Below are 53659 nucleotides of genomic sequence, written 5' to 3'. Positions count from 1 at the left end.
CACCAAGTTAAGATTTGTTGGTACAGGTAAATTACGAGCAAAGTCGTGATAAGGGTGGATTTTAACACCACCAACAGTAATATCAGGGCTCCGGCGGAGCATGTTAAACAGCCCCATACGGAATTGACGCGCAAAGCGTTCGTTAATGATTTCTAACGACTGTAAACGTTCTCGAACCACACGGCGTTGCGTGTTGGGGTCATAAGGCTGAATATCCGGTTCATTCGGATCCTTCGCTATCGCAGGTTCCCTGTTCGCGCTTTTTTTGGCGTCGTCACCTGATGTGTCATCATTCAACAGAGCATCAATCTCTGCCTGTGAAAGGATATTATCGCTCATAATGATTATCGCAGAATAAACGTGGTAAACAGTACATCGGAGAGGATCTGTTCAGATTCTCCCGGTACGAGAGTCGGTCTCAGCGTTTCTTTTACATCCGTCATTAGCTGGAGTTTTCCATTGTCTGTCGCAAGCTTATTAGCCTGTTGACGAGAAAGCAGTAATAACAAGCGACTACGAACTTCAGGTAAATAATCATGTAGACGCTTACGAGTGTCTTCATTATGTAATCTTAATGTGATCCCTATGTAGAGCACTCTGTCTAAGTGTTCTTCGTCATCAATTAGATTTACCGTAAAGGGTTCTAATGACATAAAAACGGGTGCTGGTATAACTTTTTGCTGACTAGTGCCCGCTGAACCTGATTTAGCATGCTTCAATGCCCACCAACTATATCCACCGAATGCCGCTGCAATAATGGCGATCACCAGTAATACGATGATCAGAATTAAGCTATAGCTTTTACGTTCATTGCTGTAATTAGACATGGACAGTTAAATTCCTGTTTTGTAGTGGATACGTGTTCACTGTTGTGGACTTCCATATCCATCTAAATCAACCTTAATTATCCCGCTATTTCTGTTTTTTAATGGCAGAAACAGATAGGGAAAAAACCATTAACTCTTACGTTTATTGACATAGTGTGTCTTCCCAATACATTTGTATTAGGCAAAAATATCAACACCACCACGAGCAGATGCTAATTCTTGAGGCGTAAGAGTTATCTTTTGTAGTGCCGGTTCAGAGGTTAATTGCATTGAATTACCCTCGCTTCCTTGATGATTATCGGCACCATCTCCACTAAATTGAGAGGAATCTGACATATTTTGTTGTTGCCAACTGTCATTAGTGTCGCTAGACACCTGACTTTGCGTGAGCTGGATCCCGTTTTCAGAGAGTGCTTGACGCAATTGGTGCATGGCATTTTCTAATACAGAACGAACTTGACCGCTTTGTGACGCAAGGTGTAACTGAGCCTGTCCATCTTCTATTTTCATGCGAATATGCAATGAACCTAGCTCTTCAGGATGTAAACGTAACTCCGCTTTCTGTAAGCCATTACGGCTAAACATCACAATTTGCTGATTAAGCTGTTGTTGCCACTCAGGTGTGCCCACTTGTGCATTTAATACTTGTGTTGCCATTGGTGAAAATTGCATTTGTGGTTGTGTTGATGAGTGAGCATGACCTGTAACGCCTTGTGAAGCAAAAGAAGATGAGGTAGGCAGTGTGTTGTGAAGTTCGCTTTCTGCAACACGGTTACCGGTCACCATTTGTTGAGCAACATTGTCCGTTAATTTTGCAGTGGCAACTTGCTTATCCCCATTTAGCAATGCATTCACTTTTTCTGCAGTTGGCGTTAAAAGGGTTGCGATGCTATCAACTTTTTTGGCAGAAGGTTTTTCTGTTTGATTAGCACCAGCAAGTGTACTTTCTGTTGCTAATGTCGCTGTCTCTGGACGTAGCTGGGTTAACAAGGACTTTTCATCTGATTTTGATAGATTAAGCTTGTCGGTAAGGTTGAAGTCCGACAACTCGGTATCTTTTGAAAGTGCGTGTGTTAACGAAGCTAAATCTTCATTGGTTTTAACCGCGTGTGGCTGCTGCAAGGCTTGATTCAACGTGTCAGAAGGTAAGGCGAGACGTTTTAATCCTGGTAGCCCTGCTAATTGAACGGGAAGCTCAGCAGCAAGCTCTTCTGCTGACATTAATGAAGAGGGCATTCTATTTTCAACAATCGCTACAAATTGTTCATTATCTGGCAATGTGAGCGTGAGTTGAGATTTATCTAGAGAAGGCTCGTCTGTCACTTTCTGCTCAGCGGAAACAGACACAAGATGATTATTGTCTTCTTTTGTTTTGTCTTCGTCAGAGTGTGTTTTATTCTCTTTGGTTGAATGGTTTGCGATATTGGCTGTCTTTTTATCACTCTGCGCTTGTTGGGGCTTAGAACCCAAAAGTTGAGCGAAAGTCGGGGCATTATCACCGGGCTGACTTTGTGTGGCAGATGTCGTTCCCGGGGAGGTTGCAGCGACATCCATGGTCAGAAGCGTTATCTCCATCAAGTTGTTCTCCGTAAAGTACTACGCTGTGCGTACTCGTCCATTTGTTTCTGTTCAATACGATCGAGATGTCGCTTACGGCTATCTTCCGCACGTTGCTCCAAAGTCTCAAATGCATTGAGTCGTTGCTGTTTTTCTCGCCATTGTTCAGTTGCAATGTCAAGTTGCGCCTGCCAATGTTGAAGTTGTTGTTTATGTTGTTCGATAGTCAATTCGAGCGTTTTGAGAAATTGTTGGTAGTTTTGCCATGATGCTGACGACATCCCCCCTAAATTCAACGTTTCGTTTAGACGTACACGGTATTCATCCTGATACCCAATCAACATATTGAGTTGCTGTTCCATTTGTTGATGACTCTGCCGGACCTGAGCCAGTTGAATGGCGGCTTGTTCAGCCGCTGTCTGTGCCAGTTCTCTCAGTGTCACTAAAGGTGACTGCTCCCGCATTGGAACCCTCTTTACTTTCTCTGATTATGTTCAGAATGAGTTTAGTGTGATCAGTTGATTAAGTTGCTCACATGCACTTTGATAACTGCATTGCTCTTGGATATCTTGTTGTAAGAACTTCGCGAGAGATGGATAAAGTGCAATGGCTTTGTCAAGCATTGGATCACTACCCGCGGCGTAAGCGCCTACATTAATTAAATCTCGGTTACGTTGATAACTTGATAAAAGCTGTTTAAACACTTGCACACGACGGTAATGCGTTTTATCAATTAGCGACGTCATTGCTCGGCTAATAGACGCCTCAATATCAATAGCGGGGTAGTGCCCTGATTCGGCTAGTGAGCGAGAAAGCACAATATGTCCATCAAGGATCGCGCGCGCAGAGTCTGCAATCGGATCTTGCTGATCATCACCTTCCGTTAAAACGGTATAGAAAGCTGTGATAGAACCACCACCATCAACACCATTACCTGCACGTTCGACCAGTGCAGGCAATTTCGCAAAGACAGAAGGTGGGTAACCTTTGGTTGCTGGCGGTTCACCGACTGCAAGCGCAATTTCACGCTGTGCCATACTGTAACGGGTGAGTGAATCCATAATTAACAGGACATGTTTACCTCTATCGCGAAAATCTTCTGCAATACGTGTAGCATAAGAAGCTCCTTGCATACGAAGCAGTGGTGATACGTCAGCTGGAGCCGCGACAACAACAGAGCGAGCCAGACCTTCAGTACCAAGGATATTCTCGATAAAGTCTTTCACTTCACGACCACGTTCACCGATTAAGCCAACAACAATGACATCCGCTTGAGTAAAACGAGCCATCATGCCTAATAGCACACTTTTACCCACACCCGAGCCTGCAAAAAGACCCATGCGCTGACCGCGACCAACTGTTAATAATGCGTTAATTGCACGGACACCCACATCAAGAACATCTGTAATCGGTGTTCGTTGTAATGGGTTGATCGGGGGCGTAATAAGAGGGGCTCGATAACCCGTATCTGGTGGCGGTAAACCATCTAAAGGGTAACCCGAGCCATCTAAAACACGTCCTAATAACGCATCGCCTAGTGGTAATTGCCGACCTTCATTTTCACCACCGGGGGTAGCCTGTGCATAAACACGAGCACCAGGTGTTAATCCTTCGACTTCTTGTAAAGGCATTAACAACATTTGGCTACCATTAAAGCCAACCACTTCGCTTTCGACTTCTTCGACGGTTTTGCCAATGGTGCGTTCTATTAAACACGTAGAGCCAAGAGGCATAACTAGCCCCTTAGCTTCCATGACTAAACCTGTTGCTCTGGTTAAACGGCCATATTGACGCACACGTGGAATTTTATTTAAACGTGCTTCTGCTTCACTGAGTTTTTCTAACCAACGCCCCAATCTTGCTGTCATTACAACGCCTCCGGTGCGGCAAGACGGCAAAGTTCATGCCAACGTGTTGCAATCGTGGCATCAAGATCGCCATCATTTGTTACAACACGGCATCCACCAACATGAATACTGTTATCGGCAACAACTTTCCAACCATGAGCAGACAGGGAATCACCCAGCTCTTTTTCAATTTGTGGAATATGTTTTGGATTCACTCTTAATTGTGGATTGCTTGAGAACATTTGCTCTTGCTGTAACATTAAGGTTATTTGTGCAAGCAGTGCAGAGCCATCACAGACAGCAGGTTGGCCTAATACTTCTTTTGCTGCTGTGAGGGCTATTTGCATTAAGCGTGATGCAATCACACTGTCTAGCCCATTCAGCGAATGTCTAAATTCAGCTAATAACCCTTGCCACTCATTAATTAATGGTGATTGTTGAGCGATACCTTGGCGAATACCTTCTTCAATACCTGATTGTAATCCCGCCTGATAGCCTTCCTGATAACCCTGGTTTTTCCCTGCCTCAAAGCCTTCAGCGTGGCCCAATTTTTGGGCCTTATCTTTCATGTCATCAAGCATATTAATTTGCTCAAGGACTTTCTGTTGCTGAACGACTTCTTTTTCCTGTTTTTCGACTTCCTTTTCGTCTTCTGTCGTTTCCTCGACAGTTAATGCCCAATCAGTGAGCTCTTTGGGAACCCAAGGCTTCCAGTTAGTATCAGTATGTTTATCAGACATAGGTATCGTCTCCTCCATGAAGAACAACCTCTCCAGTCTCTGCTAATTTGCGTACCACAAGCAGAATTGCTTTCTGCTCTGCTTCCACTTGAGACATACGAACAGGGCCACGAGAATTCAAATCATCACGCATGATTTCAGCAGCACGTTGCGACATATTGTTGAGGAAGTGATCGCGTAGCTCTTGATCGCATCCTTTCAATGCCACAACCAAGGAGTCGGATTCCACTTCCTGTAGAATGCGCTGGATAGAACGGTTGTCGATATCGATAAGGTTTTCGAACAGGAACATTTCGTCGATAATTTTTTGTGCCAATTCGCCGTCGTAATCGCGTACTGCAGTAATGACATTCTCTTCCTGCTGGCTTTTCATCAGGTTGATAATCTCAGCAGCAGTACGAACACCACCCATTTTGCTACGTTTGAGGTTTTGGCCATCAAGCAGGTTATTTAGTACTTCTGTTAACTCGGCTAATGCTGACGGTTGAACACCACCAAATGTTGCGATACGCAACATCACGTCATTACGTAATTTTTCATCAAACAGGGCGAGAATATCTGCTGCTTGACCCCGTTTGAGGTGAACCAAGATAGTGGCGATAATCTGCGGATGTTCGTCGCGGATAATATCGGCAGCCATTTGAGGTTCCATAAAGTTAAGCGTCTCGATACCCGTTGTTGTTTCACGAGTTTCAGAGATCTCATCTAACAGATTATTTGCGCGTTCTTCACCTAGTGCTTTGACCAGAACAGAGCGCAAGTAATCGTTCGCATTTACATTCAATGCCGCATATTGAACTGCATCTTCTTCAAAGCTTGCCATAACATCAATCAGTTGCTGATTTGAGATATGGCGCATTGATGACATTGCAATACTCAGCTGTTGAACTTCGCGTGTACTTAGATGCTTAAATACTTCCGCCGCTCGGTCTTCACCGAGTGTTAGTAACATAACGGCGCTTTTTTCGGTTCCAGTTAAGTTATTACTCATTGCTCTTTACTCATCCATTGACGAATTACCATTGCGACGACACGAGGATCTTTCTCTGCCATTTCACGGATACGTTGGCTCTGCAATTCGGCACTGACGCGTTTACGTGCTTGTTTACGTCTTGCTTCGTCATCTAATTCTGCTTCATCAACATCATCTTTAACTTGTAGCTTCGTTTTCAGCACAGCTTTCTGTGCGGCAATTTCAGCTTCACGGCGTTTATCAAGCTGTGGTTTCACCAGTTTGCGCCATAAGATCCATGCGATGATGACAAGTAATAACCAGCGTCCTAAATCTAATGCTTTCGCAAGAATTTCTGGGTTTTCCCATACCGGTATAGTGATCACTTTCTCTTCAGTATCGTTAAACTGCGAGTTCACGACACTTAATGAGTCACCACGTTCTTGGGAATAGCCCATCGCTTCACGAACAAGGCCTTCAATTTGCTGAATTTGTTCATCAGTGAGCGGAATTTGTTTAGTCTCAACAACAGGCTCTTCGCCTTCAGCCGCTTCTTTCGTGTCTTCAATCGTTTTGTAGTTAACAATGACGGCAACAGAAAGGCGTTCGACATTGCCCACTGGACGTTTTATATGGCGAATACGGCGATCAACTTCATAGTTGGTTGTTTCATCTAAACGGCTATTGCTGTTTGGATTACGCGTTAATGTACGATTAGTGCCCGTTGTATTGGCTTCATCTGTTTTCTCACCTTCTTGCGCTTTTGGAGTTTCAATTGGCGCTTGAGGTGGGGCTACGGGTTGATTAGATAATGCACCTGGTACACCGCCAGCTAACATGCCACCATTTTGCTCACTTTGGCTCAATTGTTTGGAACGCACCGCGGCTTGATTAGGAGGCTGATTCGGCTTGTACTCTTCAGCTGTTTCTTCAGTATGAGAGAAGTCAACTTGAGCAGTCACCTGAGCATGAACATTTCCACGACCCACAATTGGACCAAGTAACGTTTCAATACGTTGCTGGTAACGACTTTCTAGCTCTTGAACATATTTCAGCTGAATAGAGTTAAGGTCACGACCTAACGCATCAGGTTGTGTCAATAATTTTCCACTTTGGTCAACAATGGTCACACTGCTGTCAGGCATGCCTGCAACACTGCTTGCAACGATATGCACAATGGCATTAATTTGACCTTCATCCAGTGCTCTACCCTGTAAAAGACCCACCGTAACGGATGCAGAAGGGGATTTCTGTTCACGAACAAAAAGGGATGGTTTTGGTAGTGCTAAATGAACACGAGCATTTTGTACAGGACCTAATGTCTCGATAGTGCGAGCAAGCTCACCTTCAAGTGCACGTTGATAGTTAATCTGTTCACTAAATTGGCTGATCCCGAACTTTTCTTTATCTAACAGTTCAAAACCGGCAGCGCCGCCTTTAGGAAGTCCCGCTTGCGCGAGTTTCAGGCGTAATTCATGAACCTGATTGTCAGGCACCATGATCGCTGCGCCATTTTGTGACAAGCGATAAGGTACGTTCATTTGTGTTAACTGTGTGACAATTTCGCCACCGTCTTTATCGCTAAGATTACTATAAAGCACCTTGTAATCAGGGCTTTGTAACCATAAAAATGCAGCAACAAAAATGGCAATTGCCGCCGAACCCGCAATAATGAGCGGAATTTTCGGATCGGCTTTAATCCGGTTAATAATGGCGTTAAAACCCTTTTTCTGGTTCACAACGTCGGTTTTTTCGGCATTCATAGACAATCCTTGCCTTGTAGTTCGGGATGAATACTAAAAGCGTGGCGTAACAAAACAGACTCCCCTTACGCAAATAAATAAACCTACTCTCAGGTGTCTCATTATTGGCCTTTTGCGTTTCATTTAATGGCGTAATTAGCCCTTAACTTTTGCGTCAATTACTCGCTTTGGAATGAAGCCCCTGTGTTAGGGTATAACTCGGTAAGCGTGTTGGTTCACTTCCTTACTATGACATTGATTCAGTAATTGAATTAGATGATTAACGCAGAGGTTTATATGTCAATTCCAGCTATTGAAAGTGTTCTGGATAAAATGCAAATCCAGACTTTGCAAGCATCCAATATTGCAAAACCCCAGCCAGTACAAGCAGGGTTTGCTACTCAGCTTGTTCAAGCTGTGGGTAAAATTAATGAAACCCGAGTAAATGCAACCAACAAAGTGCAAGCGTTTACCTTAGGTACACCAGGTGTCGAATTAAACGATGTGATGGTGGATATGCAAAAATCTAGTATCTCATTACAAATGGGCGTACAAGTGCGTAATAAGCTGGTCGCCGCTTATCAAGAAATCATGAGTATGCAGGTGTAGTGCCTTATCATTTGATAAAGGTGACTTTTCTTTTATATAGCTAATGTATAGCTGTATAAGAAATACCTAATCAAAACAGAATGGGGCATCTTGCTCAATGTCATTGCATAGATGATATAAACTTTCGAATGTAATTAACCATTTGAATACTTATACTTTTATGATAATGAGTGCCCCGATTTGTGCATAAAGTATAAACACATCATTTTGTTGATGTGTGCTTTTGCACATCTATATCAAAGCAACTCACTCTTTTATCTCTTCTTAATATTAAAAACGGATAAAAAGCGATTATTAAATAAGTGACTTAACCCATTATTCTATGGAACAGTAAGGTTATAAATAATATAAGAGAACATTATTATGGTTGAGGTTATTTTTTCTGTCTATCCAGAATCAGGTGCGCCTAGAAATGTCACTGGCCAAATATTAACTAAAGAATATGGTTCACTTTCAGATTTTGAATTGGCAAAAATAGATGAAATGATCTGTCTTCAACATGGTGAGAACGAAGAAGAGATTTCATTATGGAAAGTAAAAAATGTAAAACGCATTATACGAAAAAATAAAGATGTCTATATTGTTTCTTGCTTTTTTCATTTTGAGTTTAAATAAATATTAGCTAGAACTCACATACAAATGTGAATAGGTATGATAGTACTAAGTTTTTTATAACTTGATGAAAAAATAATGGGATTGCTGGCTAAAGCACTGATAGGTGCATTTGTAGTGGTATTAATTGCTGTTTTATCGAAATCTCGTCATTACTATATTGCGGGATTAGTGCCACTATTTCCGACTTTTGCGCTAATAGCCCACTATATTGTAGGTGCTGAACGTTCTATTGAAGCGTTACGAACCACCATTATTTTTAGTTTATGGGCAGTTATTCCTTATATGGTTTATCTAATTTCACTCTATGTCATGATAAACTATGTGAAATTATTTACAGCACTGGCTACGGCGGTTATCTGCTGGATCATCTCGGCTTGGTTACTGATTCAACTATGGAACAAATTTCATGGATAGAGCATTTGTTCTTTCCTATTTATTCCCATGCCGAAAAATAAAAATAGAGAGAATATGAGAAAATCACTACAACAAAAAATAATTCAAATATGTAATGACAAGATTTCAGCCAAAGGAGAGGGCGTGGGATTATCCTTTTATGCTTTTTTTGCAAATAAAAATGACAATCCTGAATTATTAATGGAAGCTGCAACATGGTGGATAATGACGCATAAATTGGATCACTTTGAAAAAGCAATAAAAATAAAAAAATTAGTGCAATCAGAAATGGAATATCACGCCTGATGTTTCTACAATGCGGTTCATTTTTTTATAAAACAATTTTATTAAACTAAAAATTATTGATTATTATCACATTAAAGCGAGTCATAAAACGCTATGGTAATTACATGATTAATAACGTAAACGGTGATGATATGGAATATTGGTTTATTGCGTATAAAGTGCGTTCCAGAAATGGTGATACCTACGCCGGACATAAAATTGTAGAAACAGAAAGTGGGATCACACCCCATATTGCGTTAGATAAAGCATGTCAGGAAGTTGCTGAAGGGGCACAAGCTGATATTCCTGCTGTGAGAGTAGTCGCTTTTAATCGTTTATAAGAAATTCCATCTACTTAATAGAAATCCTACATTTAATTATGTGGGATTTTTTTATATAAATACCACTCTAGTAATGACTATTCAGCGCATTACTTTATGTCTTTATTCCAAATTAAAAATAATTAAAAACTAGAATATTTACTTATATTATTTAATTGTCTTGATCTAACAACGTTTTTTTATTTTTTTATTTAAATAAAATTCAATTATGTGATCTCAACTCTGCTAATTCATTTTTTATAATTGAATAAAAAAAGGCTTATGGGTAATGTGCTGGTGGGCTAAGGAATAGCTCAATACAAGGAAATAAAAATCATTATTTTGATTTTTTAGTCATTAATAAAAGGAAATTTGATTATGACAGTATTAACCGTTTATTTATGTGGTACCGGCTCTAACTCATTTGATAATATTAATCCTACCTTTTGGCAAGGGGAATTAGTTGCCACTTTAGCGCAAAACAACCAAGGACGAGAGTTCGCACAGTGGTTTATTGTTGATGGCCCTGGTAGTGGTAATCTACAAGAAGATGATTTATGGGTTGAAAGTCCTAATTACTCTGATATCAAAGGTTCACTTTTTGGTAGCGGGTGGGAAGAAAACGTCAACCATGCGCTTTGCTTAATGAAAGGTAACTTTGATTGGCAACGTGAAAAACTGACGGAAGAGCAGTATAACCAACTGAAAAAAGCCGGCATTCCTATTGAAGATGTTAAGGTAACAGGCTCTTTTTTATGGCGTAAATATGACTATGGCGATCGTCATGTCACTCAACAGCAGCTCCAGCAACAAATTATTCGTATTTTTCGCAAAGATGGCATTATTCCAACACAAGTTAACTTAGTGGGTTGGAGCCGTGGTGGTATTACTTGCCATATGCTAGCAAATGCGATGTTGGCAGATCCTCAATTAAAAGATATTCCTGTGAATATTTTTGCGATTGACCCCGTTCCAGGCCCTCTGAATTTTCAACCTGAAAAAGTCACACTTGGTAAAAACGTCAAAGAATATGTTGGATTTTATGCAAAAGATGAACGTTCAAAAGGATTTACTTGCGTGATCCCAATGGTTACATCTGACACTAAAATGCATATCTTTCCTATTTCAGGTCGTCATGCCACATTAGTGGGTAATGCCTCTATTGATGGTAGTGAAGGTGAAAATGCGTTATATGCACCAAGTTTAATAGTACGCCATTTTGCCGAAGTGTGTTTAACGCGCTGGGGCTGTGATTTAGCAAATAAATTAGCTTTAACGGATACACAAATTACGAGCTACCATACTGATATTGTGAATGATGCAGATAAATACATTGCAATGCGTCGAAAAACTTATTCTATCCATGAAAGTACGGGCAACGATGAACGTAAGGTTTCATTAGGTAAAGAAGGTAAGGCATTCTCTGATATCCAAGGTGAACAATATAAGCCTACGACAGGGTTAATATCGGATTACCTTTCTAATCAGCAACTTTATGATGTAATTAAATAAATTATTACTTATCAGATAATTATGAACTAATATGTCGCCTACGATCTAGTGGGCGACTTTCATTTTTCTATTTTCGTTAAATAATAAAAAATCATATCTGTGATATAACATATTGCTTTAATATTATTTTAAACCACGGAATAAAGCACATGAATTGGATGTTAAAATCATTCTCACAACTTACGACGGATGAGCTTTACGCTGTTTTAGCCTTAAGAAATCAAGTTTTTATTTGTGAACAACAATGTGCTTATCAAGATTTGGATGGGGTAGATCAAGACACATTACATCTGTTTGCAAAAGGAGACGATAATCAGCAAATTATTGCTTATGCTCGTTTATTACCTCAAGGTATTGCCTTTAAAGAAGCATCAATAGGGCGAGTGATTGTCGCTCAAAATCGGCGGGGAAGTGGCATTGCTCATCAATTAATAAAAGAGGCGATTGCAACGACATGTCGTCAATTTAATACCAATAAGATAAAAATAATGGCACAGGCTTATTTAGTATCATTTTATCAATCACATGGTTTTGTTATCGATTCAGAAATTTATCTTGAAGATAACATTCCACATATTGATATGGTTTTAGAGCAAACAGCTTAATAAGAAGATAAAAATATAAAGTCATAAGTGCTATTTTTACGTTACCGATAACAAATTAAGCTGAACATAAGACATTGTATTGCTAAGTAAAGACGCCATTAGCTAATAAAACCGCTTTTGGCGCAGAGGAGAGTTATTTAAGGTTGAGATCAGGATAATAACTATGTTCTGTAAACTGACCATAGCTATTTTGTACCCTCTGCTCTTGTTCAGTCTGTCTAATTAACACGCCGAGCTCATCTAGACGAGCCCGTAATAAATTTCGCGTCTCATTTTCGTTTTCTAAGATTTTCTTTAGCATATCTGTGAGGCGTTGTTGTAGTCTCAGCTCACTATCTGCAGGTTTTATCATCTTAGTGATATTTTCTACGCTTTTTAAATAATCCATTTCCATTTCTATCAGCTTATCCCATTGCTGATCTTTGGCAAGCGTTAACATTTGCTCACTTGATTTTAAAACCTGCTCGTAAGCCACCATAATATCCATATTGTTGTCCACTCTCGTTTAATAAGAATTAATCTGTGTGCCGATTTGTTGCCAAGCATCAGAAATTTCAGTTAAGAGCTTGATGACTTCATGAATTTTTTCTGGGTTATTGTTTAAATTGGCATCGAGTAGCTGATTAACCATATAGTCATAAAGGAGCTCCAGATTCTCTGCAAGCTCGCCCCCTTTTTCTTTATCCAGACCTTGTTTTAATCCGTTGCCAATAATATTAATGGCTTTAGAAATATTTTCGCCTTTACCAGCGATATTCCCTTGTTCCATTAATATTAAGGCACGGCGAAGGGCGCTAAGCGCCCCATTAAATAGGATCTGGATCAGCTGGTAAGGCGTGGCATTTAAAATCTCGCTTTCAACGTCGATTTGAGCATACATTTTACTGGCTGATTGTTGATACATAGTGTCCTACTTTTAAAAATTACATTAATAAACGGCCGATTGAGGCACTAGAGTTAGTCATGGAGTTGATCATTTTATCTAACTGTTGGAACTGGTTTTTATAACGTTCCATCGTGGCAGCAATATTGCGTTCCGTGTTTTTAATTTGACTATCTAATGTTTTCTTGCGTTTTTTTACACCGTCAGTGGCAATATCCAATGTACCATCATTAGATTGCAGCGTTTTTTTCAGGTAATTATAGGTTTGAGTACCAAAACCGGTTTCTTTACCATCACCCATAAAAAATTCTTTAACGTTAGCGGGTTTTTCTTTTAATGCTTCATCCAGTTTTTTGCTATCGATATCTAAAGAGCCATCAACCTTAAATTTAATCCCCATTTTATTGAGGGTGTCTAGATCTGATGTATTTTGTGAGCTTGTAACAAAACTCTTTAGTTCAGACATAATCATACGGCTGGTGGTATCGCCAAGTAATACGCCATTATCTTTAGACGCGGTTTCACCTTTATCTACTTGCGTATATTTAGTCAGAGATTTATAAGTACTGTTTAATTCGTTATAAGCGTCTGTCCAAGCTTGGATAGCTTTTTTCATTGGCTCAATATTACGAGCAACAGTCACGATTTCAGGTTTATCGGTTTTGTCTTTATTATCAAAGGTCGTTTTTTTAAGATTTAAGATGATCCCTTCAGGTGCATCTTTAATCTCATTAGTCTGACGCTCAATTTCAATACCATTGATCGTTAATTTGGCATTATTTGCTTCAACGATTTCCTGCATTGCGCCAGTTTTACTGCTTGAAGAGTAGCTAATGAAATTATTAAGTTCGTCATCTCCTTCCACTTTTATGGTCATTTCTGACTCAGTACCTTCTTTACGAGAAGTGAGTACTAAGTGGTTAACACCATCTTTAGCTTTAACGATAGTTGCTGAAACATTTCCCTCTTTTTTATTGATTGCATCGCGCAATTCAATCATAGAAGTTTGATCGTCAGTTAACTCAATACGTAATGGTTTTTCTTCACCTGGTTGGGTAATTACTAAAGTACGATTGTTACCTTCACCTAATGTTTTTCCAATAGGTATTTTTACATCATTTACAGCTCTGGATTTTAATGTTTGTGCATGAGCAAGCTCTTTAATAGATACGGTATAGTTACCAATACTGGCTTTACCATCCGTCGTCACTTTAAAGGCGTCAAACTCATCATCAACTTTTGTTGCAACAATTTTATCGAATTTTTTTAAATCTTCTGATGCTTTTTGTAACTTATCAAGTTGGCCACGAATTTTACCATAAGCGGTAATTTTCGCTTCGTAGCTTTTCATCTGTTTATCAAGGGGTTCAAGGCGTTTATTTTCCGCCGCCTCTAATTGTGCCAATGTTTGGTTAAGAGGCATCCCTGAGCCCACGCCTAGTGAAGCAATACCAGCCATACCGGTCTCCTTTCTGTGTTCGTAAAATAATCCTCAAAAACCGTTATCGGTAGAATCGGCGAAAAGTTTACGTCTATTTGGTATTTTTGATGACGTAAACAGGATGCCATATAGAAGCCTTTTATTGGCATTGGTGACCAAAGTCGAATTTAGAGGAGAGAAAAAAAGGTTTAGGCGAAAATTGATAAAAAATAAATAAAAAAATAATAAATTAATTTCTTTATTTATCATTGGTTTGATGTGAATTCTATAAAAAAACGCAGAAATATTTGTAGGAAAAGTTAAAGGTTGTATGTGGGGTGCCGATAAACTTGTTGCCGGTGATTAACACCGAAAATGAATAGGCAAACTTTTATTTTATCGACTTGATTTTAAAGGAATCTAGCTATGGCACAAGTCATTAATACCAACTATCTATCTCTGGTAACTCAAAACAACCTGAACAAATCTCAGGGAGCTTTAGGAAGTGCAATCGAGCGTCTGTCTTCTGGTCTACGTATCAACAGCGCGAAAGATGATGCTGCAGGTCAAGCGATTGCTAACCGTTTCACTTCTAACGTAAATGGTTTAACTCAAGCTTCACGTAATGCGAACGATGGTATCTCTATCGCTCAAACTACTGAAGGTGCGCTGAACGAAATCAACAACAACTTACAACGTATCCGTGAGTTAACAGTTCAAGCTAAAAACGGTACTAACTCTAACTCAGACATCACTTCAATCCAGAACGAAGTTACTGAGCGTTTAGCAGAAATCAACCGTATCTCTGAGCAAACTCAGTTCAACGGCGTTAAAGTACTGAGCGGTGAGAAGTCAGAAATGACTATCCAAGTAGGTACTAACGATAAAGAAGTTATCAAATTTAACTTAGATAAAGTTGATAATGATACTTTAGGTGTTTCAAGTGACAAACTGTTCACTGAAACAACAGTTTCTAAAGGTGAGAAAAAAGCAAGTGCTGATGATGCTGATATTGCTGATTTAGGTGTTGCTGGTGGTACTGCATTAAAAGCTGGCTTAACAGTTAAAAAATACGAAGAAGACGGCGCAGTTGTTGCTGGTAAATTCGTTGCAACTGAAGGTGGTAAAAGTTACTTAGTTTCTGCTTCTGACTTTGAAGCGGATGGTGCTACTGCAACTCAAATCAACTTAAAAGCAGGTTCAGCGGTTGCTGGTAACGAATTTACTGCAGTTGCAGGTAAAGACGTTAAAACTTTAGACGTTAAAGATGATGCTCTGGCTACTTTAGACAAAGCTATCAACACAATCGATGAAAGCCGTTCTAAATTAGGTGCGATTCAAAACCGTTTTGAATCTACTATCAACAACCTGAACAACACGGTTAACAACTTATCTGCTTCACGTAGCCGTATCTTAGATGCTGACTATGCAACAGAAGTTTCTAACATGAGCCGTGGTCAAATCCTGCAACAAGCGGGTACTTCAGTACTTGCTCAAGCAAACCAAGTACCACAAACTGTTCTGTCTCTGTTACGTTAATTCGTACTCTGACACAAAAGATACCTTTCTATATTCAAAAGGTCCTCGTAAGAGGGCCTTTTTTTGTTTTTGTGTTGAAAAGTATTTATATTTTTTCTTCATCTATTCAGTTACATGCTTATGTATGTAGCTAGACGTTTTTAAGAAATAGATTCACTGGCCACTTAGTTCTGCACTTTGAATTATTTAGAATATAGGTTCTCAGTCTATTATATTTAAACCCACTTTTTTTTAGTTTTATTTTTTCTCTCAATCTCTTTTACTTTTTTCTGCAATCAATTACTTCTTATAAATTAACTGACTGGCTTTTTTTGCTATTTTCGCGACGCCAAAAATCGTAAAACCCTCGAAATTGATGACGATAGTGTTTAGGCAACGTTATTACAGCGACGTAATAACAAACCTATTCATTGAAAAGTATTTTAAAATCAAGTCGAAGGAAAATATTATGGCACAAGTTATTAATACCAATTACTTGTCACTGGTCACTCAAAATAATTTAAATCGTTCACAAAGTGCATTAGGTAATGCAATTCAACGTTTATCTTCTGGCTTACGCATTAATAGCGCTAAGGATGATGCGGCGGGTCAAGCGATTGCAAACCGTTTTACTTCTAATATTAAAGGCTTAACTCAGGCTTCGCGTAATGCGAATGATGGTATTTCCATAGCCCAAACCACAGAAGGGGCATTGAATGAAATTAATAATAACTTGCAACGTATTCGTGAATTAACAGTGCAAGCAAAAAATGGTTCTAATTCAGATTCCGACATTAAATCTATTCAAGATTGCGTTTTACGTTAGATGATGAGTAATATTAATTTATATTAATCAGCCAGTTAAAAGAGTTAGATGTGGCTTTTTTCTGGCTTCATTCTTCGAGTGTGTCGAAATTGTGACGCGCTCACTGTATTTGGTTAAATGCTCGCCACTTAAATGGGCATACCTCTTAACCATTTCTAATGTTTCCCATCCTCCCATTTCTTTTAATACCATTAATGGTGTTCCACTCTGAGCATGCCAACTTGCCCATGTGTGGCGCAGGTCATGAAATCTAAAATCTGTTAACCCAGTTAATCTAACTGCCCGTTCAAAATCTTCAAGACCGATAGATCGTTTTCTTTTTCCTGTTCTCGTAAATATATATTCAAATTCTCTTGGGATATTGCGTAAAATATTTACAGCATCTTCATTTAAAGGGAGAGGGCGACCTCGGTTAGATTTTGAGTTTTCAGGTGTTACTATTGCAATCCCTCTATCTAAGTCAACATTGCTCCAGGTTAGGGATAGCAACTCACCTCGTCTTGCTCCAGTTAATAATGCCAAGCTAACTAAGTCTTTCATCCACTTTAGCTTTAGATTATCAATAAGCTCAATTGCCACTTCCTTTTCGATCCATCTAACCCTGACAACCGGTTCTCTAAACGATGGAACATGCGGTTTTTCTTTTATCCATCCGCTTTTGTGTGCTAATGAAAATGCCCTCATAATAAATGAACGATACCTGTTTTTGGATGCGTTAGAGAGTTTTCTCTTTGTTTTCGTACTATATACAGGCAGTGAGTTCGTGATCTCATCACTGGTAATAGTGGATAGTTTTCTTCCCTTGAAAATAGCTAGGAAATACCTTGCATTAGTTTGTGCATTTGCAAAACTTCGATGACTCTCGGCGTTTCTTAGCGCCAAAATCATCATCTCATCGAATGTTCGTTCTGGCGATTTATCTAATTTGTCTATCTGCCACAGGTCGTACTTTAATTTATCGTGATACTCCTGAGCTTTCACCTTGTTCGTGGTGCCAGTAGATCTCCTAATTCTTTCTCCACTTGGAGATGTGACATCAATCCAGAACGTATTCCCTCTTTTGTAGATCGGCATTTTGAATTTCTCCTGCCACCGACCACAGCCAGCCGGTAAACATTATTGTCATTAAACTGCGCCTGTTCAAACTTTTTCAGGCTATCCTTGCTAGCTCGCCATGAACCACCTACCTTAAACATGTAATATTTTGGTGGGTTTTTATAGATAGTTGATGGTGAGAGCTTTAGCTTCCCTGCAAGCTCTTTCAATGTCATGCAGTCATCTTCCATTCTTCTCTTCCTTTTGCAGATTTCTGATGTATTGGCACATAACATCTTTGGTGTTGTACTTTGTGTGATTTAGAGGCTTAAACTTTGGTGTGTATTTATCGAGGATCTGAGTAGTTAGCTTATCGTTGGGTATTCCGTGGCTTCTGAGTTCGATTAAGCATTCCTTTGCTATCTGCCGTCGTGCATTTTCTAATGCAATACTATCCATTCTTCCGTTTATGTTGTTCATGGTCATCACCACAATCTTTACTGCAATATGCACTATTAGGTGAGACAGGTTCTTCGTGACACCAAATGCACATTCCGTTATATGATTTAATTGCAGGTTTTCTATTAAGTAATGAAGCTTGAATATGTAATTCGTTTATTTCGTTGGCTGAGTCGATAATATCCATAATTCACCTATATTAATTGAATGCTTTCTTCTGCTTGGTCGCCATATACATCCCAATCACCGTATTTCTCACGAGCAAATAATTCGAGTCGAGGAACATCTCCATATAATTCCTCCAAACGATGATGTACCTCTTTTGGCTTTTCGCTATGCTCACCAAGACATGAATAAATAACTTGCCTAACACTTGCAGACTTACGAGGTAATCCATTTCCTCTTGTGGCTATTAAACACATTTCGATATTTTGACGAGTGTAATTACCGCAATTAATTTTCGTCTCATTGTTTAATATTTTCATGAAATCAAAGAAATCCTCTGGTGGTTTTTTATTTATTCTATCTCCTGCATTTTTATTTAATTTAACCCACGCGAACCCGAACATATTCTTTACTTTAAAATCCCATGATTCGGCTAATTTAATTGCTTCGAGTGCAAAGTTGCCTGTGTACCACATAAACAGTACGGAATTTTTAGAAGAGTGTTTTTCTATTGGTAATCGAGAAAGGGAATATAAATCTGTGGTGTTGTAATGGTTATCTGCTGCGCCATTTGAAACTTTGTTGTTATATTGCCAAGGCGGGTCAGCTAGAATCAAGTCATACTTTTTCATTCTCAGTTCCACTATCACTTATATAAAACGGCAGTCCATCAGCTTCCATTGGCTTTATATTGGTAAATTTACAGGGAAATAGCATTCCATCAAATTCATTAACCATCGTTAATGCTTGCTTAGCTTGTAATGCGATAATATGTTTAGGGAGCACTATTTGATATGTGACACCGTCAATTAAAACTAACGTCGTCATTGCTTGAACTTGTCTCATTGATTATTCTTCGCATCCTTGATTAATAAAAATAATTCCATGGCCTTGCGATAAAAATTATCATTGTAATTTTCCAATCCATTCCACACGCTTAACTCTGGGTATTTAGCGCAACTAACATCCCACGCTATTCCATCATGAGTTATAGATATGAAATTATCTTTAATAATCGGCATTGCGTCGGACGGGTTATTGCATGGGTCGAATATATCGTCATTAATAGTTACTCCGTACTGGGTACATTCAACCTCATACTCATACTCATCCTCACCAAAAACCTTTTCAGCAACCTTTTTATTAATCTCGAAATCAGAGAGTTCGGTGTATTTATTCATTATCAGCCTCTAGTATTTCGTTAATAGTATTTCTGATGTCAATTAAGTCTTGTTTTGTCACATCCATATTCCAAGATGGAGTGTTTAGAATAAAACAATCCTTTGTTGTAGGTTCAATCTCAATACAATCTTTGTAATTCTATAAGCCAGCATAATACTTATCTTTCATTCCACACCTCACCACAAACAACATTAACATTCCTCACTGACATTAAATATTCAGCACGTTTATTGCATTCCGATTGCGTGTATATATCTTCCGCAATAGGCACAGCAGAACCCTGTATTAACATGAGTAATACATATCCGATTATTTGCATGGTTATTTAGTTTTATATGTGTGGGCTACTTTGAATTTAGAGTTTAAGCTATTAGCTCTTTTTTCCGCATCTACAATTGAAATAAATCCTTTTTCAATCATATTTCCATTTAATAAAATAACTGGTTTACCGTTAATTAGTTCGGCTCTGTATTTTTCATTCATTTTTTATTTTCACTCCGTTGCTGATTAATATATCTCTGCACATATTAAGACCTGTATTTATACCATCTTCATATGAGTAAAATTTAGGTTGATGTTTATATGGCAATTCAACCTCCAAACTCTCGCGTGATGCTTTCCATATATCAAACGGAGAAATATCTTATAAATCATTTCCGTCAGACCATTCCTCAAATTGCTGCCTTGATTTATCCATCACTCCACCTTATTCAATATATCAAACCCTAACTTTGTTAATGTCCAGCCAATGATTGTCTGTCTAATTAAACCTTTTTTCTCAAAAGACTTAAGTGTTCTACCATCAATTCCAGCGCCAAACTTATCTCTCACAATATCCAGTGTTTTAATTTGCTTGCCTGTTAATTTCATATTCATTCCTCTTCATTGCATCCCTGTGAGTTAAATTATCATGCGAACTTTGGTAGCTTATTACCTGTAAGTTCCTCTGCGTCCTTCATAAAGTCGGTGGCTTGCTCTTCCATTCCAACGCCGAAATCATATTTATGAACCGCTTTAGCCATTAAAAAAGCGCCAGCAAAAAGAACTTCTTTCAACTTTGCGTTTTCTTCTTGTAACTGTTCAATAGTCATATCTATCTCCTGTTTGCATCCTTGCACTGAGTAATGGTTATATCCTTTAGTTAAACGGGTAGGGTGGTTAGAAGGGTATTTGATCATCCCAATCTTGAGGGGGGTCGTTTTGTGGTGCTGGCTTCTGAGGTTGTTGTGGTTGACCCCATCCTTGGTTTTGTGGTTTCTGGCTTCCTGCTTGATTACCACCGTTACCACCTAGCATTTGCATCGAACCGCCGATATTAACCACCACTTCCGTTGTGTATCGGTCTTGCCCGCTTTGGTCTTGCCATTTACGAGTTTGAAGAGAACCTTCTATGTATACCTGTGAGCCTTTTCTCAGATATTCACCTGCAATTTCGGCTAATTTTCCGAAGATGCACACTCGATGCCACTCTGTTTTCTCCTTCATTTCGCCAGTCTGCTTATCACGCCACGATTCCGATGTGGCTAGTGTGAGATTTGCTACTGCGCCACCTGATGGCATGTATCGAATTTCAGGGTCTTGCCCCAAGTGACCAATGAGAATACATTTATTCACGCCTTTACTTGCCATTATGTGTTCTCCATATCTGATTTATGGCTCTTGTAAACAACCTCTAGCTTCTCAAGATTTTCATCATCTCCTGAAAATTTATTTTTAAGCCACTGATATGATTTTTCGAAATGTTCTGGCGACATCTCGTTTAATTTTGATGTGAAATCGGCAAGCATCATTTGGTTTGTCAGTAGTTTTTTAACTCTATGCTCTGAGCGCTTACCTCTTGAAACAGAAAGCATCATTGAAAAATCAGACTCAATATCACTCATTGCATAAACTTTTATACCGCCAACAGCTACGCCACCAAACTTAACGGATGGATCTCCAATTATTGTTAAAGATTTTCCAACCCAGTCATGGCCGTTATTCCCCCACCCACCAATAAGAACCCTTCGCATAGATTTAGATGGTTTGTATGGTCTGCCGTCATAACCTACTAAGTCGATAAAAACAGGCTGATCTCTCGTACCTTCGCGAACGGATTTAATAACGGCGGTAATTGGTGTGGTTTGAACATCTTCAAAGTTAATCTGATCTGACTTTGGGATGATTGTGCGTGATAAGTCCATTAGAGAAATACCTCATCATCTAAGTATTCATCATCGAATAAGTAATTGGGAACATTGATTTCACTCGGTGGAAGAACTATTCCTTCAGTTCGTAGCGCTTCGTCATCAATGCATTCTTTAATTTTGCGTAATGCTTCGTGCATGTGCTTATAACCAAGCTCCAGCGATTCCGTGCCGATGTAATACATACAGTTGGTATAAGGTGGTTTATTTTGAAGCGCAAAGAAGCAAAACTGGTCTAACTCAATCCCTGTGGTTAGCTTTAAAACGTACAGATAAAAGGCTGCTTGAATATGGTAGCGATATTTACCAAACGCCTGACTAAAGCCTCGCTCTGTTGCATCCATGCAACTCTTTACATCAAGCGGGTAGGGTAGAGAGTCAGATAATCTATCAAAGCGACATTTAAGTCTTAGCCCTGTGATAGGGCATGTGGCAAACATCGATACTTCTGAATTCCCTTTTGTTGCCATGTAGTCCATAAAGTCGGTATTCATCCTTGCAGACTCAACCATCCTTGTTACCGTTTCCACTTCGCCATTTATAAAAATATTGTCAGGATTGCACACCTTAGCCAATTCTTTATATTCCTTTGACGCTCTGGTTTTGATGTCAGGGTTAAGAATGAATTCCTTTTCAAAAACATCAGGTTCAAGTAACGCCGCATGAATTGCAGTTCCTATATTTGCCGATTTACTTCCTTTAAATGGGTTAAAATATAAGTTTGCTGGGCTAATATTCATTGCCTTTACTGACGTTGATCCTATTGCCTCATCCTTGTGGTAATCCTCATTGCTTAAGTGATAGTGGATCCCATCTTTCATCCTAAAACCTCTTTATCTATCCCAATCTGTATTGCTGTTCTAATTCCATCTAAAACTGCATCCAGCGCTTGAGGGCTAATTTCAAATACAGGATTTAACTTCCTTGCTAAATCCATACATAACAGTTCTTCGGGTAGGCTATCCATAACCTCATCAACTGATATTTTCCCTTCCTGAGAATTAACAAACGCTTGTTTTTCCATTTGGCGTTCGTACCAGTCGTTTCTGAGTCCGTAGGTGTTGGTTAACATTCAACCTCCTTAAGAAAAGAGATCCAGTGCGTCTTATCATTTTTTCCTACACGCTGTACTGCTGTAGGTTTTTGGTCTGTTAGTGCTAAAATTTGCTTAACAGGAATTTGAGTTTCATTCCATTTGAACAGTAATGTCCCTCCGGGTCTAAGCACTCTAAATGCTTCACTAAACCCTTTTTTTAAATCTTCTCTCCATGAGTCTTTATTTAACGAACCGTATTTTTTAAATAACCAGCTATTTTTACCAACTCTAATTAAATGAGGCGGGTCGAATATAACTTGATAAAATTGACTGTCAGAGAAGGGGAGGTTTTTAAAATCAGCGATAATGTCTGGTGTGATATTTAACTTCCTGCCATCACATAAAATATGTTTCTCTACGCGGATGTCGCTGTAAATAGCTCTGTTATCTTCCTTATCAAACCAGAACATACGACTACCACAGCACATATCTAGAATCTGAGTCACGCAACCCTCCTTAGCAGAGCCAGCTTAGAAATAGGGGCATCCTTGCTTGCTTCATTGACAATCCTGTCAAACTCTTTCTTGTCGAACTGCATAATCCATTGCAGGGCTTCCACTGGATCGATTTCCGTTAATTTAGCCAGCTCACTGAAACTTCCCGTCTCAATACTGAGCTTGCTATTTTCGTCAAATTCCATGACTGTTTTGCCGTCTACTACCCGAGTTCCGTTCGAGTAGCTGTATGAAATTTGCATAATCACCTCAACTTACAAATGTTGGTATTACGCCAACGGTTGTCACAATGACCACAGCTAAACTGAACAACCATGGGCTTGTGCGTTTATTTTTACGTGCTTGAGGCGTAGTGATACGCACCGCCATGCAATCACGCATAGTGATGTAATATTCTGATTTCATTGTTACCTCGCTAGGTGAGCGATAGGGTGGTTATCTGGTGTTGGTGCGGTGGGTATTAGTAGTTCATTGTCATGTGGGGGATTTTATTACTAGCAACTAACTTAATAAATTCAGTCGCTAATTTTTCATCAAACCCGTTACTTACTAAGGCTTGTAATGTTTCTTGGTTATACTTGCGGCGATGTTCCTTATTAGCCTGACGTTTAGCTTCTTCCTGATGCTTACGTTCTTCTTCTGCTAATCGCACTTGTTCTGCTTCTTGTGCTTTCTTGCGCTCAGCTTCGATAGCTAATTGTTTCTCGCGTTCGGCTCGCTCCTGAGCTTCTTTAGCATCACGCTCTGCCTTTTCCTTAGCTTCTTTTGCTGCTTGCTCTGCACGTTGAATTGCTTCCTGCTTTTCACGCTCTGCACGTTCAGCGGCTTCTTTTGCTTCACGCGCACGTTTAGATGCTGCTTCAATTTCTTGCTGTGCTTTGCGTTCAGCTTCAAGTCTTGCCTGTTCCGCAGCTTGTCGCTTCATTTCTTCTTCACGAGCAATGCGCTGGCGTTCTTCTTCGGCTTTGCGTAAATCAAGCAACTCGTTCATTTGCAGAGCTTCTTCATGATCAACTTCGATTTGTTTCTTAAGCGCTTCGGCTTCTTCGCGAGCTTTTTCTTGTGCTTCCCACTCTGTTAGTGGCTTGCGAATATCTGTGCTTAATGCATCTAGTTCGTCACGAAATATCTTACGGCTAGCATCAACTTTTTTAGGTAGCTCTTTTAACTTATCGACAACCGCTTTACCTTCCTTGTCGATATACGTTTTTGTTTGAGCAACTTTGTACGCCAGAGATGCAAAAGCCTTTCGGTTTTTAGCTACTGAGAAATCACTGTCGAGTTCTTTTCGTTCTTCTTCTGCAAGAGACTTAATGTGCTCTAGCATCTGATTTACTTTTTCTGGTGCTGTAAACAAATCTAGCGCCGTAGCCTGTTCAATTACTACTAATTCATTTGCCATTTCCTATGTTCCTTATGTGCGTATTCCTCACTATTAATAGCGATATGAATGATTAAGTGGTGGGTTACTGCTGACTATTTGATGTGCTTAACTTGTTGGCGGGCAAACTTCTTTGTGTGGCCTTTAGCTATTAGGCGTTTAACTTGATACTCTCGGTTGAGTTTTTTAGCCTCTTTCGTATTATCAGGCTTAACTCCTCCGTTATATTTTTCGTTCATATCACCCCCTAGCCTTTAACATTGCATCAGCCATAACGTAGGCTTGCTTTGCATACAAATCAAAATCTCCTTTGCATTCTTCAAATACAACAGAGCCATTTAATGTGCCAATAATAGCCAACATACATTTAGCAGCGAAATAATCCCTAATCGTCATACCTGAACCGCCACAATCAGAGCTAACCCAACAGTCCTTACCTGAATCTAAAAATCCAGACTGAGGAAATGCATAACCACCAGTTTCTTTTTTCTCTGGCATCTTTCCCAGTAAGTCATCAATATAATCTTCCTTATCTGTCATACTCCCTCCTAAACTATTTCATCAGTCCATATTCATAATTGATATTGTTAAGGCTTTCCCTGTCTGACTCTATGTAGTAATCCCATGTCTCTTGGTCTTTATGCTCTCTGACCAATTGCCAATGCCAGCCTATTTTTGATTTAACTCTGCGAACTTTTCTTATTACAGTTTCGTCGCAATCGAATATGACACCATAGCCACTACCAAGACAGCTACGTAATACGCCAAGCTCAACACTAACAACTCTAAATAACTTCGGCATGGGTAGCTTTCCACTGTGGAAATCATCTATTGTCATACTCCCTCCGTTATTAACTAAATACGCATTGGCATAATCAATACCGATACTGGCTTGTAAGGATTGAATATGTCGCAAATGATAGCGTCTTGACCTGTTTTGAATTGAAGTTCGATAGCTGGCATTTTAGGGTTAACGTACTTTGCTATCTTCTGTAATTTGGCGAGAAATGAAACGTTAATACCTATTTTGAATGGTAAGTTTTCTTTCATTTTTCTTGTTTTTTCGATTAGCTTGTCGATGTGTGGGAAGTGTCCGTCGATAACACTACACATTGAAACACCTATTAGCGTATTTTCATCTGAAAACAGCCTAACAATTCCGTCATCAGTATCGAAAATTGCATAATCGAATTGCTTAGTTGGTAATTTACCCACTGACAAAATAACTTCATTTTCAATTTCGTTATCATGTTCGCCGTATGCCAACATGTGGCCATCTGTGCCAGCCACTTTTCCGTTAGGTAGAAAGCAGATACCGCAAATGTAGTAGCGAATATCTCTTATTGCCATACACTCCATGACAGCAAGTAGAGTGCCTCTATCTATCTTTAACTCCATCTCTATCTCCTATCTATTAATCAACTCACCACAGCCCACTAAGTAATAAGCTCTGGTTAGTTGCCCATATATCGTCATGGGCTAACGCTATTCAAGTCATGAACAGGATCCTGGCTTAATATTTATCTTTCTCTCAGTTTAGATTTGAACACTTACATAAATCCTCCGATTCAAACGGTGCTTAGTAAATATGGCGAGACCGATTTATCGCCTTTGGTTTATTGGTCTAAAAAAAGCTATCTCACCACAGCCCACAGAATGGACTGGGATTAGTTAACTAGGTTTGAGTCCTGTACTTTCTTTCTAACGCTGTGACTTGAGCTTTATTGAACCTAGCGTCATCCTCAGTTGCTATCTCAGATTCGCAACTGTCGCAAATTGAATATTTAGTGTTAATTACATGCTTAACTGAGTTAATCCTAACTTCTATTTCTTCCATCTCATGATGCAAATACCCCTCACCACATACGGGGCATAGTTCCTTTTTATCCATTAAATCCTCCTTTTGATGCCTGCTTTTAACCACATCAGGCGAGGTGGTTCCTTACTTTCCACAGTCAAGGAAAATTGATATATTGGTTATTCCACAGTCAATATAGGAATGTTTTATGTCAGATGTAGTAATTGATCCAAAAGAAAACCCTGAATTAGCGGCTCAGCAATTAGTTGTAGAATTGATTAAGGCTGAAAAAACAGCCATGATTAATGGAGCAGCGTCAAGATCAACAGTTGAGTCGATCATATTTGCTCACCAAAGTTTTACTAATTACTTTAAAAAACTTAAAGATAATTAATTGTCTTGATATAGCGTTATAAAAGCCACTGCCACAGAGCAAGCAAGTTCTTCTGCTTGCTCTTTATCTGGATTGTTATTAGTTATTAAACATGCCAATGTTTGGCTTGCAATCTCTTGAATTTTTACTGGTAACTCTTCAAATTTCATCTTACTTCTCCTATTTATCTCGCCGTAACCCCGAACTCACCGCTCGGCTGTTTTGTTTTAACTCCTGAAAATACTGCTACATTAGGTAAGCAACAGTTATCTCCACTTGGATAATGCTTTGTTGGTTTGAGAGAGAGAACAGGGCGTTCTGGTTTCTCAACGCCAAATATTGAATCCCATATTTCTTCCACTGAGCGGCTTGGTGTTTTTACTTCTTCACGTTTACGAGCTAGAAATGCAGCTCTGCGCTCATATCTACGTTGAGAGTAATTACTTCTTTCAATGACTTTTATCGTTGCCATATTTGCCTCCTAAGTGATCTTTGGTGATTGGCTGTGATGCAACTATCCACAATTCTCACTATCCTCATAGTGACAGAGCTAGCCAATCCCAAAAACCACTCAGTGGTGATTCAAGAATGCCTGAATCATTTCTTCCTAATTGTTAAAGAACTAAATCCGTTTACCTTTGGCTCCTTGCCTTTGATGAGTTATATATTGAACCAATAGTTCACATAAATCAAGAACCAAAAGTACAATATTTTATTATCATAGTGAACTTTTAGTATATTTTGTTGTTTTTAAAAGGTATTTATTTTTTGTAAATATTTAAAATTAGATCTTAATCACTAATTTATTTAGGCGGGATGAAAAAAATCCCTCATATAGAGGGATCAAATAAATAAAGAGAATGAGGTTAGTATGATGTGCAGTTAACGGTAGAGCCTAATTTTGTACAGTTCGTTGTTGTTACTGGTTTCTTATAAATGTTTTTCTGTTGTTGCCATAGTAACAGGCTTTGTTGTGCTGATATTGCTCTAATAGCCGAAGCGCCATTATCTTGTCTTATTTTTTCTGGTCCATATTCAATAAGAGAATTATTTTTAAATATAAACTTATAGTCGGCTTTATCATAAGACCAACCAGACATAAGCCTGTTAGCATAAATTAATATTTCATAATCATTGCTTGACGCATTCCCATCAGGGTTACCCATTATTGATATAACATTGTCTTTACTCATCCCAGAATGTATTGATGATATTTTGTCACCTGTTACACAGCCTGACAAAGCAATGATAATAATTAGAAAAAGTATTCTCAAAGCATCCTCTTTTTAATGATTGAAAGTTAGACAAATCTCATCATCATTTGAACCACAACACCAATAATTTTACAGTTACCATTTATAGTAATTGCGGGATAAGCAGGGTTTAGCGCTTTAAGATATTTAGCTCCATCCAAGACAAGTTTTTTGAATGTTGCTTCATTCGTATCGGTAAGCTTAGCTATTACCAAACTTCCATTTATAGGTTCTCTTCCTGTATCAACTAGAACCAATGATCCTTCAGGAATACTGATGCCCGTTGGCGCTGTCATTGAGTCTCCCTCAACCTTAAGCCAAAATGCAGAACCCTGAACAGCAACTTCAGACTCATACCATTCATCGATCTCGCTAAGCGTATATGGCTCACAGGCTTCTGTCCAATTACCAGCCTGAACAAAGCTAATTACAGGGTATTTAGGGGCTGGTCTATAAGGTCTTGGATTACTAACATTTGCATTATTTACATTTTCCTGACCGTGTTGCAACCAGACTATATCCACTGAAAGTAATTTAGCTAACTTATTCATCACCTCCTGTCTTGGTAGTGATTCAGCATTAAACCATTTACTAACAGCCTTGGTTGTTACGCCAAGTTTGTTAGCTATTTCTGTCGCTTTGCCATGGTCATCAAAACCAGCATCTCTTGAAGCCTGCGCAAGCCTCTTGGCAAATAGTTCACGCACGTTATTAATTTGTACCATACGTTCAATAATAAACATCTTGAAAGGAACTGTCAGTTCAACTAATATATGTACTGAAAGTTCATTAAGGAGACTTCTATGCACGATTTAAGGGAGCCAATTAAACAGATTGGCGTTGCAGAAGTAGCAAAGGCATGCGGAGTAAGTGAGCGAGCTGTTTATAAATGGATTGATAACGGTTTTCTACCAAAAACAGAGTTCTTTGGAAAAACCAATTATGCAAAAACAATCCAAACCCTATCCAAAGGGAAAATAAAAGCTGAAGACTTACTAGCCATTAGCCAAAAAAAATTACTTGCTGCTTAGTTTTAATCGCTCTTTAACATCACTAACCCGCTCTAGGCGATCTTGGAGCAAACAATCCGCTCATATGGAATGAGCCACGGATCATTACTGCTGTTCCCAATATGGGAAGTAATCTAAGAAGGAATTTAACAAATGGAATTATCAAACGAACGCAAATTTCGAGAAATCGAATCAAAAATCATGAAAGGGATACTTGTTACTGGCGCTAGAGAAGTAGCGAAAAGAACGGGTATTCACGAATCACAAATATCTCGCTGGCAATCTCAACAATCTAAAACGCAATTAAGCTTCATACAACGTTGTGCAAGGCTTTTAGTTGCTATTGGGTATGAGACGCCAGATGACACAGTGATATTGCAAGGTGATGAGGCTAGAGCGTTAATTCAAATGCTTGAACACGTCAAAGCACCAAAAAGAAAAGCCCCAGCGGTAACTGAGGCTTCTCAACAAATGGACTTAACCATTTAGACTAACAAATACACTGTATCAATAACCAGTATTAAAGGGAAGCTGATTTTGAGCTTTCCTTTTGCTGATACAGCTAATTAATGGAGTAATTATATATGAATTCTGTTTACTTAACAAACAGATGGAGGTTGCTATGACAGTAGTCAAGAACATTGATTTTGTTAACAAGCAACTGATACCAGACAAACCAGAGGTTAAAGTGGCTGATCTTGATAACGGCTACTTACGGGTAGCTAATGAAATTCAAGATGCTTTATGCGAACTCCAGTTAGCAGGTAGAGAGTGGCAGGTTCTTAATGCCATTATTCGGCTTACTTGGGGGTGGCAAAAGAAAGAAGACCGCATTCAAAACATCTTGATTGAAGAGAAAACAAAATTAGGACGCAATCCTGTATCTGAAGCGGTTGGCTCTCTTGAGTCGCGGAGAATAATTAACGTTAGAAGAATAGGGCAAAACAGATACATTTCTATCAATAAAAACACCTCAGAATGGGTATACACGAAAACAAGGAAAACTATCCCCGAAAACGAGGATAACCATCCCCGAAAACGTGTAGCGGTATCCCCGAAAAAGGGGATCACCAAAGACACTATACCAAATACAGTAAAAGATATTAAAACCCCTATATCCCCTAAACAAAAATCTACGCCTAAAAAACAAAGTTTCGATCCGCTTAGCGTAGATATACCCAGCTGGTTAAATCCTGACACTTGGAGAAATTGGGTTGGGTACCGAAAGGAAATTAAACAACCGATAAAATCTAAGCGAACTCTCGATGGGCAAATAAAACTTCTTACTGAGTGTTATGAGCTGGGTTTTTCACCTGAAGAAATAATCAATAACTCGGTTACTAACGGCTGGCAGGGATTATTCAAGCCTAAAACGCCATACCAACAACCTAATCGAATTATTCAACCTAGCCAAACTCAAGAATTCATACCGGAGAACTTCTAATGACAGCAACGGCAACACTGGCACGATTAAAACGCATGATGCCAGAACACATCAAGCCAAAGTTCTCAACGGCTGAAGAACTTATGGCATGGCAACGAGAGCAGGGTGAAGTTGACTCTAAGCGGATCGCAGATGAAAACCGTGTAACTCGATTGAATAAGATTATGGGGCGTTCTGGTATCAGCCCATTACACCAAGAATGCACATTTTATAATTACCAAGCCACAAACGCTGAACAGCAAAAAGCACTTCACAAAGCGAAAAAGTATGCCGAGGAATTCGGGCAGTCATTCGGTGGTTTTATTTTCAGTGGAAACCCTGGCACTGGGAAAAATCACTTAGCCTCAGCAATTGGTAATTACATCATTCAAAACGGCAAAAGTATTCTGATTGCAACACTACCAGACTTGATGATGAAAGTGCGTGACACATACCAGAAAGACGCAAAAACAACAGAGTCAAAACTGATTGATGATCTGTGCGAGGTTGATTTACTTGTTCTTGATGATGTTGGTGTTCAGCGTGAAAACAAAAACGAGGAGTTAATTATTTTCCAAGTGGTTGATCGCCGTTTAGCTAACAAAAAACCGGTTGGAATATTAACAAATCTTAAATTTGATGAACTTGGTCGCGTTCTTGGTGAGCGAGTCATTGATCGACTGAGAATGGGAAATCCAACAACAATCAATTTCACATGGCAGAGTCATCGCCGTCTAGTTAAATAAATTCTAAGGAAATAAATATGAACTTTATCAAAAATGCGATTGTATATCGTATGACTCGTGACATTCAAATTTCAGCAGAACAACTTGAAGAGGCATTAAAAACTTTAGCATTTACACCATGCAGTAGCCAAGATATGAGTCGCTCTGGTTGGGTGTCACCACTTGGTAATCACGGTGAGATGTTAACTCACGTTGCTGGCAATCAGATTTTACTCTGCCTCAGAAAAGAAGAAAAAATATTGCCATCGACAGTTATCAAGGAAACTCTACAAGGAAAAATTGAAAAACTCGAAAGTGAGCAAGGTGTTAAGCTGAGAAAGACAGAAAAAGCGACATTAAAAGATGAAGTCATTCACTCTCTCTTACCTCGCGCATTCAGTAAATATTCTCAAACTCAGATCTGGATTGACTTGGATAAGCAAAGAATTATCGTTGATGCCAGTAGTTCTAAACGCGCAGAAGATTCACTTGCGTTACTTCGTAAGACATTGGGCTCATTGCCAGTAATTCCACTTCACACCGAGCAACCAGTCGAGCTAACACTTACCGAATGGGTTCGTAATAATGATACTCCAGCAGGATTTATGCTTCATGACGAAGCTGAATTAAAAGCGGTGTTAGAGGAAGGCGGTATTGCCAAGTTTAAAAAGCAAGATTTAGCTTCAGACGAAATTGCCACTCATATTGAAGCAGGAAAATATGTCACTCAGTTATCTATGGATTGGCAGGATCGCATCAAATTCACGTTAACCGATAGTCTTATGCTTAAGAAAATCAGCCTATCTGATGTTTTGAAAGAGCATAACGACGACATTCATCATGATGATTATGCTCAACGATTTGATGCTGATTTCATTCTGTTTACTGGTGAATTTTCCGTGCTGATCGATGAATTAGTGTCTGCGCTAGGTGGCGAATATAAGGCTTAACACGCAAGAGGATTTTTAGATGAACTTACTAACACATACCGTCACCAAGGTTTTAGGTGATCCGGTTCGTCACACTTACAAATCAGATGATGGAACAGAAAATGAATATTACCTAACACCAGTCGAGTGTGATTGCTGGGGTAATATTTCTAATACGAAAGTGATGACAAATACTCTTGAGAAAGCCAAGGCGATTAAGGTTGGCTATGAGTGGGAGTCGTGAGGATTTTTAGATGAAAGGAACAGAATTTAAAAAGTTGATGTGGCTCTACGCTGATGAAGCAATGATACGCAAGCGTAGATATGTGAGAGGCGGGAAAAAGACAGCAGATCGCAATCGAAAAATGCACAAGCCATATCGTTGTGAAAAGGTTATGAATCGACTTTTAAGAATTGATTCTGATGCGTTTGTTAAAAGACTAAACCGAAAGGAGGCATCTAATGCAGGGAACTAATTGGGTTAATTTTGAAGCAGAAAAACCGCCAGTATCACATACAGAATTGGTTATCGAAAATAAGTCAGGAAAAAAGCTTGTTGCCAGATATTTATCAGGTGACTGTTTTGGTGGTGATTTTGGTTTTTATGATCACTACGACAATCCAATACGTGGTTTTAAGTGTGTTAGGTGGCTGGCATTGCCAGAGGGTGAATGATGGAATCACCACTTGCGCGAATGATTAAGCAACAGGTATTCGATGCCAATGTCGACAGGCTTGTAGCGCTCAATGATGAGCAATGGGATTTCATACTTAATGACCAAGATAAATGCGCATGGTCTGGCGGTCATTATTACGGACATGATTATCATGAGTGGGAAATTTTCATAGCTCACGATATCAAATATGTGAAAACAGGATTACGGGAGCCATTGTTATGAACGAACTCAAGAAATGCCCGTTTTGCGGATGTGACCGGATTTTTGTCGGCACGTATGATTATGAAGAATTTGGCGATAAAACATACTACAAGGCAGAGTGTAATTCATGCGAAGCGGAGACGGGATTTAAGGATAGCAAGCAGAAAGCCATAGCAGCATGGAACAGGAGAGCTAACAGTGAGTGATAAGTTAAAGTGTCGTCGTTGCCGTAAGGTTTCAGAGATGAAGGAGCTTAAGAAAGTACAGAAAAATGACTGTGTTGTTTTAGTGTGTCCTTACTGTAATTGCAGAAACTTCAACAACGTGTTTCTGGAAAAATGAATAGGAGGTTAATTTGGAAGCAGATTTCCTCTTCCACGAATCAACCAAAACCGCAGCATGGCAACACCTCAAAGAAGTTCTAGCAACAAACCAACCACACCGAATCATTATCAAGCCTTGGAAAAACAAGCGCTCACTATCTCAAAATTCCACTTTTCATATGTGGTGCACAGAGATAAGCAAATACCTGCGTAAGAACAACGCCAATTACACACCAGAAACCGTTAAGGAGATGCTTAAGCATACATTCCTTGGTTATGAGGTGGTCGATATGATTGACGTTACTACACAACTTACAGAGCGCGTAAGGACGCTTCGAAAAACATCAAAACTTGATACAGGTGAAATGTTCCATTTTATGGAGCAGGTTGAACGCTGGGTGGTAGGTATAAATTGTTTCGTGACGATACCTGATAACAGTGAGTATATGAAATTGAAAAGGGAGCAGGACAAATAATTATGGCTAAGAGAAATAACGCACTAGAGAACATGAAAAAGTGGATGGAAGTCATTCCTCAATGCTTGCAAACAGAAAGCCAGAAAACCTTTGAAGATGAAGTCGTTAGTCTTGAGTTGGAAATGACTAAAAAGAAGTTTGTGAAAAGAGGTTTTCTACCTCCTGAATTTAAAAGTGAAAGTGAAAAGCGTAGGTGGCTAGAGGCAGTGGTTGAGCTGGAGCGCCTCGATAAAAAATTGAATCGAGCGCAAAAAGAGGTAGAGCGTTTAGAAGAAAGTCGCCGTGAGCACATTAACCGCAACAACTTAAACAGGAAGTGATTATGACTGAAGAACAATACAGGACTTATGCGCAGGTGATAGTTGTTGGTCGTGAATTTATCTCGTTTAATCACAACACTATTTCAGCAGTAACAGGTTTAACACCCGCAAGAGCAGGAACAATTCTAAGAAAGTTACTTGCATTCCAGTGTGTAGAGCATGTCGAAACAAAGAGCCGTAAACGCACTCGCCCAATTAATAACTATGCAGTTACAGACGATGCAATTACTAGACTGAGAAGTCAGTTTGAAAAAGAGCGATTGGCTAACCTTCCACTTTTCCCAAAAGCAAAGAAAGTTGAAGCAAAGAAGCCTAGGAAAGTGCTGGATGATTTTATGTGTGGATTGTCATTTGTCGATAAAGCCAACGTCTCAGGCATGGGTAATCCGATGTTGATGAAAATAGACTCGTTACTCAAAGGAGTTCGCAATGAACTGCATGTCATGCAATAGACAGCTAACAGATGATGAAATTTATGTGTGTAGCAAATGTGCTGATGAATGCGCTCATTTGGAAGTGATGGATAAAATCAAAGGAGAGGGAGATGCAGAAGATAAGTCGACGGCGCTGTAAAATATGCCGAGAATGGTTTATTCCAAGGCAGAGTTTTCAAAATTGGTGTAGCCCGGAGCATGGATTTGAATTATCCGAGCAACGAAGGAATAAAGATAGAGAAAAAGCATTAGCAAAACTTAAAAAGGAGAAACAGAAAAAAGAACGAGAAGAAAAAGACAAACTCAAATCCCGCAAGTTAGCAGTAAAACCCCTCTCATATTTCACAAAACAAGCACAGACCGCATTCAACGCATTTATCAGAGAAAGAGACAAGGATGAGCCTTGCATCTCGTGTGGTCGTTTTCACGAAGGTCAGTATCACGCAGGGCACTATCGAACCACCGGTGCTAACCCAGAACTTAGGTTCGATGAAGATAACTGCCATAAGCAATGCGCCCCATGCAATAACCATTTATCGGGAAATATCGAAAATTACACACCTCGACTAATAGAGAAAATTGGTCAGGAACGTTTCGATCGGCTGATGGGTTCTCATGAATTGCCAAAGTGGAAACGCGAGGATTATGAGCGGATACGTGATCACTACCGAGCCAAGTTAAAGGAGCTAAAGAATGACTCCTGATGCATGGTTTGCAGTTATAACTTGGGGGATTTTATTGTTTGTTTGGATTCCTTACAACTACCTCAGGTATAGGCGAAATATACGGATAGCAAAAGCAAAAAGAAGAGCTTACATATTCGCATCTAAGTATAGAACGGTAAAGGAGCTGAAAAATGTTCACTGACTTAATCGCAGCTATTGAAGAAGCCAGATATTTAAAATCCAGATCAGGCGGTCGAGTTAACTTCTGTGTAATCCAGATTGCTGAATGCATGGAAGTATTATGCGGGCTGATGGATGGTGTAAGGGTTTTATATACAACCGCGAATGATGATTATCACACAGTATTACCGGAGGCGAGATGAGCTATATCGGAGAAAAGGAATTAACGGATGAGCAATTTCGCTGGCTAGATGGATGGTTAGAGCTTTGGGGTGCATGGGTTCAATCAGGTCGGTCTGGACGCATGATAAACATGATTTATAAGTTTATGAAGACGGTCGAACCGAATACAGCCCCATCAAGACCTATGTGCAATGACGATGAAGGAATGTTGATTTCTCAGGTCGTAGATTCAGTCATCGCCACTGACACACAGGCTTATGGAATATTACTCAGTTATTACGCTCACGGTTCATCTAAGTTGTCGATTGCATCTTACTATCACCGAGTTGCAAAACCACGCAAAATGCAAACGAGAGGGGGAAATAGATTTAAAAAGCCATCACTTGGAACTTGCAGAAATGATGTTGATGCAAAACTCAAAGCTGCACAGTGGTTGTTATACGAACCTCTGCGAAATGCAATGAATAATCGCAAACGTGTGGCTAAAGTGAAGAAAATAACTGAACTTTGCTATTGACTTATAATATCAAATTAGCAATACTAATCAGGTAAGTTGCTTTACGTGACTCTTAAGTTTACTTACCTCATTCAAGACCTCGCTACGGCGGGGTTTTTTGTTATCTGAACTCAGTCATTGGCTGGGTTAAAAAATATACACACTCTTCATTTTGGAGAGTTGTGTGATTAGGGACACCTGATGATGTTTTGGTCGACGGATATCTGGTGTCCATTTCTATTCGTATGTATCAAGAAAAGAATAACAAGGCACGTTCGTCATCTGTGCTTTTAGGGCGGGATTAATTGTTTTTTCATCGGTCTGTCGCCAAACAAATGCCGAAGAAATTAACAATTAATCCCGTTTCGTTTTCTAATCTGGTGTAATTCCACCATTTTAATTCCCCTGAATTCGAGGGTTTTGGTTCCCTCATTGATGAGGGTAGCATAGGTTAAGTTATTGATACTTATACAAAGTGCTTATTTGCATTGTGGTAATCCAACTCTCCGGAATTACCGGATAGTTCACATTCAGAAGATCGCTTAGGCGGTCTTTTTTCGTATATGCCGACCACAGAATCAATCACAACACCTCACGTTCACACAAGAGCTGTGAGTCGGCGTTCTATTAACTAATTCCTCCAGAAAGGAGGCGGTATGACACGAATGGACGAGAAAGACAAATTCAGTGCCACCGCATGGGGTGTCATATTCGCTATATCCCTATACGGCGGATTGGCTAGATACATTATTGACAATAAACGTAATGGCTATCGGTGGAGCTGGGTAGGAGCAATTATGCAAATGTTCGTATCTGGCTTTGCTGGAATGATGGGGGGTCTTATATCAATAGAGCTTAACGCCTCATTCTACTACACGTTATTTACGGCTGGCTTATGTGGTTCCGCTGGCTCTTTAGCATTGGACTTCTTCTGGGATAAATTTACAGGGGGTAAGAAATGACTAGACCAGCACGCGGTGAGCGCAATAACAATCCGGGCAACATTCGACACGGTTCAAGATGGCAAGGACTATCAGCACAGCAAACAGATCCGAGCTTCTGCCAATTCGTATCACCTGAATACGGTATTCGGGCCATCTATAAATTGCTGCAGACATACCAAAAGAAATACGAACTCAACACTGTCGAGTCAATTATCGATCGGTATGCGCCACCAAATGAAAACAACACTACTGGCTATATTAATCGAGCAGCTAAAGATATTGGCGTTAGTGTAAACGAGCATATTAACGTTTCATCTAAACCGGTTGCTATTGCATTGGCCACAGCGATTGTAGGTGTTGAGCTTGGGTATCAGCCATACAGTCAGAAAGTCTTTGAAGACGCTTGGTTGTTGTTATGAGTAAATTAACATCTTGGGTTCCAATAGTTTTATTTAGCATCATGCTAGCTTCTTTATACCTTGTTACTAAATCAGTAATAGAGCTAAAGAAAGAAAACCAATCACTCACTGAACAACTATCCCAACAAGTCGAAATCAACAAAGACTATCAATCCCGTATCAATCGATTAAATCAACTCGATATTCGTTACTCACAGGAGCTAGCCAGTGCAAAGAATGAAATTGATGGGTTGCGTGATGATATTCGCAATGGCTCTAAGCGGGTGTACATCAAGGCCGAGTGTCCAGCAGTCACCAAGAATTCCACCGAAAGCGGAAGCGATGAAGCCACCGCACGACTTAACAAAGCAGTTGAACAAGATTATCTACGTCTCAGAGAAGTGATAGTCGAGAACGAACAGCAAACTTTGTATTTGCAGAACTACATCAACACTGAATGCCTCGCTCAATAGCGGGGCTTTTTAATGGAGAAATATCATGGCAGTAGAAGGTTCAGATAATCCAGTTAAATTCCGTGAAGAGCTGGATAAAAGCATTCCAAAAGAATAAAAAAGCCCAGCACGGGAGGCTGGGCAATACTAACAATATATCAATCAAAGTGTAGCGATAGCTACTTAGTATAGCTTAAGTAAATATATATATCAGCAATTAGATAAGTCGTTTATCCATTAAGGAGAGTGATCATATCTTGACTGCTAGGAACAGACTAGAAGCGGCCTGATTAACGTAGTGATACGTGATGATGGTTGCGAACGGTTACTGTTAGTCGCCTGTATATATTGGCTTGGTGCAAGTGGCTTCCATCACAGACATTCCAGGGGATGATATGAATTCAATTATTACTTTTGTATCTCTGCCGCGAAGTAATGTAAGCCTTGTATCGTGACCCATCCAATAGAATTCTTTGTAATAAGGCACCCCGAATTGAGACGAGTACGCCCCTTTTACCTTCATGACGTAGGTCGGGGGTGGCATATGACTACTGTTTTTAGCTGGCGTTATCTTGAGAATTTGTGTTGCATTTGATTTATAAACAGAAAATGTCTGGCTATCCTCACTTTTTTTTGGGGTGCCGTCTTCGGAGTAATTGACCCAGGAACACTCCATTTCAAATATCAGGGTTTCTTCTGTTGCGTTAGCACACACTGTGAACGGTATAAGTAAAGCAAAAAGATACTGTTTCATGATGCCTCTATATCACTGCAAATATCGTCTTACGACAAGATTATCACAAGAAGAACTAACTATGACTGAAAAATACGAAGTCACAGCAACCAAAAAGGACGGCACGACATATCACGGATTGATGACAACGAAAGAGCCGCGCATTACTAACGGGCTGATTAGTATCGCTGGTACAGATGGCTCATGGACATATATCTCACCGGATGAAATCAGCGATATCAGATACATTCCGGTGGCTGAGGAAAAGAGTAAGGAATAATTATGGCTAGGCCGGACTGGAGCGAGCTACAAAAACAGTTCCTGTCTGACCATGCCGCTACAGGGATATCACCGAAAGAGTGGTGCGAGTCTCAGGAGTTGAATTACGCAACCGCTCGCAGGCATATCAAAAAACCAACTGCGCAGAAAGGTGCGCAAAGTGCGCAAACCGAAACCCGACCAGTGCGCAATGCGCAAAAGCGCAAAGTAACAAATCATCCTCCGTTTGCGCCCGGTAACAGAGCCGCAGTTAAGCATTCAGGGTATTCAAAGTACATGCCTGACTCTGACGAGTTATTTGAGGATGCCGCCGGACTGGATTTAATCCAAGAATTGCTTTTTATCCGCGCGAGGACGCTTTCAGTAACAAAGGTTCTTGGCAAATTACGCACTGACTTTGAGTCGGCGGAAGATGCCGAAGTGCGCAGCGAAATAGCGCGGCAGCTGGTCAATACTGAACAGGCATTAGACCGGAATATTGCCCGGATAGAGTCGCTGGAGCGGACTATATCAACGCTTGGCCTGGATAAAGAAAACCTGCTTAAAATTATCGCAGATACTAAATACCGCAAAGCAGCAACGAACAAGATTGATCTTGAATCGGACAAACTCGGCCGCGAACTGGCGGAGGATGATGAGAACGATACACCGACACCGGTTGCAATAAACATCAATGTGATAGATGCGAGGGTCAGAGAAGATGATAGCACCGACCCTTAATATCCCTCAGTCGCGATTTCTGGCTATGCCGAATAAATTCAGGGCATATGTTGCCGGATTCGGCTCCGGTAAGACGTGGGTAGGGTGCGGCGGTATCTGTAAGGGGATGTGGGAGCATCCGAGAATTAACCAGGGATACTTTGCGCCAACCTATCCGCAGATCAGAGACATTTTTTATCCCACTGTCGAAGAGGTTGCTTTCGATTGGGGCCTGAAAGTAAAGGTGAACGAAAGCAACAAAGAAGTTCATTTTTACGAAGGCAAGCGGTATCGCGGCACAACAATCTGCAGATCGATGGAGAAGCCGGAAACAATAGTCGGATTCAAGATTGGTAATGCGCTGATTGATGAGCTTGATGTCATGAAAGCGGATAAGGCTCAAAAAGCATGGCGTAAAATCATTGCCCGTATGCGCTATAAGGTTGACGGACTGCGCAATGGCATTGATGTCACCACCACGCCGGAAGGGTTTAAGTTCGTTTATCAGCAGTTCGTGAAAGCTGTACGCGATAAACCTGAACTGACAACGCTCTACGGTCTGGTGCAGGCTTCAACGTTCGATAATGAAAAGAATCTGCCAGCGGATTACATTCCGTCACTGATGGACTCTTACCCGCCAGAGCTAATCAAAGCATATCTGCGCGGACAATTCACAAACCTGACCAGCGGTACCATCTACCACACCTTTGACCGCAGGCTGAATAACAGCGAGGAAGAAGAGCAGCCAGGGGAACCGCTGTATATCGGGATGGACTTTAACGTTGGAAAAATGGCTGGTGTGGTTCATGTGCTGCGCCTTGGATTGCCTCACGCGGTAACAGAAATCATTAACGCCTACGATACACCGGATATGATCCGCATTATCAAAGAGCGGTTCTGGCTGTATGCAGATGGTGATTATCAAAAGGTACGTGAAATTTACATCTACCCTGATGCGTCTGGTGAATCCAGAAAATCCAATAACGCCAGTGCAACAGATCTGGCTCAGCTTCGGCAAGCCGGATTTAATGTGGTCGTCAATGCATCAAACCCACCGGTTAAAGACAGAATTAACTCAATGAACGCCATGTTCTGCAATGCAAACGGTGACCGGCGGTATAAGGTGAATGTTAAGCGTTGCCCGGTCTACACGGAGTCGCTTGAGCAGCAGGTATGGGCTCCGAATGGAGAGCCTGATAAATCTGCTGATAACGATCACCCCAACGATGCAGGCGGTTATTACATCGTGAAGCAGTTCCCGATCATTAAGCGCCCGGCACAATTCTACTTCTAAGGGGAATTTCAGTGACAACAAAAAATGAAGGGCTGGAATTGCTCGTGAACAGTGTCGCTAATATGGCGGTGCAACGGGCTTTGTATGCATCAGGCGGCATTTCCAGCAACACGAAAAGAACGACGCTCTATCAGGAGTTCGGATATCCTGCAGAACTGTCATTCACTGACTATTACAATGCCTATGAACGTAATGCGGTTGCACATGCAGCAGTTCATCGCTTGCTGGATGATTGTTGGCAAGATAATCCGACCATCATTGATGGTGATGAATCGAAAGAGAATAAGGAAACCACGCTGTGGGAGTCATCTGTCACCAGGCTGCTGAAAAGATTCTGGCCGCGAATTAAGGATGCAGACCGGCGCAATATGGTTGGCCACTACTCGGCATTGGTTATCCAGTTAAAAGACGGCGCAGACTGGAGTGAGCCGGTAGATATCACCGAGGTTAAGCGACTTGGTGAAAAGGCGCTGGTTAACCTGATCCCGTTATGGGAGCCGCAGTTAAAAGTAACTGAATGGGAAACGGATATATCATCCGAGAACTACGGTAAGCCGAAATATTACGATTTTGATGAGCGACCTGTCGGGCACCAGATTCACGGTCCGATAAAGCAAAAGAAAATACATCCAGACCGGGTGATCATTCTGTGCGAGGGCGCAGATGATGATTATATGTTTTCTGGCATCCCGCTATTGAAGGCCGGGTTCAACAAGCTACTGGATATCGAAAAGATTTCCGGTGGCAGTGCAGAGGGATTCCTGAAAAACGCCAGCCGTCAGATTGCTGTTGAGTTCGATGCTACTACCGATATGAGCAACATTGCGCAAGCAGCAAAGGAAGCCGGCTATGACGACATCGGCGCAGCAATGGCTGATAAAGTCGACAAACTTAATCGTGGTACAGATTCAGCAGCGGTAATGCAAGCAGGGCGCATGAATGTGCTCTCTGTTGCTGCTGCTGATCCTAATCCATCATGGGAAGTAGCAGTTCGTGAATTTCTAACCACAATACGCATCCCTTTTTCTGAGTTTCTCGGAACGCAAACCGGCGTACTGGCCGGGGATAAAGATGGCGCGGCATATGGTAAGCGCCTGAATGGTCGCCGTTGGGGATTTCAGACAAAGTATGTTACTGAAATCATCGGTCGCCTGTGTACTCTTGGCGTTATTTCGCAACCAGAGTCAGGTGATATCACCCTGGCATGGTCTGACATGCTGGCACCGAGTGAAGCTGACAAAATCGATAACATGATCAAGATGGCAGATGCTGCGTGGAAATCACAACAGGCATTCGGCATGGCAATATTTACCCCGAATGAAATCCGCGCAGTTGGTGAGCTTGAACCAATCGAAGAGGATGCACCACCGGAAACCGGCCCCAAAGGAGACCCGTTAACTGATGATAAAGAACCAGAGAACAGGGTCGCCGATAATACCGAGAAATAAGGCGGACCCGACACAGTCAGGAAAGCCAGTCAGAAAGATGTATCGCGATATTGAAAACCGGTATCACGGACTGAAAAAAGCACTCCGCCAACTGTTCGATCTGTCATTCACCGGCAGAGAACGAAACCAGAACTCACTCTACAGCTACATCCTCGCTAAAAACGCACAGAACGAATCAGATTCGCTGATCAGGGTTAACGCGGGTGTTTATTTGTATGACCTCTCTGAGCGGCCTGATGAGTACGCACGTTTCCTTGAACGGGTGCAATCTATTCTGGATGAGTATCTGCTTGATGGCGGCAATGAAAATCTGTGGGCGTTCAGTCATGTCGCAGCAGAGTATGATCGCGGCACACTGAATGCGTATACCAATCTGTCACTGCAGTCAGAGGTGTATGCGTCGCAGACAACACTCACTTATCTGATGTCACAACCGGCATACCAGAACCAGATAGCCGCAGCGTTTATCTCAACATTCAGTGACTGGAAAGGTATTTCTGATGCCGCGCGCGCCGACCTGTCGAACATCATCGGCACATCGATAGCTAGGGGCGTCAACCCGAAAGAAACAGCCAGGATCGTTAGTCAGCGGCTGGATGTCTCAATGAGCAACGCAAAACGCATAGCTCAGACAGAGCAGGTAGGCGCGTTACGCCGTGCAAACTGGAATGAAACCTCATGGGCGAGTGAGCGGCTCGGGTTACGTACCGGTTTGTTGTGGTTATCTGCACTGAAACCGACTACGCGCAGCTGGCATGCGGCGCGACACGGCAAGGTATTCACTGTCGAAGAAGTCGAAGCGTTCTATGCCGACGGCGGAAACCGGTTTAACTGCTACTGCGCGACACAGCCGGTATTACTGAATGACGACGGGACGATTTACAACAAAGGTATTACTGACCGGCTGACAGCAGAGCGGAAAGCCTGGTCAACAGACGAATATTCATAACCAAAGAGGCCACCACATGAAGCTTTCGGGTATTCATGTTAAATCGCTGGCTATCAACTCCTCCAATATCTCAACTGAAACTATCGACGGTGACGAGCATATCGTCATTCGCGGCGTTGTGCCTGTCGTTGATGACGTTGTGATGAACGGGGGGCTATATCCGGCCAGCGAAATTAACAAAAGCTTTCAGTCGATGGAGGGGAAACAGTGCCCGTATGGACACCCAAAAATCGGCACAGATTACGTATCGGCTGACACGCCGAGAGCAGTAAACCAGTTTCACATCGGCGCATGGGCTGAGAATGTCCGCAAAGATGGTGAAAGAGTCGTCATGGACGTGAAGGTCAACCGACGTTTCGCGGATGCCACAGAGAAAGGGAAAGAGTTCCTTGCCCGTGTGGATGACATCATTGCCGGTAACAGCACAGACCCGATCCACGTCTCCACTGGATTACTGCTGCAGCGCGAGCAGAACAAAGGCAAGTCAAAGGGTAAGCCTTATACATGGGTCGCCCGAAACATGCACTTTGACCACATCGCCATTCTTCCGGCGAGCGAGCCGGGAGCAGCCACGCCGGAGGACGGTGTCGGGATGTTCGTTAACGCTGACGGGCAGAAATGCGGTATCGAAAATGTCAGCCTGATTGATGCGGCAAACTGCACTGAATCCGGCATCTTCAACAAAACGAAGTTCTTCTTCACCAACGGCTCAAACTTCTCTTTCGAGGATATCTATAAAGCACTGCGCGATGCCCTGAGAGAACAATCATCAGGTGACGACTGGCCTTACCCGGAAATGGTCTGGCCCGACAAATTCATTTACTACAAAACCGGCAAAACCTACCAGCAAAAATACCTCATTGACGATAACGGCGTAGCTGATCTTGTCGGTGATCCCATTGAAGTTGTGCGCAAGCCAACAGAGTACGAAGTAAAAACCAATAAGGAAAACGACCCGATGAAACAACTCATCACAAACGCGCTGAAGGCAAAAGGCATCGACACAGACGGAAAATCCGATGCTGAGCTGATGGATGCGTACAACCAGATGATCGCCAATGAATCAAAAGGCGAAGAAACGCCGGAAGAGAAAGCGGCGCGTGAGAAAGCGGAGAAAGAGGCCAAAGACAAGGCCACTAACACAGATGACGTCACCGCAGCAGTGAATGCCGCACTCAAGCCGATCACTGATGAAATCAGCGCACTTAAAAGCCAGTTAAACGCAAACGCTGACAAAGAAAAATCAGCCATGCGTGAAGCAGTTAAGGCCAAATTTGGCTTCACAGAAACAGCTGTGAATGCGCTGGACGGTGATCCGCTGAAAGAACTGTACGCACAGTGTGCATCGGTTCAGGGGCTGAATGGCTCGTTCCATTCTCAGCATAACTCTTCCACCTCAGTATCAGAAATGCCGGAGTAAAACGAAATGGCGAACAAAACAAAACGTGTGATTCATGCGGGCGGTATCTTTCCTAACCCGCTGTTAAATCGTGAAGGCGAGGCGTTAGCAGACATTAAGCCCGGCACGGTAGGCTTTTTCGATGGCGGCAAGTTCAAAGCCTCAGTAGATGGTAAAGAGTCGGCAATCCTGTACGTGGCAAACATGGATTATCTGCGCTGCAAAGGTGTAGATGACGACCTGAAGGCCGGTGATTGGGTGGTTGCAATCCAGCCATTGCAGGGATTATTCCTGAACGTCCGCGCTGCTGCCGGCACGTACAAAAAAGGCCAGCCGGTGATTGTTGCCAACGGCCAGATCACAGCGGCCACCGCTGCGGAAGGTGAAGTTGTATTCGCCTATGTCGAAGAAGATTCAGCACTGACCGCTAAGGCGGGTGAGCTGGTTCGCGTTGTGTTCAAGTAAGGAGAACTGAATGTTTTATTATTCAAAAGCAAAGGCAACCGAAACCGGCAACCTTGAAGCAAATATGGCGCAGTTTGGCGAATTGCAGATTGCCCGTGACACATCCTCACAGGCTGTTGCTGAGTTCATTATCCGTGCCAATTCACGCGGTAACGGCGCAATCAGAGTTGATGCCGCTAACGCAGTTGATGATATCCGCCGCCTGTATAAAGCATATGACCAGACTGTTCTGTCCGAGTTTCAGCCGAATACCGAGTTTACCCTGCTGAATGACCTGATGGGGCTTTCCCGCTCCGTTCGTCTGGAAGAATCTGTGTATGAATATGCCCGTAAAGGCAGCGGCGGCGTGGCTCATACGTCAATGTCCGGCCAGATTGGTGCATTGCTTGATGCTGGTGCGTTCACCTTTGACGGTACGATGGTGCCGATTCACGATACCGGCTTTAAGTTCGGCTTCCGTGACCCGATCTTTGCAAAAGGTTCCGCGCTGGCCTCTTTGTCCGATGCACAGTCTGATTCTGTTGATACTGTCCGCCGCAAATACGTTGACTTTATCTGGAACGGGTTCCGTGATTCCGAAGGTAATTTCATCAAGTTTGATGGCAAATCATGGAAGGGCTTCCGTGCTGATGAGCGCGTTGCGCAGGTGACACTGACTGTTAACTTTGCCACCGAGCAGGACGGCAAGGTGATCCGCGCAGAAATCATCAAACTGCGTGATGTGCTGAAATTGAAAAACAAACAATACGGTGAGCAGACCTGGTATGTGTCAGGTGAAATCCTGTCGAATTGGGAAAGCGTGTATTTCGACGTTAACCAGACCCGCACCATTCTGGACGAAGTGAAGAAAATCACCGGCATCAAAGACATCAAAGAAGATTACGAGCTGAAAGGCAATGAAATGCTGATCATCCCACTGGGTGCCGGTGTTATCGCTCCAATTGTCGGTCAGGCGTTCGGTACTGTCGCAGACCCGCGCCAGTTCTATAACTCAGATTACGTATGGCGCACATGGGGCGCTGCCGGTCTGATGGTTAAACAGGACATCAGCGGCCACTTCTCAGTTGTTCACGCGAAAGGCGCATAAGGGGGATTTATGGCACTGGTAAAAGTAGTTTCAAATAACTTCTTCGCCGGTGCCGGTTTCCAGCCTGTGGAAGCCGGTAGCCAACTGACAATGTCAGATGAAAGCGCGAAAGAATGGGAAAAGGCTGGTCTGGTTGAGATTATCGCATCGGGTGATATTGAAGTTGCATCGCCTGGTAACGATGATTCTGAACAGCCTGAACAGCCAAAGGCAAAGCCTAACGGTAAAAAATAATGCAGATAACTCTTGATGACGTAAAGCCGATGATTGCGGAACTCGGGTTTACATTGCCTGATTCTGTGCTGTCGCTGTTACTGAGTCAGGTTAATGCAAAGTCCGGGTGTCTCGAAGCCAACTACGACGAAACCACGCAGAAACTGCTGCTGATTTACACCGCTGTCCGGTTGGCCTCGCTGTCTGGCGCACGAAAGATATCATCACAGAGCGCTCCTAACGGGGCGTCTCGTTCTTTCGCATATGATTCTGCCGGTACTGATTATCTGCTGAACCAGATCCGCGCATGGGACAGTGCCGGGTGTCTCTCTGATTTGCCGTTGTCGAGCAAAACGGTTGGCTTCTTCGGTGTGGTCGGGGGGTATCAATGAGTTCAGTTGCTAATTGGGCGTATACCTCATGGGCGACTTTATGGCCTTCAAAAGGAAAGGATAAATACCAAAAACCTTCATTTGGTGAGCCTGTCCATTTTCTCTGTGGATATGGTAGTGAGCTTAAATCTGGAAAGTTAGATATTGGCTCTGAAATCACCATTAAGCTAGTTTTCTGGACTGAGTATGCCGATGCAAAGAAAGGTGACTTTATCGCTATCGGTAAGCGCTCAGGTGATCCGTTATCTGTTGGCGCTGATGAAATCAAATTCATCAAACGTGATGAAGACTTATTCGATCATATTGCAGATGACTACACTCTGATAACGGCGGTGTGATATGGCAGCAAGAGTAAGAGGAATTTCTCAGGCTAACGCAAACCTTAGAGCACTTGTTGGTGATATACAAGGTAAGAGAGTTATGAGAGCTATCCAATCGGCTTTATTGATTGGTAGTGCTCAGGCGGCTATATACACACCTATTGATACATCAACACTTATCAACTCCCAATTCAGAAAAGTCATTGTTAATGGCACTAGAGTAACAGGTCGCGTCGGATACACAGCAAACTACGCGGTTTATGTTCATGATCCAAGAATTAAGCAAAACTTTAGGCGCTCAAGTGCTCGTAAAGAGTTCTTATCTCGTGGTTTTGAAGATGAACGCAAGGCTATTGATGATGCGGTGAGACGGGAGCTTCAAATATGATACATGAGAAGTTTGAGCGCTACTTAAACAGAGGTAATTTACTCGATGGTTTCATTGTTCAATATCTAACATGGAATGAGCAACCAGACGAAAAAAATCAGCAATATGCCGTTATTCAGCCTGATGATGGTAGCGGTCGATTTGCTGATTTGGGGGCTGATGATTTCGTGACGCTTGTTCTTGTGTCTGCGCAGCATGATCCTGAACCTGCACTGATAAGAGCTAATGAAATTCTAAATTACGTCGCTAACAACTCGTTAGACTGCGAACTCAATTCAATCTACAACTTAGGTGGACTACCAAGACCCATACCGACAGAAGAAGGTCGGTTTATTCTTAAGCTTTCTTTCCGTTGTACATCTTAAATTAAACACATCTCAACAGGTCGCTTATGCGGCCTTTTTTATTTGCAAATAAAGAGGTTATAACATGGCACAATGCCCAGAAGATAAAGGTAATATGCTAGGCGATCATGGCATTTTGCGTATTGCAAAAGGCTGTCCATCACAAGCACCAGAGCAGAGTTATTTTATGCGCTTTGGTGCGGTTACAAGTAAGAGTCTCGATTATGGTATGGAGACCGTAAACTCTAATGCTGATGATACTCCGGGGCTGTCAGAAGCTATCGTAACCGGAGCAGACTTAACAATTAGTGTTGATGGTGAAATGAGGATCACTCCAGTTCCAGGCTCTACTTCTGCCATGAACTTTGCTAAGGAATTGCTGGAAGAGATTCAAGCTCGTCGACAAACTGGTTACTGGGTTCAATTAGACATGCGTGGTGACGGTAAGGAAATCCTCCAAGGATACTTCAACTTCACATCGTGGTCGATGGAGTTTCCAACCAGAGAGCTTGCCACTTATTCAGGCGAATTAAAAGTTCATACCGCAACTACGGTTGAATGGCTAACGGAAGAAATCGCTGTTGAAAGCATTGTTGTCGAGCCGGCAACCCTGTCTGTAAAAGTGGGTGAAACTAAGACATTTACTGTCAAATTTACACCAACCGATGCGACGAACAAAAACTACACCGCTGTAAGCGATAATCCGAACTTTGCAACAGTTACTCAGCTTGTGAATGTAGTCACTGTGCGTGGCGTTGCCGAAGGTACTGCAAACGTTACTGTCACATCCGAAGATGGTAGCAAAACAGCAAAATGCGTGGTCACCGTTACCACTGCTTAATATTACAAAGGGTGCTTTTGAGTGCCCTTGATAATATTCAGGAGGTATTATGACGCCTATTTTAGAAATCGGTGAGATGGTTATCTCTACTGATAAAAAGGATTACTTATTTAGACCATCGTTCATCAATATGACAAGAATTGGTGAGCCTAAACAGATTGTGAGTGCGTATGGTCAATTAAATGGCACGGATGTACAAGAGTTAATTACTCGCGCCGTAATGAATTACAGGGTTATTCCTGAGTGGTTAATAAAAGCGATTAGCAAGCCAACGTACGGACGCAATATCCTGCAAACGGCAATGATAGTGATGCAGGCGTGTTGTGATGATGATTGTTCTGAAATCATTGGCGAATGGAAATCAGGTAAACGAGGTATCGTCTATAAAAACGGCAAGATGCCAATCGCTGATATTATCGTCATTGCTAGAGAATTATTCACTCATGGAATTATCGGTAAAGCGAAAATCCGCAAACTGCAACGTAACGAAGGCAAAAGCGAATTCTCAGATGAGTTTATGGCAATTGACTACATCAGTTCTGCTCGTGCTCATTTTGGTATGAATCGAGAAGAAGCCGAGCAATTAACCATGACTGAATTTCAGATGATGCTCAGGGCTAAATATCCCGATGAGAAGGGCTTCACTAAAGAAGAGTACGACAACATCATGAAGCAAGATGATAAACGTAATGATGAGCTGATCAGCGGTAAGCGTAGATTAGTGAGTAGAAAACGTAAATGAGTTAGTTTGCTTTCTTTTGCATCACCATCTATATAACATAAGATTAAGTTAACTTATTGATGGTGATAATATGACCGAGAATGAATGGTTGGACGGATTAAGAGGATTGCCTGACGAAGCGATACTAAAACTTCATTTTAGTCTTCAAGAAAAGATAAAGAAGCATTATAAAATGAGAGACAAAGCGAATAATTTAAATAAGGCTATTGAGTATTGTAAGCAACAAATAGCATTGTCTCCGTTAGCCATATCAGCATTAAAGCGGAACCAAGCTATGTATAATGACGGTGAGTTCTTCGCTCCATCCCATTATGGGTATAAGCAGTATTCCGTTATTCTGAAAAAGAAAAAAGATTTAGATGAACTCGATAGAATTAAGAAAAAAATGATAAATGAAGGGTGGCGCATTAGTTAATTTGCTCCCATTTGCACCACAAACAGCTAAACTAATAACAAATTAACTAACGAGGATGGTGTTGTGAATTTAAAGCATGTTGGCGGGATATTATTGGCAATTGGTATCGTGTCTATATTTTTAGGGATAATGTCTTTTGTTAACACATCTAGTTATAAGATGGCCGAGCAGATGCCAAATATAACGCTACTTGTGTTTGGTGGATGCTTCTCATCATTAATAGGGTCTGTTTTCTTTGGCTGCGGATCAATTGTTGATGCGATTGAAGGTAAATCGGTCTCATCAACAGAAAAAAGAAATATCTTAGATACAGGCTCTACTCAAGAAACAAATCACGAAAAAATAAAAGAAATCTTAAAAAGAAAATAATTAAATAAATTAGCTAGAAGGATATGTTCTGTGAAAATGATACTTATTTTAGCTCTTTGCTCCATTGCATTGTCTGGGTGTGCTTCATCAGGAAATCACTCTATAAAAAATGAAACTCAAGAAAGTATTAGTTATAAAATAAAAAAAGGTGAAACAACAAAAGAAGATATTGTATCTATGTTTGGCTCGCCAATGGCGACTACATTAAATAGTAATGCGGATGAGCAGTGGATATACACACTTTCTGACACATCGATAAAAGGAACTACATTTATTCCTATATACGGATTATTTGACGGCGGTGCTGATACGAAAGTTAAGCAATTAATAATAAACTTCAAAGAAGATAAGGTCACCAAATACCTTTTATCAGATTCATCTTTAGAAACAAGGTCTGGGATACTTAATTAGCCATTATTTTTCAACACAACCCTGCCAACTGGCGGGGTTTTTCATTTTAAGGAGCCGATAAATGGCAAATGAAGGCGAAATCGTTTATCAAGTGAGAATGGAGCTTCGGCAATTGCTTACATCTCAACAGCAGTTAGAGCAACGCCTTAATCGTATGGATAGTAGCTTTAACAGAACGTCTCAGTCGGTAAATAACACAGAGCGTTCAATGCAGTCTCTATCCAAAGTTGCAGCAGCTCTTACTGGTTATTTATCGGTTTCAATGGTTGCGAGTTACTCAGAAGCATGGACTGAGTTAAACAACAAATTATCTAACTCTGTTCGTGCAAGTGAGTCACTGATTGATGTCACACAGCGAGTATTTGATATTTCTCAAGCAACGCGTTCTAGCCTCGATGCCACAGCAACACTTTACGCACGACTTGAGCGAGGAACGAGAGAATACAATACATCAGCTGCGGACTTGGCAAAGTTAACATCCATCATCAACCAAGGTTTTATCGTCTCTGGTGCTACTGCACAGGAAGCAGAAAACGCCATTATTCAGCTATCACAAGGTATCGCCTCTGGCGTTCTCCGTGGTGAAGAATTTAACTCAGTAGCGGAGCAAGGTAGCCGCTTGATGGTTGCACTTGCTGACTCGATGGGTGTTGGTATTGGTCAACTCCGTAAGATGGCGGCAGAAGGCAAGCTAACCACTGATGTTGTTGTGAATGGCTTGCTGTCTCAGGGTGACTCGATAGGCAAAGAGTTCGCTAAAACAACTCGAACAATGTCGCAGGCATTTCAAGAGGCTGGTAGCAACTTAACTAAGTTTCTCGGTGAGAATACGACAATAAAGGCATCTATTAATGTATTCAGTGATGCTGTAATTACCGTTAGTCAAAATTTATCAGAAATGGGGATTATTTTAACGGCTGTTGCTGCAGTGATTGGATCTAGATACGTTGGTGCATTAGCAATGGCTAGCGTAGCGCAGATAAAAAAAGCCAGAGATACAATAACGGCGGTCATGGCAACTAGACAGGCAACCATAGCAGAAAGAGATGCTGCAGCAGTTCTTGCAAGGAAAGCCTTGGCAGATAAAGAAGCGGCAGCTCTAGCGCTAAAGAGAGCAAGAGATCAACATCAGTTAACTATTGGAACAAATGCTGAGGCGACAGCATTAGCTAACGTTACTAGATTAAGAACTGCCTATACAAATGCCGCTATCGCATCAACACAAGCAAATCAGGCATTGAGTGCATCCCAAGCAAGAGTTGCGGCAACCGCTTTGACCATGTCAAATGCAATGAAGGCGCTTAATGCAGCGTCTGCCCCTCTTGGCGGTCCCATGGGTGCTTTAATGCTTATTGGTGCTGCTGTTTACTATGTAATAGATGCAATGAAAAGCGCCAAGCAAGCAGCTAGAGATTATAGTAATGAACTGCCAGATCTAATTGAAAGATTGAAGGAGCTAAACAAGGTACAGCTTGACGCAGCAAGGGTTAAAACCACTCAAAATATAAATCAGACGAAAAATGACATATCTGATTTAAAAGATGAGGTTGAGTCATTAACTAATCAGTTAAGCATACAGAAAAAACTTAATGAGTCTGGAGTTTGGAGACCTGACTCTGCAAGAGAAAAGGAAAGGGAATTAACTGATAGTTTAGCTATTGCAAAAGCAAATCTTGATAGTAAGACAACTCAACTTTCTTATTCTGAAAATGCGTTATTGCAAATAGATAAGCAAATAAACAAAGCTATATCAGATCAGATGGAGGAAGCAAGAAAGCTTCACGACGAACTTGGAAACGGTGTTCAGAAAGTGCAAATGCTATCTGATGCGCAAGACTTCTTTGCTAAAAAGTTAGGCATATCAACTCAAGCTATAAAAGACTTTAATGCTGAAAAAGTATCTTTCGAGTGGTCTAAGGAGGGGCTTGATTTAAGAAAGTCACTAGAGCGTGATATGAAACTAGCTAACGCAAAAAGCGAAATCGATAAAAGAAAGCTTCAAGTTGAGTTTTACGCTGAAGATAAAGGAATAACAGACGAAAAAGAAATAAACCAATTAAAGCAAATAGCAACAGCAACCCAAGAGGCTCAAGATGCCGCAGCCGAACGTAACAAAACAACCAAAGAATCAACCAAAGCCACAGACGCAGCATACGAGGCATTAAAACGCCAGAGAGAAGAAATTGAGCTTTTAAACAAAGGTTACAAAGACGGCTCTCTTGAAATGGCTAGGTATGACGCGGTTAAAGCATTGGGTGATACTGCATCTCCTAAGCAGATTGAAAAAGCGGAGCAGCTAGCAGAAGAAAAATACAACATTGAGCGTAACCTAGCTGATAAGAAAGTCGCGCTTGAGCTTGATTTAGTCGCCAAGGCTAAAGAATCTCACGATAAGCAGTTGGCAGACTTAGAGCGAATAACAAAAGATGATATATCTCTCACCGAACAGGCAGCAAGGCGCAAGGCTGAAATTGAAGCGGAATATCAGCAAAAGATAGCCGAAATAAAGGCTAATAACGCTGTATCTCATCAAGATAATTTAAAAGCACAAGTAGACCCAGTTCAGCAACTCAAAAATGAACACGAGCGTAAACTTGCACTTATAAAAGAGTACGAAAACCAAAAGGTTTTAACTGAGCAGCAAAGCTTAGCGTTAATGAATGCCGCCAACACTCAATATGAGCAAGCTAGAACTGATGCTATGTATGAGCTTTGGAGAAATCAATCATTAGGAAACGAAGCTGCCGCGGCTGCACTAGATGCATTCTCTGGTAGCGCATCAAATGCACTTACAGGAATAATCACCGGCTCAATGGAGGCTTCTGACGCATTAAGATCAATTGGTAATACAGTTTTAAATAGCCTAATTAACACCTTTGTTCAGGCTGGAATTGAGCAAGCTAAAGCCGCTTGGTTTGGCGCAGCAGCACAGCAAGGAGCTATCGCAGCAACAACGGCGGTGCAAACGGCCGCTATCGGAACGCAAACGACAGTGAGTACG

At 41.2% G+C, this 53659-nt stretch carries 82 protein-coding genes and 3 pseudogenes (1 of these 85 cut by a window edge); 49 read left to right on the top strand and 36 right to left on the bottom strand.

Annotated features, from left to right (window positions below):
- From fliM to fliF, 8 genes are all read right to left on the bottom strand, one after another.
- A protein-coding gene (gene fliM, locus GWI97_RS14690) for a flagellar motor switch protein FliM (RefSeq protein WP_023581831.1) crosses the window boundary here: on the bottom strand, positions 1-339 show its 5' portion. The gene continues 693 nt to the left of window position 1, outside the view; only the first 339 of its 1032 coding nucleotides appear in the window; its start codon is at positions 337-339; its stop codon lies beyond the left edge, outside the window.
- 5 nt (positions 340-344) lie between these two features.
- Positions 345-827: a flagellar basal body-associated protein FliL gene (fliL, locus tag GWI97_RS14685; protein ID WP_006533151.1), complete on the bottom strand. Its 483-nt coding sequence runs from the start codon at positions 825-827 to the stop codon at positions 345-347.
- 177 nt (positions 828-1004) lie between these two features.
- A complete protein-coding gene (locus tag GWI97_RS14680; protein WP_123822295.1) occupies positions 1005-2402 on the bottom strand; it encodes a flagellar hook-length control protein FliK in 1398 nt (465 codons plus the stop codon).
- A complete protein-coding gene (fliJ, locus tag GWI97_RS14675; protein ID WP_036935767.1) occupies positions 2402-2848 on the bottom strand; it encodes a flagellar export protein FliJ in 447 nt (148 codons plus the stop codon). The genes GWI97_RS14680 and fliJ overlap by 1 nt, the downstream gene beginning before the upstream one ends.
- A 30-nt stretch (positions 2849-2878) precedes the next feature.
- Positions 2879-4252: a flagellar protein export ATPase FliI gene (gene fliI / locus GWI97_RS14670; RefSeq protein ID WP_036935769.1), complete on the bottom strand. Its 1374-nt coding sequence runs from the start codon at positions 4250-4252 to the stop codon at positions 2879-2881.
- On the bottom strand, positions 4252-4971 hold the full coding sequence (fliH, locus tag GWI97_RS14665; protein WP_036935771.1) for a flagellar assembly protein FliH: 720 nt from the start codon (positions 4969-4971) through the stop codon (positions 4252-4254). The genes fliI and fliH overlap by 1 nt, the downstream gene beginning before the upstream one ends.
- The gene (gene fliG, locus GWI97_RS14660; RefSeq protein ID WP_006533145.1) at positions 4964-5962 is read right to left on the bottom strand and encodes a flagellar motor switch protein FliG; all 999 of its coding nucleotides are present in this window, start codon (positions 5960-5962) and stop codon (positions 4964-4966) included. The genes fliH and fliG overlap by 8 nt, the downstream gene beginning before the upstream one ends.
- Positions 5959-7686 carry a flagellar basal-body MS-ring/collar protein FliF gene (gene fliF, locus GWI97_RS14655; RefSeq protein WP_036935773.1) on the bottom strand — a complete coding sequence of 576 codons (1728 nt, stop codon included), beginning with the start codon at positions 7684-7686 and terminating at the stop codon, positions 5959-5961. Before fliF ends, fliG begins: the two co-directional genes overlap by 4 nt.
- 276 nt (positions 7687-7962) lie before the next feature.
- On the opposite strand from fliF, the gene fliE reads away from it, so the two are divergent.
- The 7 genes from fliE (at position 7963) to GWI97_RS14620 (ending at position 12004) form a co-directional block, all read left to right on the top strand.
- Positions 7963-8274: a flagellar hook-basal body complex protein FliE gene (gene fliE / locus GWI97_RS14650; protein WP_004248328.1), complete on the top strand. Its 312-nt coding sequence runs from the start codon at positions 7963-7965 to the stop codon at positions 8272-8274.
- A 363-nt stretch (positions 8275-8637) separates the two neighbouring features.
- Complete coding sequence (locus GWI97_RS14645; protein WP_036935774.1) at positions 8638-8889, top strand: hypothetical protein; 252 nt, start codon at positions 8638-8640, stop codon at positions 8887-8889.
- 75 nt (positions 8890-8964) lie between these two features.
- Positions 8965-9303, top strand: coding sequence for a GlpM family protein (locus tag GWI97_RS14640; protein WP_179951916.1), 339 nt, complete (start codon positions 8965-8967; stop codon positions 9301-9303).
- Positions 9304-9357: 54 nt separating this feature from the next.
- Entirely contained in the window at positions 9358-9588 is a 231-nt protein-coding gene (locus tag GWI97_RS14635; protein WP_036938942.1) for a DUF6500 family protein, read from the top strand.
- 104 nt (positions 9589-9692) lie between these two features.
- Positions 9693-9908 carry a hypothetical protein gene (locus GWI97_RS14630; protein ID WP_006533140.1) on the top strand — a complete coding sequence of 72 codons (216 nt, stop codon included), beginning with the start codon at positions 9693-9695 and terminating at the stop codon, positions 9906-9908.
- A 357-nt stretch (positions 9909-10265) separates the two neighbouring features.
- Entirely contained in the window at positions 10266-11399 is a 1134-nt protein-coding gene (locus GWI97_RS14625) for a hypothetical protein (protein ID WP_036935777.1), read from the top strand.
- Positions 11400-11548: 149 nt separating this feature from the next.
- Positions 11549-12004, top strand: a complete 456-nt coding sequence (locus GWI97_RS14620; protein ID WP_036935779.1) for a GNAT family N-acetyltransferase — start codon at positions 11549-11551, stop codon at positions 12002-12004.
- Positions 12005-12137: 133 nt separating this feature from the next.
- Here the strand turns inward: GWI97_RS14620 and fliT are convergent, their stop codons facing one another.
- The 3 genes from fliT to fliD are packed head-to-tail and all read right to left on the bottom strand — an operon-like array spanning position 12138 to position 14346.
- Positions 12138-12491 (bottom strand): flagellar protein FliT, encoded by a 354-nt coding sequence (gene fliT, locus GWI97_RS14615; RefSeq protein ID WP_036935781.1) that lies wholly within the window; start codon positions 12489-12491, stop codon positions 12138-12140.
- Positions 12492-12509: 18 nt separating this feature from the next.
- Entirely contained in the window at positions 12510-12908 is a 399-nt protein-coding gene (gene fliS, locus GWI97_RS14610; protein WP_036935783.1) for a flagellar export chaperone FliS, read from the bottom strand.
- Positions 12909-12927: 19 nt separating this feature from the next.
- The gene (fliD, locus tag GWI97_RS14605) at positions 12928-14346 is read right to left on the bottom strand and encodes a flagellar filament capping protein FliD (protein WP_036935785.1); all 1419 of its coding nucleotides are present in this window, start codon (positions 14344-14346) and stop codon (positions 12928-12930) included.
- A gap of 387 nt (positions 14347-14733) precedes the next feature.
- On the opposite strand from fliD, the gene GWI97_RS14600 reads away from it, so the two are divergent.
- Both GWI97_RS14600 and GWI97_RS14595 read left to right on the top strand, forming a co-directional pair.
- Complete coding sequence (locus GWI97_RS14600; protein ID WP_036935787.1) at positions 14734-15846, top strand: FliC/FljB family flagellin; 1113 nt, start codon at positions 14734-14736, stop codon at positions 15844-15846.
- 448 nt (positions 15847-16294) lie between these two features.
- Positions 16295-16636, top strand: a pseudogene (locus GWI97_RS14595) (flagellin N-terminal helical domain-containing protein); the annotation flags it as partial.
- 42 nt (positions 16637-16678) lie between these two features.
- Here GWI97_RS14595 and GWI97_RS14590 read toward each other — a convergent pair.
- The 20 genes from GWI97_RS14590 to GWI97_RS14510 all read right to left on the bottom strand — a co-directional run bounded on the left by GWI97_RS14590 (position 16679) and on the right by GWI97_RS14510 (position 26008).
- Positions 16679-17725 carry a tyrosine-type recombinase/integrase gene (locus tag GWI97_RS14590; protein WP_161752125.1) on the bottom strand — a complete coding sequence of 349 codons (1047 nt, stop codon included), beginning with the start codon at positions 17723-17725 and terminating at the stop codon, positions 16679-16681.
- The gene (locus GWI97_RS18285; protein ID WP_202609437.1) at positions 17629-17937 is read right to left on the bottom strand and encodes a hypothetical protein; all 309 of its coding nucleotides are present in this window, start codon (positions 17935-17937) and stop codon (positions 17629-17631) included. Before GWI97_RS18285 ends, GWI97_RS14590 begins: the two co-directional genes overlap by 97 nt.
- A gap of 402 nt (positions 17938-18339) precedes the next feature.
- Positions 18340-18942 (bottom strand): MT-A70 family methyltransferase, encoded by a 603-nt coding sequence (locus tag GWI97_RS14585; RefSeq protein ID WP_161752124.1) that lies wholly within the window; start codon positions 18940-18942, stop codon positions 18340-18342.
- Positions 18929-19156: a hypothetical protein gene (locus GWI97_RS14580; RefSeq protein WP_161752123.1), complete on the bottom strand. Its 228-nt coding sequence runs from the start codon at positions 19154-19156 to the stop codon at positions 18929-18931. The genes GWI97_RS14585 and GWI97_RS14580 overlap by 14 nt, the downstream gene beginning before the upstream one ends.
- Positions 19153-19491 (bottom strand): phage protein NinX family protein, encoded by a 339-nt coding sequence (locus GWI97_RS14575; RefSeq protein WP_161752122.1) that lies wholly within the window; start codon positions 19489-19491, stop codon positions 19153-19155. The genes GWI97_RS14580 and GWI97_RS14575 overlap by 4 nt, the downstream gene beginning before the upstream one ends.
- Before the next feature lie 322 nt (positions 19492-19813).
- On the bottom strand, positions 19814-19975 hold the full coding sequence (locus tag GWI97_RS14570; protein WP_161752121.1) for a hypothetical protein: 162 nt from the start codon (positions 19973-19975) through the stop codon (positions 19814-19816).
- A 213-nt stretch (positions 19976-20188) separates the two neighbouring features.
- Positions 20189-20362, bottom strand: coding sequence for a hypothetical protein (locus tag GWI97_RS14565; protein ID WP_237585396.1), 174 nt, complete (start codon positions 20360-20362; stop codon positions 20189-20191).
- 38 nt (positions 20363-20400) lie between these two features.
- The gene (locus GWI97_RS18280) at positions 20401-20583 is read right to left on the bottom strand and encodes a hypothetical protein (RefSeq protein WP_185966343.1); all 183 of its coding nucleotides are present in this window, start codon (positions 20581-20583) and stop codon (positions 20401-20403) included.
- 67 nt (positions 20584-20650) lie between these two features.
- Positions 20651-21121, bottom strand: coding sequence for a single-stranded DNA-binding protein (locus tag GWI97_RS14555; RefSeq protein WP_161752119.1), 471 nt, complete (start codon positions 21119-21121; stop codon positions 20651-20653).
- The gene (locus GWI97_RS14550) at positions 21121-21675 is read right to left on the bottom strand and encodes a hypothetical protein (protein ID WP_036976946.1); all 555 of its coding nucleotides are present in this window, start codon (positions 21673-21675) and stop codon (positions 21121-21123) included. The genes GWI97_RS14555 and GWI97_RS14550 overlap by 1 nt, the downstream gene beginning before the upstream one ends.
- A complete protein-coding gene (locus tag GWI97_RS14545) occupies positions 21675-22499 on the bottom strand; it encodes a PD-(D/E)XK nuclease-like domain-containing protein (protein ID WP_161752118.1) in 825 nt (274 codons plus the stop codon). Before GWI97_RS14545 ends, GWI97_RS14550 begins: the two co-directional genes overlap by 1 nt.
- Positions 22496-22750, bottom strand: coding sequence for a hypothetical protein (locus GWI97_RS14540; protein WP_161752117.1), 255 nt, complete (start codon positions 22748-22750; stop codon positions 22496-22498). The genes GWI97_RS14545 and GWI97_RS14540 overlap by 4 nt, the downstream gene beginning before the upstream one ends.
- Positions 22744-23184 (bottom strand): class I SAM-dependent methyltransferase, encoded by a 441-nt coding sequence (locus GWI97_RS14535; RefSeq protein ID WP_161752139.1) that lies wholly within the window; start codon positions 23182-23184, stop codon positions 22744-22746. The genes GWI97_RS14540 and GWI97_RS14535 overlap by 7 nt, the downstream gene beginning before the upstream one ends.
- Before the next feature lie 32 nt (positions 23185-23216).
- Positions 23217-23471, bottom strand: coding sequence for a hypothetical protein (locus GWI97_RS14530; RefSeq protein ID WP_161752116.1), 255 nt, complete (start codon positions 23469-23471; stop codon positions 23217-23219).
- A gap of 7 nt (positions 23472-23478) precedes the next feature.
- The gene (locus tag GWI97_RS18275) at positions 23479-23634 is read right to left on the bottom strand and encodes a hypothetical protein (RefSeq protein ID WP_171455270.1); all 156 of its coding nucleotides are present in this window, start codon (positions 23632-23634) and stop codon (positions 23479-23481) included.
- Between the two features lie 55 nt (positions 23635-23689).
- A complete protein-coding gene (locus GWI97_RS14525; RefSeq protein ID WP_161752115.1) occupies positions 23690-24631 on the bottom strand; it encodes a cell envelope biogenesis protein TolA in 942 nt (313 codons plus the stop codon).
- Between the two features lie 74 nt (positions 24632-24705).
- Positions 24706-24849 (bottom strand): hypothetical protein, encoded by a 144-nt coding sequence (locus GWI97_RS14520; protein ID WP_161752114.1) that lies wholly within the window; start codon positions 24847-24849, stop codon positions 24706-24708.
- A 1-nt stretch (position 24850) separates the two neighbouring features.
- The gene (locus GWI97_RS18270; protein WP_202609436.1) at positions 24851-25150 is read right to left on the bottom strand and encodes a hypothetical protein; all 300 of its coding nucleotides are present in this window, start codon (positions 25148-25150) and stop codon (positions 24851-24853) included.
- Positions 25151-25163: 13 nt separating this feature from the next.
- The gene (locus GWI97_RS14515; RefSeq protein WP_237585395.1) at positions 25164-25526 is read right to left on the bottom strand and encodes a hypothetical protein; all 363 of its coding nucleotides are present in this window, start codon (positions 25524-25526) and stop codon (positions 25164-25166) included.
- Complete coding sequence (locus GWI97_RS14510) at positions 25466-26008, bottom strand: hypothetical protein (protein ID WP_161752113.1); 543 nt, start codon at positions 26006-26008, stop codon at positions 25466-25468. The genes GWI97_RS14515 and GWI97_RS14510 overlap by 61 nt, the downstream gene beginning before the upstream one ends.
- Before the next feature lie 608 nt (positions 26009-26616).
- Between GWI97_RS14510 and GWI97_RS14505 the strand changes: the two genes are divergently transcribed.
- Positions 26617-26802, top strand: a complete 186-nt coding sequence (locus GWI97_RS14505) for a hypothetical protein (protein ID WP_161682884.1) — start codon at positions 26617-26619, stop codon at positions 26800-26802.
- Here GWI97_RS14505 and GWI97_RS14500 read toward each other — a convergent pair.
- The 4 genes from GWI97_RS14500 to GWI97_RS14485 form a co-directional block, all read right to left on the bottom strand.
- Complete coding sequence (locus tag GWI97_RS14500; protein ID WP_161752112.1) at positions 26799-26951, bottom strand: hypothetical protein; 153 nt, start codon at positions 26949-26951, stop codon at positions 26799-26801. The genes GWI97_RS14505 and GWI97_RS14500 overlap by 4 nt on opposite strands.
- Before the next feature lie 14 nt (positions 26952-26965).
- Positions 26966-27253: a hypothetical protein gene (locus GWI97_RS14495; RefSeq protein ID WP_161752111.1), complete on the bottom strand. Its 288-nt coding sequence runs from the start codon at positions 27251-27253 to the stop codon at positions 26966-26968.
- A 394-nt stretch (positions 27254-27647) separates the two neighbouring features.
- Positions 27648-28055 carry a hypothetical protein gene (locus GWI97_RS14490; protein ID WP_161752110.1) on the bottom strand — a complete coding sequence of 136 codons (408 nt, stop codon included), beginning with the start codon at positions 28053-28055 and terminating at the stop codon, positions 27648-27650.
- 26 nt (positions 28056-28081) lie between these two features.
- A complete protein-coding gene (locus GWI97_RS14485) occupies positions 28082-28759 on the bottom strand; it encodes a LexA family protein (protein WP_161752137.1) in 678 nt (225 codons plus the stop codon).
- A gap of 78 nt (positions 28760-28837) precedes the next feature.
- Between GWI97_RS14485 and GWI97_RS14480 the strand changes: the two genes are divergently transcribed.
- From GWI97_RS14480 to GWI97_RS14395, 19 genes are all read left to right on the top strand, one after another.
- Positions 28838-29065 carry a helix-turn-helix domain-containing protein gene (locus GWI97_RS14480; protein WP_109391285.1) on the top strand — a complete coding sequence of 76 codons (228 nt, stop codon included), beginning with the start codon at positions 28838-28840 and terminating at the stop codon, positions 29063-29065.
- Between the two features lie 132 nt (positions 29066-29197).
- On the top strand, positions 29198-29533 hold the full coding sequence (locus GWI97_RS14475) for a CII family transcriptional regulator (protein ID WP_123822243.1): 336 nt from the start codon (positions 29198-29200) through the stop codon (positions 29531-29533).
- Between the two features lie 133 nt (positions 29534-29666).
- Entirely contained in the window at positions 29667-30488 is an 822-nt protein-coding gene (locus tag GWI97_RS18425) for a replication protein (protein WP_228407725.1), read from the top strand.
- Positions 30488-31213 (top strand): ATP-binding protein, encoded by a 726-nt coding sequence (locus GWI97_RS14465; RefSeq protein WP_161752109.1) that lies wholly within the window; start codon positions 30488-30490, stop codon positions 31211-31213. Before GWI97_RS18425 ends, GWI97_RS14465 begins: the two co-directional genes overlap by 1 nt.
- A 17-nt stretch (positions 31214-31230) precedes the next feature.
- Positions 31231-32142: a recombination-associated protein RdgC gene (gene rdgC, locus GWI97_RS14460; RefSeq protein ID WP_161752108.1), complete on the top strand. Its 912-nt coding sequence runs from the start codon at positions 31231-31233 to the stop codon at positions 32140-32142.
- Positions 32143-32161: 19 nt separating this feature from the next.
- A complete protein-coding gene (locus tag GWI97_RS14455; protein ID WP_161752107.1) occupies positions 32162-32365 on the top strand; it encodes a hypothetical protein in 204 nt (67 codons plus the stop codon).
- 10 nt (positions 32366-32375) lie between these two features.
- Positions 32376-32597, top strand: coding sequence for a hypothetical protein (locus GWI97_RS14450; protein WP_036935835.1), 222 nt, complete (start codon positions 32376-32378; stop codon positions 32595-32597).
- On the top strand, positions 32584-32796 hold the full coding sequence (locus GWI97_RS14445; RefSeq protein ID WP_161752106.1) for a hypothetical protein: 213 nt from the start codon (positions 32584-32586) through the stop codon (positions 32794-32796). The genes GWI97_RS14450 and GWI97_RS14445 overlap by 14 nt, the downstream gene beginning before the upstream one ends.
- Positions 32793-33020 (top strand): hypothetical protein, encoded by a 228-nt coding sequence (locus GWI97_RS14440; RefSeq protein WP_146027063.1) that lies wholly within the window; start codon positions 32793-32795, stop codon positions 33018-33020. The genes GWI97_RS14445 and GWI97_RS14440 overlap by 4 nt, the downstream gene beginning before the upstream one ends.
- A complete protein-coding gene (locus GWI97_RS14435) occupies positions 33017-33205 on the top strand; it encodes a Lar family restriction alleviation protein (protein WP_161752105.1) in 189 nt (62 codons plus the stop codon). Before GWI97_RS14440 ends, GWI97_RS14435 begins: the two co-directional genes overlap by 4 nt.
- A 149-nt stretch (positions 33206-33354) precedes the next feature.
- On the top strand, positions 33355-33798 hold the full coding sequence (locus GWI97_RS14430; protein WP_161752104.1) for a YbcN family protein: 444 nt from the start codon (positions 33355-33357) through the stop codon (positions 33796-33798).
- A gap of 2 nt (positions 33799-33800) precedes the next feature.
- Positions 33801-34118, top strand: a complete 318-nt coding sequence (locus tag GWI97_RS18265) for a hypothetical protein (RefSeq protein WP_036976910.1) — start codon at positions 33801-33803, stop codon at positions 34116-34118.
- 35 nt (positions 34119-34153) lie between these two features.
- Entirely contained in the window at positions 34154-34570 is a 417-nt protein-coding gene (locus tag GWI97_RS14425; protein ID WP_161752103.1) for a hypothetical protein, read from the top strand.
- Positions 34548-34691 (top strand): protein NinF, encoded by a 144-nt coding sequence (locus tag GWI97_RS14420; protein WP_161752102.1) that lies wholly within the window; start codon positions 34548-34550, stop codon positions 34689-34691. Before GWI97_RS14425 ends, GWI97_RS14420 begins: the two co-directional genes overlap by 23 nt.
- The gene (locus tag GWI97_RS14415) at positions 34663-35256 is read left to right on the top strand and encodes a recombination protein NinG (RefSeq protein WP_161752101.1); all 594 of its coding nucleotides are present in this window, start codon (positions 34663-34665) and stop codon (positions 35254-35256) included. The genes GWI97_RS14420 and GWI97_RS14415 overlap by 29 nt, the downstream gene beginning before the upstream one ends.
- Before the next feature lie 340 nt (positions 35257-35596).
- On the top strand, positions 35597-36097 hold the full coding sequence (locus GWI97_RS14410) for an antiterminator Q family protein (RefSeq protein WP_161752100.1): 501 nt from the start codon (positions 35597-35599) through the stop codon (positions 36095-36097).
- 635 nt (positions 36098-36732) lie between these two features.
- A complete protein-coding gene (locus GWI97_RS14405) occupies positions 36733-37038 on the top strand; it encodes a phage holin family protein (RefSeq protein ID WP_049199107.1) in 306 nt (101 codons plus the stop codon).
- Positions 37035-37439, top strand: coding sequence for a structural protein (locus GWI97_RS14400; RefSeq protein ID WP_161752099.1), 405 nt, complete (start codon positions 37035-37037; stop codon positions 37437-37439). Before GWI97_RS14405 ends, GWI97_RS14400 begins: the two co-directional genes overlap by 4 nt.
- Positions 37436-37891 carry a lysis protein gene (locus tag GWI97_RS14395; protein WP_161752098.1) on the top strand — a complete coding sequence of 152 codons (456 nt, stop codon included), beginning with the start codon at positions 37436-37438 and terminating at the stop codon, positions 37889-37891. The genes GWI97_RS14400 and GWI97_RS14395 overlap by 4 nt, the downstream gene beginning before the upstream one ends.
- Before the next feature lie 310 nt (positions 37892-38201).
- On the opposite strand, the gene GWI97_RS14390 is transcribed toward GWI97_RS14395, so the two are convergent.
- On the bottom strand, positions 38202-38624 hold the full coding sequence (locus tag GWI97_RS14390) for a hypothetical protein (RefSeq protein ID WP_161752097.1): 423 nt from the start codon (positions 38622-38624) through the stop codon (positions 38202-38204).
- Between the two features lie 61 nt (positions 38625-38685).
- On the opposite strand from GWI97_RS14390, the gene GWI97_RS14385 reads away from it, so the two are divergent.
- The 20 genes and pseudogenes from GWI97_RS14385 to GWI97_RS14290 all read left to right on the top strand — a co-directional run.
- Complete coding sequence (locus GWI97_RS14385; RefSeq protein ID WP_161752096.1) at positions 38686-38883, top strand: hypothetical protein; 198 nt, start codon at positions 38686-38688, stop codon at positions 38881-38883.
- A 2-nt stretch (positions 38884-38885) separates the two neighbouring features.
- Positions 38886-39089 (top strand): annotated as a pseudogene (locus GWI97_RS14380) (terminase small subunit); the annotation flags it as partial.
- 387 nt (positions 39090-39476) lie between these two features.
- Positions 39477-39602, top strand: a pseudogene (locus tag GWI97_RS14375) (terminase small subunit); the annotation flags it as partial.
- Entirely contained in the window at positions 39583-40875 is a 1293-nt protein-coding gene (locus GWI97_RS14370) for a terminase large subunit domain-containing protein (RefSeq protein ID WP_049245846.1), read from the top strand. The pseudogene GWI97_RS14375 and the gene GWI97_RS14370, both read left to right, overlap by 20 nt.
- Before the next feature lie 11 nt (positions 40876-40886).
- A complete protein-coding gene (locus GWI97_RS14365) occupies positions 40887-42323 on the top strand; it encodes an anti-CBASS protein Acb1 family protein (RefSeq protein ID WP_337247651.1) in 1437 nt (478 codons plus the stop codon).
- Positions 42277-43272: a phage minor head protein gene (locus GWI97_RS14360; protein WP_161752095.1), complete on the top strand. Its 996-nt coding sequence runs from the start codon at positions 42277-42279 to the stop codon at positions 43270-43272. Before GWI97_RS14365 ends, GWI97_RS14360 begins: the two co-directional genes overlap by 47 nt.
- Positions 43273-43288: 16 nt before the next feature.
- Entirely contained in the window at positions 43289-44692 is a 1404-nt protein-coding gene (locus GWI97_RS14355) for a DUF2213 domain-containing protein (RefSeq protein ID WP_161752094.1), read from the top strand.
- 6 nt (positions 44693-44698) lie between these two features.
- On the top strand, positions 44699-45136 hold the full coding sequence (locus GWI97_RS14350) for a hypothetical protein (protein WP_046024086.1): 438 nt from the start codon (positions 44699-44701) through the stop codon (positions 45134-45136).
- Positions 45137-45146: 10 nt separating this feature from the next.
- A complete protein-coding gene (locus GWI97_RS14345) occupies positions 45147-46223 on the top strand; it encodes a major capsid protein (protein WP_161752093.1) in 1077 nt (358 codons plus the stop codon).
- A gap of 9 nt (positions 46224-46232) precedes the next feature.
- Positions 46233-46457 (top strand): hypothetical protein, encoded by a 225-nt coding sequence (locus GWI97_RS14340; RefSeq protein WP_161752092.1) that lies wholly within the window; start codon positions 46233-46235, stop codon positions 46455-46457.
- Positions 46457-46828 (top strand): DUF7370 family protein, encoded by a 372-nt coding sequence (locus GWI97_RS14335; protein ID WP_087696790.1) that lies wholly within the window; start codon positions 46457-46459, stop codon positions 46826-46828. The genes GWI97_RS14340 and GWI97_RS14335 overlap by 1 nt, the downstream gene beginning before the upstream one ends.
- Entirely contained in the window at positions 46825-47166 is a 342-nt protein-coding gene (locus GWI97_RS14330; protein ID WP_161752091.1) for a hypothetical protein, read from the top strand. The genes GWI97_RS14335 and GWI97_RS14330 overlap by 4 nt, the downstream gene beginning before the upstream one ends.
- Before the next feature lies 1 nt (position 47167).
- Positions 47168-47536 (top strand): HK97 gp10 family phage protein, encoded by a 369-nt coding sequence (locus GWI97_RS14325; RefSeq protein ID WP_161752090.1) that lies wholly within the window; start codon positions 47168-47170, stop codon positions 47534-47536.
- A complete protein-coding gene (locus tag GWI97_RS14320; RefSeq protein WP_161752089.1) occupies positions 47533-47901 on the top strand; it encodes a phage tail termination protein in 369 nt (122 codons plus the stop codon). The genes GWI97_RS14325 and GWI97_RS14320 overlap by 4 nt, the downstream gene beginning before the upstream one ends.
- 64 nt (positions 47902-47965) lie before the next feature.
- Entirely contained in the window at positions 47966-48721 is a 756-nt protein-coding gene (locus GWI97_RS14315) for an Ig-like domain-containing protein (protein ID WP_161752088.1), read from the top strand.
- A gap of 49 nt (positions 48722-48770) precedes the next feature.
- Positions 48771-49463, top strand: coding sequence for a DUF6246 family protein (locus GWI97_RS14310; RefSeq protein WP_161752087.1), 693 nt, complete (start codon positions 48771-48773; stop codon positions 49461-49463).
- A 70-nt stretch (positions 49464-49533) separates the two neighbouring features.
- On the top strand, positions 49534-49878 hold the full coding sequence (locus tag GWI97_RS14305) for a hypothetical protein (protein ID WP_004247771.1): 345 nt from the start codon (positions 49534-49536) through the stop codon (positions 49876-49878).
- Positions 49879-49941: 63 nt separating this feature from the next.
- A complete protein-coding gene (locus GWI97_RS14300) occupies positions 49942-50247 on the top strand; it encodes a hypothetical protein (protein WP_161752086.1) in 306 nt (101 codons plus the stop codon).
- Between the two features lie 36 nt (positions 50248-50283).
- Positions 50284-50658, top strand: a complete 375-nt coding sequence (bamE, locus tag GWI97_RS14295; protein ID WP_237585399.1) for an outer membrane protein assembly factor BamE domain-containing protein — start codon at positions 50284-50286, stop codon at positions 50656-50658.
- A 61-nt stretch (positions 50659-50719) separates the two neighbouring features.
- A partial coding sequence (locus GWI97_RS14290) for a tape measure protein (RefSeq protein WP_161752084.1) occupies positions 50720-53659 on the top strand: 2940 nt, incomplete at its 3' end.

Source organism: Proteus sp. G2300 (genome assembly GCF_009915965.1).
Classification (GTDB): domain Bacteria; phylum Pseudomonadota; class Gammaproteobacteria; order Enterobacterales; family Enterobacteriaceae; genus Proteus; species Proteus vulgaris.
The sequence above is the reverse complement of the archived record's forward strand: the minus strand, read 5'-3'. Positions and strand labels throughout refer to the sequence as shown.

Coding starts and splice junctions, on each gene's coding strand:
- GWI97_RS14465 (WP_161752109.1), top strand. CDS start 30,488: ATGACAGCAACGGCAACACTGGCACGATTAAAACGCATGATGCCAGAA.
- GWI97_RS14550 (WP_036976946.1), bottom strand. CDS start 21,675: ATGGACTTATCACGCACAATCATCCCAAAGTCAGATCAGATTAACTTT.
- GWI97_RS14360 (WP_161752095.1), top strand. CDS start 42,277: ATGATAAAGAACCAGAGAACAGGGTCGCCGATAATACCGAGAAATAAG.
- GWI97_RS14405 (WP_049199107.1), top strand. CDS start 36,733: ATGACACGAATGGACGAGAAAGACAAATTCAGTGCCACCGCATGGGGT.
- GWI97_RS14545 (WP_161752118.1), bottom strand. CDS start 22,499: ATGAAAGATGGGATCCACTATCACTTAAGCAATGAGGATTACCACAAG.
- GWI97_RS14345 (WP_161752093.1), top strand. CDS start 45,147: ATGTTTTATTATTCAAAAGCAAAGGCAACCGAAACCGGCAACCTTGAA.
- GWI97_RS14600 (WP_036935787.1), top strand. CDS start 14,734: ATGGCACAAGTCATTAATACCAACTATCTATCTCTGGTAACTCAAAAC.
- GWI97_RS14585 (WP_161752124.1), bottom strand. CDS start 18,942: ATGAAAAAGTATGACTTGATTCTAGCTGACCCGCCTTGGCAATATAAC.
- GWI97_RS14475 (WP_123822243.1), top strand. CDS start 29,198: ATGGAATTATCAAACGAACGCAAATTTCGAGAAATCGAATCAAAAATC.
- GWI97_RS14355 (WP_161752094.1), top strand. CDS start 43,289: ATGAAGCTTTCGGGTATTCATGTTAAATCGCTGGCTATCAACTCCTCC.
- GWI97_RS14445 (WP_161752106.1), top strand. CDS start 32,584: ATGCAGGGAACTAATTGGGTTAATTTTGAAGCAGAAAAACCGCCAGTA.
- GWI97_RS14555 (WP_161752119.1), bottom strand. CDS start 21,121: ATGGCAAGTAAAGGCGTGAATAAATGTATTCTCATTGGTCACTTGGGG.
- GWI97_RS14370 (WP_049245846.1), top strand. CDS start 39,583: ATGATAGCACCGACCCTTAATATCCCTCAGTCGCGATTTCTGGCTATG.
- GWI97_RS14520 (WP_161752114.1), bottom strand. CDS start 24,849: ATGAACGAAAAATATAACGGAGGAGTTAAGCCTGATAATACGAAAGAG.
- GWI97_RS14495 (WP_161752111.1), bottom strand. CDS start 27,253: ATGGCAACGATAAAAGTCATTGAAAGAAGTAATTACTCTCAACGTAGA.
- GWI97_RS14385 (WP_161752096.1), top strand. CDS start 38,686: ATGACTGAAAAATACGAAGTCACAGCAACCAAAAAGGACGGCACGACA.
- GWI97_RS14440 (WP_146027063.1), top strand. CDS start 32,793: ATGATGGAATCACCACTTGCGCGAATGATTAAGCAACAGGTATTCGAT.
- GWI97_RS14320 (WP_161752089.1), top strand. CDS start 47,533: ATGATACATGAGAAGTTTGAGCGCTACTTAAACAGAGGTAATTTACTC.
- GWI97_RS14505 (WP_161682884.1), top strand. CDS start 26,617: ATGTCAGATGTAGTAATTGATCCAAAAGAAAACCCTGAATTAGCGGCT.
- rdgC (WP_161752108.1), top strand. CDS start 31,231: ATGAACTTTATCAAAAATGCGATTGTATATCGTATGACTCGTGACATT.
- fliG (WP_006533145.1), bottom strand. CDS start 5,962: ATGAGTAATAACTTAACTGGAACCGAAAAAAGCGCCGTTATGTTACTA.
- GWI97_RS14525 (WP_161752115.1), bottom strand. CDS start 24,631: ATGGCAAATGAATTAGTAGTAATTGAACAGGCTACGGCGCTAGATTTG.
- GWI97_RS14640 (WP_179951916.1), top strand. CDS start 8,965: ATGGGATTGCTGGCTAAAGCACTGATAGGTGCATTTGTAGTGGTATTA.
- GWI97_RS14580 (WP_161752123.1), bottom strand. CDS start 19,156: ATGAGACAAGTTCAAGCAATGACGACGTTAGTTTTAATTGACGGTGTC.
- GWI97_RS14390 (WP_161752097.1), bottom strand. CDS start 38,624: ATGAAACAGTATCTTTTTGCTTTACTTATACCGTTCACAGTGTGTGCT.
- GWI97_RS14330 (WP_161752091.1), top strand. CDS start 46,825: ATGAGTTCAGTTGCTAATTGGGCGTATACCTCATGGGCGACTTTATGG.
- GWI97_RS18425 (WP_228407725.1), top strand. CDS start 29,667: ATGACAGTAGTCAAGAACATTGATTTTGTTAACAAGCAACTGATACCA.
- GWI97_RS14535 (WP_161752139.1), bottom strand. CDS start 23,184: ATGTTCTGGTTTGATAAGGAAGATAACAGAGCTATTTACAGCGACATC.
- fliS (WP_036935783.1), bottom strand. CDS start 12,908: ATGTATCAACAATCAGCCAGTAAAATGTATGCTCAAATCGACGTTGAA.
- fliT (WP_036935781.1), bottom strand. CDS start 12,491: ATGGATATTATGGTGGCTTACGAGCAGGTTTTAAAATCAAGTGAGCAA.
- fliD (WP_036935785.1), bottom strand. CDS start 14,346: ATGGCTGGTATTGCTTCACTAGGCGTGGGCTCAGGGATGCCTCTTAAC.
- GWI97_RS14315 (WP_161752088.1), top strand. CDS start 47,966: ATGGCACAATGCCCAGAAGATAAAGGTAATATGCTAGGCGATCATGGC.
- GWI97_RS14435 (WP_161752105.1), top strand. CDS start 33,017: ATGAACGAACTCAAGAAATGCCCGTTTTGCGGATGTGACCGGATTTTT.
- GWI97_RS18270 (WP_202609436.1), bottom strand. CDS start 25,150: ATGACAGATAAGGAAGATTATATTGATGACTTACTGGGAAAGATGCCA.
- GWI97_RS18280 (WP_185966343.1), bottom strand. CDS start 20,583: ATGACTATTGAACAGTTACAAGAAGAAAACGCAAAGTTGAAAGAAGTT.
- GWI97_RS14510 (WP_161752113.1), bottom strand. CDS start 26,008: ATGGAGTTAAAGATAGATAGAGGCACTCTACTTGCTGTCATGGAGTGT.
- GWI97_RS14325 (WP_161752090.1), top strand. CDS start 47,168: ATGGCAGCAAGAGTAAGAGGAATTTCTCAGGCTAACGCAAACCTTAGA.
- GWI97_RS14500 (WP_161752112.1), bottom strand. CDS start 26,951: ATGAAATTTGAAGAGTTACCAGTAAAAATTCAAGAGATTGCAAGCCAA.
- GWI97_RS14415 (WP_161752101.1), top strand. CDS start 34,663: ATGCAGAAGATAAGTCGACGGCGCTGTAAAATATGCCGAGAATGGTTT.
- fliJ (WP_036935767.1), bottom strand. CDS start 2,848: ATGCGGGAGCAGTCACCTTTAGTGACACTGAGAGAACTGGCACAGACA.
- GWI97_RS14620 (WP_036935779.1), top strand. CDS start 11,549: ATGAATTGGATGTTAAAATCATTCTCACAACTTACGACGGATGAGCTT.
- GWI97_RS14530 (WP_161752116.1), bottom strand. CDS start 23,471: ATGCAAATTTCATACAGCTACTCGAACGGAACTCGGGTAGTAGACGGC.
- fliH (WP_036935771.1), bottom strand. CDS start 4,971: ATGTCTGATAAACATACTGATACTAACTGGAAGCCTTGGGTTCCCAAA.
- GWI97_RS14575 (WP_161752122.1), bottom strand. CDS start 19,491: ATGAATAAATACACCGAACTCTCTGATTTCGAGATTAATAAAAAGGTT.
- GWI97_RS14485 (WP_161752137.1), bottom strand. CDS start 28,759: ATGGTACAAATTAATAACGTGCGTGAACTATTTGCCAAGAGGCTTGCG.
- GWI97_RS14350 (WP_046024086.1), top strand. CDS start 44,699: ATGGCGAACAAAACAAAACGTGTGATTCATGCGGGCGGTATCTTTCCT.
- GWI97_RS18285 (WP_202609437.1), bottom strand. CDS start 17,937: ATGGAAGATGACTGCATGACATTGAAAGAGCTTGCAGGGAAGCTAAAG.
- GWI97_RS14395 (WP_161752098.1), top strand. CDS start 37,436: ATGAGTAAATTAACATCTTGGGTTCCAATAGTTTTATTTAGCATCATG.
- fliE (WP_004248328.1), top strand. CDS start 7,963: ATGTCAATTCCAGCTATTGAAAGTGTTCTGGATAAAATGCAAATCCAG.
- fliI (WP_036935769.1), bottom strand. CDS start 4,252: ATGACAGCAAGATTGGGGCGTTGGTTAGAAAAACTCAGTGAAGCAGAA.
- GWI97_RS14540 (WP_161752117.1), bottom strand. CDS start 22,750: ATGTTAACCAACACCTACGGACTCAGAAACGACTGGTACGAACGCCAA.
- GWI97_RS14590 (WP_161752125.1), bottom strand. CDS start 17,725: ATGCCGATCTACAAAAGAGGGAATACGTTCTGGATTGATGTCACATCT.
- GWI97_RS14455 (WP_161752107.1), top strand. CDS start 32,162: ATGAACTTACTAACACATACCGTCACCAAGGTTTTAGGTGATCCGGTT.
- GWI97_RS14625 (WP_036935777.1), top strand. CDS start 10,266: ATGACAGTATTAACCGTTTATTTATGTGGTACCGGCTCTAACTCATTT.
- GWI97_RS14630 (WP_006533140.1), top strand. CDS start 9,693: ATGATTAATAACGTAAACGGTGATGATATGGAATATTGGTTTATTGCG.
- GWI97_RS14310 (WP_161752087.1), top strand. CDS start 48,771: ATGACGCCTATTTTAGAAATCGGTGAGATGGTTATCTCTACTGATAAA.
- GWI97_RS14305 (WP_004247771.1), top strand. CDS start 49,534: ATGACCGAGAATGAATGGTTGGACGGATTAAGAGGATTGCCTGACGAA.
- GWI97_RS18275 (WP_171455270.1), bottom strand. CDS start 23,634: ATGAAATCAGAATATTACATCACTATGCGTGATTGCATGGCGGTGCGT.
- GWI97_RS14645 (WP_036935774.1), top strand. CDS start 8,638: ATGGTTGAGGTTATTTTTTCTGTCTATCCAGAATCAGGTGCGCCTAGA.
- GWI97_RS14570 (WP_161752121.1), bottom strand. CDS start 19,975: ATGAATGAAAAATACAGAGCCGAACTAATTAACGGTAAACCAGTTATT.
- GWI97_RS14635 (WP_036938942.1), top strand. CDS start 9,358: ATGAGAAAATCACTACAACAAAAAATAATTCAAATATGTAATGACAAG.
- GWI97_RS14410 (WP_161752100.1), top strand. CDS start 35,597: ATGAGCTATATCGGAGAAAAGGAATTAACGGATGAGCAATTTCGCTGG.
- GWI97_RS14420 (WP_161752102.1), top strand. CDS start 34,548: ATGAACTGCATGTCATGCAATAGACAGCTAACAGATGATGAAATTTAT.
- fliL (WP_006533151.1), bottom strand. CDS start 827: ATGTCTAATTACAGCAATGAACGTAAAAGCTATAGCTTAATTCTGATC.
- GWI97_RS14340 (WP_161752092.1), top strand. CDS start 46,233: ATGGCACTGGTAAAAGTAGTTTCAAATAACTTCTTCGCCGGTGCCGGT.
- GWI97_RS14450 (WP_036935835.1), top strand. CDS start 32,376: ATGAAAGGAACAGAATTTAAAAAGTTGATGTGGCTCTACGCTGATGAA.
- fliF (WP_036935773.1), bottom strand. CDS start 7,686: ATGAATGCCGAAAAAACCGACGTTGTGAACCAGAAAAAGGGTTTTAAC.
- bamE (WP_237585399.1), top strand. CDS start 50,284: ATGATACTTATTTTAGCTCTTTGCTCCATTGCATTGTCTGGGTGTGCT.
- GWI97_RS18265 (WP_036976910.1), top strand. CDS start 33,801: ATGGCTAAGAGAAATAACGCACTAGAGAACATGAAAAAGTGGATGGAA.
- GWI97_RS14680 (WP_123822295.1), bottom strand. CDS start 2,402: ATGGAGATAACGCTTCTGACCATGGATGTCGCTGCAACCTCCCCGGGA.
- GWI97_RS14565 (WP_237585396.1), bottom strand. CDS start 20,362: ATGAAATTAACAGGCAAGCAAATTAAAACACTGGATATTGTGAGAGAT.
- GWI97_RS14480 (WP_109391285.1), top strand. CDS start 28,838: ATGCACGATTTAAGGGAGCCAATTAAACAGATTGGCGTTGCAGAAGTA.
- GWI97_RS14335 (WP_087696790.1), top strand. CDS start 46,457: ATGCAGATAACTCTTGATGACGTAAAGCCGATGATTGCGGAACTCGGG.
- GWI97_RS14400 (WP_161752099.1), top strand. CDS start 37,035: ATGACTAGACCAGCACGCGGTGAGCGCAATAACAATCCGGGCAACATT.